Annotated in this window: 58 protein-coding genes and 4 pseudogenes (1 of these 62 running past the window's edge); 32 read left to right on the forward strand and 30 right to left on the reverse strand. The window is 70.1% G+C overall.

The window, feature by feature from the left end; genetic code table 11:
* Positions 1–552: 552 nt before the first annotated feature.
* On the reverse strand, positions 553–714 hold the full coding sequence (locus AB0G74_RS16310; RefSeq protein ID WP_361146154.1) for a hypothetical protein: 162 nt from the start codon (positions 712–714) through the stop codon (positions 553–555).
* A 499-nt stretch (positions 715–1,213) separates the two neighbouring features.
* Between AB0G74_RS16310 and AB0G74_RS16315 the strand changes: the two genes are divergently transcribed.
* The 3 genes from AB0G74_RS16315 to AB0G74_RS16325 are packed head-to-tail and all read left to right on the forward strand — an operon-like array spanning position 1,214 to position 2,524.
* The gene (locus AB0G74_RS16315; RefSeq protein ID WP_361146157.1) at positions 1,214–1,933 is read left to right on the forward strand and encodes a hypothetical protein; all 720 of its coding nucleotides are present in this window, start codon (positions 1,214–1,216) and stop codon (positions 1,931–1,933) included.
* Positions 1,930–2,376, forward strand: a complete 447-nt coding sequence (locus tag AB0G74_RS16320; protein ID WP_361146160.1) for a helix-turn-helix domain-containing protein — start codon at positions 1,930–1,932, stop codon at positions 2,374–2,376. The genes AB0G74_RS16315 and AB0G74_RS16320 overlap by 4 nt, the downstream gene beginning before the upstream one ends.
* 10 nt (positions 2,377–2,386) lie before the next feature.
* Positions 2,387–2,524: a hypothetical protein gene (locus AB0G74_RS16325; RefSeq protein WP_361146163.1), complete on the forward strand. Its 138-nt coding sequence runs from the start codon at positions 2,387–2,389 to the stop codon at positions 2,522–2,524.
* A gap of 185 nt (positions 2,525–2,709) precedes the next feature.
* On the opposite strand, the gene AB0G74_RS16330 is transcribed toward AB0G74_RS16325, so the two are convergent.
* The 3 genes from AB0G74_RS16330 to AB0G74_RS16340 all read right to left on the reverse strand — a co-directional run bounded on the left by AB0G74_RS16330 (position 2,710) and on the right by AB0G74_RS16340 (position 4,488).
* The gene (locus tag AB0G74_RS16330; RefSeq protein ID WP_361146166.1) at positions 2,710–3,438 is read right to left on the reverse strand and encodes a hypothetical protein; all 729 of its coding nucleotides are present in this window, start codon (positions 3,436–3,438) and stop codon (positions 2,710–2,712) included.
* Positions 3,439–3,575: 137 nt separating this feature from the next.
* Positions 3,576–3,740 (reverse strand): hypothetical protein, encoded by a 165-nt coding sequence (locus AB0G74_RS16335; RefSeq protein ID WP_361146169.1) that lies wholly within the window; start codon positions 3,738–3,740, stop codon positions 3,576–3,578.
* A gap of 544 nt (positions 3,741–4,284) precedes the next feature.
* Positions 4,285–4,488: a hypothetical protein gene (locus AB0G74_RS16340; protein ID WP_361146172.1), complete on the reverse strand. Its 204-nt coding sequence runs from the start codon at positions 4,486–4,488 to the stop codon at positions 4,285–4,287.
* A gap of 683 nt (positions 4,489–5,171) precedes the next feature.
* On the opposite strand from AB0G74_RS16340, the pseudogene AB0G74_RS16345 reads away from it, so the two are divergent.
* Positions 5,172–5,261 (forward strand): annotated as a pseudogene (locus AB0G74_RS16345) (IS5/IS1182 family transposase); the annotation flags it as partial.
* Between the two features lie 324 nt (positions 5,262–5,585).
* On the forward strand, positions 5,586–6,296 hold the full coding sequence (locus AB0G74_RS16350) for a tectonin domain-containing protein (protein WP_361146174.1): 711 nt from the start codon (positions 5,586–5,588) through the stop codon (positions 6,294–6,296).
* 138 nt (positions 6,297–6,434) lie between these two features.
* Here the strand turns inward: AB0G74_RS16350 and AB0G74_RS16355 are convergent, their stop codons facing one another.
* Positions 6,435–7,910, reverse strand: coding sequence for an NF041680 family putative transposase (locus tag AB0G74_RS16355; protein ID WP_361146177.1), 1,476 nt, complete (start codon positions 7,908–7,910; stop codon positions 6,435–6,437).
* A 248-nt stretch (positions 7,911–8,158) separates the two neighbouring features.
* Between AB0G74_RS16355 and AB0G74_RS16360 the strand changes: the two genes are divergently transcribed.
* Entirely contained in the window at positions 8,159–8,404 is a 246-nt protein-coding gene (locus AB0G74_RS16360; protein ID WP_361146179.1) for a hypothetical protein, read from the forward strand.
* A gap of 58 nt (positions 8,405–8,462) precedes the next feature.
* Here the strand turns inward: AB0G74_RS16360 and AB0G74_RS16365 are convergent, their stop codons facing one another.
* The 3 genes from AB0G74_RS16365 to AB0G74_RS16375 all read right to left on the reverse strand — a co-directional run bounded on the left by AB0G74_RS16365 (position 8,463) and on the right by AB0G74_RS16375 (position 9,886).
* Entirely contained in the window at positions 8,463–8,906 is a 444-nt protein-coding gene (locus tag AB0G74_RS16365) for a DUF2267 domain-containing protein (protein ID WP_361146182.1), read from the reverse strand.
* A 49-nt stretch (positions 8,907–8,955) separates the two neighbouring features.
* Positions 8,956–9,351 (reverse strand): DUF2267 domain-containing protein, encoded by a 396-nt coding sequence (locus tag AB0G74_RS16370; protein ID WP_361146459.1) that lies wholly within the window; start codon positions 9,349–9,351, stop codon positions 8,956–8,958.
* 103 nt (positions 9,352–9,454) lie between these two features.
* Positions 9,455–9,886, reverse strand: coding sequence for an Hsp20/alpha crystallin family protein (locus AB0G74_RS16375; RefSeq protein WP_361146184.1), 432 nt, complete (start codon positions 9,884–9,886; stop codon positions 9,455–9,457).
* 128 nt (positions 9,887–10,014) lie between these two features.
* Here AB0G74_RS16375 and AB0G74_RS16380 point away from each other — a divergent pair, with 128 nt between their 5' ends.
* The 3 genes from AB0G74_RS16380 (at position 10,015) to AB0G74_RS16390 (ending at position 13,398) form a co-directional block, all read left to right on the forward strand.
* Positions 10,015–10,644, forward strand: coding sequence for a type III effector protein (locus tag AB0G74_RS16380; protein ID WP_361146187.1), 630 nt, complete (start codon positions 10,015–10,017; stop codon positions 10,642–10,644).
* A 304-nt stretch (positions 10,645–10,948) separates the two neighbouring features.
* Positions 10,949–11,341: a hypothetical protein gene (locus AB0G74_RS16385; protein WP_361146189.1), complete on the forward strand. Its 393-nt coding sequence runs from the start codon at positions 10,949–10,951 to the stop codon at positions 11,339–11,341.
* Positions 11,342–12,936: 1,595 nt separating this feature from the next.
* The gene (locus AB0G74_RS16390) at positions 12,937–13,398 is read left to right on the forward strand and encodes a hypothetical protein (RefSeq protein WP_361146192.1); all 462 of its coding nucleotides are present in this window, start codon (positions 12,937–12,939) and stop codon (positions 13,396–13,398) included.
* Positions 13,399–13,638: 240 nt separating this feature from the next.
* On the opposite strand, the gene AB0G74_RS16395 is transcribed toward AB0G74_RS16390, so the two are convergent.
* Positions 13,639–14,133, reverse strand: coding sequence for an STAS domain-containing protein (locus tag AB0G74_RS16395; protein ID WP_361146194.1), 495 nt, complete (start codon positions 14,131–14,133; stop codon positions 13,639–13,641).
* Entirely contained in the window at positions 14,130–14,933 is an 804-nt protein-coding gene (locus AB0G74_RS16400) for a SigB/SigF/SigG family RNA polymerase sigma factor (protein WP_361146197.1), read from the reverse strand. The genes AB0G74_RS16395 and AB0G74_RS16400 overlap by 4 nt, the downstream gene beginning before the upstream one ends.
* A 508-nt stretch (positions 14,934–15,441) precedes the next feature.
* On the opposite strand from AB0G74_RS16400, the gene AB0G74_RS16405 reads away from it, so the two are divergent.
* Positions 15,442–15,831 carry a DUF2267 domain-containing protein gene (locus tag AB0G74_RS16405; RefSeq protein WP_361146200.1) on the forward strand — a complete coding sequence of 130 codons (390 nt, stop codon included), beginning with the start codon at positions 15,442–15,444 and terminating at the stop codon, positions 15,829–15,831.
* 313 nt (positions 15,832–16,144) lie between these two features.
* Positions 16,145–17,083 (forward strand): Ku protein, encoded by a 939-nt coding sequence (locus tag AB0G74_RS16410; RefSeq protein WP_361146202.1) that lies wholly within the window; start codon positions 16,145–16,147, stop codon positions 17,081–17,083.
* 6 nt (positions 17,084–17,089) lie between these two features.
* Here the strand turns inward: AB0G74_RS16410 and AB0G74_RS16415 are convergent, their stop codons facing one another.
* A complete protein-coding gene (locus AB0G74_RS16415) occupies positions 17,090–17,542 on the reverse strand; it encodes a hypothetical protein (RefSeq protein ID WP_361146205.1) in 453 nt (150 codons plus the stop codon).
* A gap of 612 nt (positions 17,543–18,154) precedes the next feature.
* Between AB0G74_RS16415 and AB0G74_RS16420 the strand changes: the two genes are divergently transcribed.
* A complete protein-coding gene (locus AB0G74_RS16420) occupies positions 18,155–18,400 on the forward strand; it encodes a hypothetical protein (protein WP_361146208.1) in 246 nt (81 codons plus the stop codon).
* Positions 18,401–19,022: 622 nt separating this feature from the next.
* Here the strand turns inward: AB0G74_RS16420 and dapF (AB0G74_RS16425) are convergent.
* The gene (gene dapF, locus AB0G74_RS16425) at positions 19,023–19,922 is read right to left on the reverse strand and encodes a diaminopimelate epimerase (protein WP_361146218.1); all 900 of its coding nucleotides are present in this window, start codon (positions 19,920–19,922) and stop codon (positions 19,023–19,025) included.
* The gene (locus AB0G74_RS16430) at positions 19,919–20,170 is read right to left on the reverse strand and encodes a hypothetical protein (protein WP_361146221.1); all 252 of its coding nucleotides are present in this window, start codon (positions 20,168–20,170) and stop codon (positions 19,919–19,921) included. The genes dapF (AB0G74_RS16425) and AB0G74_RS16430 overlap by 4 nt, the downstream gene beginning before the upstream one ends.
* Positions 20,171–20,315: 145 nt before the next feature.
* On the opposite strand from AB0G74_RS16430, the gene AB0G74_RS16435 reads away from it, so the two are divergent.
* On the forward strand, positions 20,316–21,092 hold the full coding sequence (locus AB0G74_RS16435; RefSeq protein ID WP_361146223.1) for a GntR family transcriptional regulator: 777 nt from the start codon (positions 20,316–20,318) through the stop codon (positions 21,090–21,092).
* 120 nt (positions 21,093–21,212) lie between these two features.
* Here the strand turns inward: AB0G74_RS16435 and AB0G74_RS16440 are convergent, their stop codons facing one another.
* From AB0G74_RS16440 to AB0G74_RS16465, 6 genes are all read right to left on the reverse strand, one after another.
* Positions 21,213–22,274 carry a dihydrouridine synthase gene (locus tag AB0G74_RS16440; protein ID WP_361146225.1) on the reverse strand — a complete coding sequence of 354 codons (1,062 nt, stop codon included), beginning with the start codon at positions 22,272–22,274 and terminating at the stop codon, positions 21,213–21,215.
* On the reverse strand, positions 22,271–23,206 hold the full coding sequence (locus AB0G74_RS16445; protein WP_361146228.1) for a leucyl/phenylalanyl-tRNA--protein transferase: 936 nt from the start codon (positions 23,204–23,206) through the stop codon (positions 22,271–22,273). Before AB0G74_RS16445 ends, AB0G74_RS16440 begins: the two co-directional genes overlap by 4 nt.
* An 11-nt stretch (positions 23,207–23,217) precedes the next feature.
* Positions 23,218–25,071 (reverse strand): non-ribosomal peptide synthetase, encoded by a 1,854-nt coding sequence (locus tag AB0G74_RS16450; protein WP_361146231.1) that lies wholly within the window; start codon positions 25,069–25,071, stop codon positions 23,218–23,220.
* A gap of 122 nt (positions 25,072–25,193) precedes the next feature.
* Entirely contained in the window at positions 25,194–26,459 is a 1,266-nt protein-coding gene (locus AB0G74_RS16455) for an MFS transporter (RefSeq protein ID WP_361146233.1), read from the reverse strand.
* A 55-nt stretch (positions 26,460–26,514) separates the two neighbouring features.
* A complete protein-coding gene (locus AB0G74_RS16460) occupies positions 26,515–27,372 on the reverse strand; it encodes a thioesterase domain-containing protein (RefSeq protein WP_361146236.1) in 858 nt (285 codons plus the stop codon).
* 448 nt (positions 27,373–27,820) lie between these two features.
* Positions 27,821–28,162 (reverse strand): hypothetical protein, encoded by a 342-nt coding sequence (locus tag AB0G74_RS16465; protein ID WP_361146239.1) that lies wholly within the window; start codon positions 28,160–28,162, stop codon positions 27,821–27,823.
* Between the two features lie 141 nt (positions 28,163–28,303).
* On the opposite strand from AB0G74_RS16465, the gene AB0G74_RS16470 reads away from it, so the two are divergent.
* Positions 28,304–29,296 (forward strand): helix-turn-helix transcriptional regulator, encoded by a 993-nt coding sequence (locus AB0G74_RS16470; protein WP_361146242.1) that lies wholly within the window; start codon positions 28,304–28,306, stop codon positions 29,294–29,296.
* Between the two features lie 46 nt (positions 29,297–29,342).
* Positions 29,343–30,254, forward strand: a complete 912-nt coding sequence (dapF, locus tag AB0G74_RS16475) for a diaminopimelate epimerase (protein WP_361146245.1) — start codon at positions 29,343–29,345, stop codon at positions 30,252–30,254.
* A gap of 280 nt (positions 30,255–30,534) precedes the next feature.
* On the opposite strand, the pseudogene AB0G74_RS16480 reads toward dapF (AB0G74_RS16475), so the two are convergent.
* Positions 30,535–30,789 (reverse strand): annotated as a pseudogene (locus tag AB0G74_RS16480) (helix-turn-helix transcriptional regulator); the annotation flags it as partial.
* Positions 30,790–30,932: 143 nt separating this feature from the next.
* Here AB0G74_RS16480 and AB0G74_RS16485 point away from each other — a divergent pair.
* Positions 30,933–32,723 carry a zeta toxin family protein gene (locus tag AB0G74_RS16485; protein WP_361146249.1) on the forward strand — a complete coding sequence of 597 codons (1,791 nt, stop codon included), beginning with the start codon at positions 30,933–30,935 and terminating at the stop codon, positions 32,721–32,723.
* Here the strand turns inward: AB0G74_RS16485 and AB0G74_RS16490 are convergent.
* Positions 32,687–32,962: a hypothetical protein gene (locus tag AB0G74_RS16490; RefSeq protein ID WP_361146252.1), complete on the reverse strand. Its 276-nt coding sequence runs from the start codon at positions 32,960–32,962 to the stop codon at positions 32,687–32,689. The genes AB0G74_RS16485 and AB0G74_RS16490 overlap by 37 nt on opposite strands.
* A 206-nt stretch (positions 32,963–33,168) precedes the next feature.
* On the opposite strand from AB0G74_RS16490, the gene AB0G74_RS16495 reads away from it, so the two are divergent.
* From AB0G74_RS16495 to AB0G74_RS16515, 5 genes are all read left to right on the forward strand, one after another.
* On the forward strand, positions 33,169–35,895 hold the full coding sequence (locus AB0G74_RS16495; protein WP_361146255.1) for an ATP/GTP-binding protein: 2,727 nt from the start codon (positions 33,169–33,171) through the stop codon (positions 35,893–35,895).
* Between the two features lie 299 nt (positions 35,896–36,194).
* Positions 36,195–37,778: an integrase gene (locus AB0G74_RS16500; protein WP_361146257.1), complete on the forward strand. Its 1,584-nt coding sequence runs from the start codon at positions 36,195–36,197 to the stop codon at positions 37,776–37,778.
* A gap of 208 nt (positions 37,779–37,986) precedes the next feature.
* The gene (locus AB0G74_RS16505; protein WP_361146260.1) at positions 37,987–39,309 is read left to right on the forward strand and encodes a hypothetical protein; all 1,323 of its coding nucleotides are present in this window, start codon (positions 37,987–37,989) and stop codon (positions 39,307–39,309) included.
* A gap of 104 nt (positions 39,310–39,413) precedes the next feature.
* Complete coding sequence (locus AB0G74_RS16510) at positions 39,414–40,856, forward strand: hypothetical protein (RefSeq protein ID WP_361146263.1); 1,443 nt, start codon at positions 39,414–39,416, stop codon at positions 40,854–40,856.
* A 958-nt stretch (positions 40,857–41,814) separates the two neighbouring features.
* Positions 41,815–43,257, forward strand: coding sequence for a hypothetical protein (locus AB0G74_RS16515; protein WP_361146266.1), 1,443 nt, complete (start codon positions 41,815–41,817; stop codon positions 43,255–43,257).
* A 48-nt stretch (positions 43,258–43,305) separates the two neighbouring features.
* Here the strand turns inward: AB0G74_RS16515 and AB0G74_RS16520 are convergent, their stop codons facing one another.
* The 5 genes from AB0G74_RS16520 to AB0G74_RS16540 form a co-directional block, all read right to left on the reverse strand.
* The gene (locus AB0G74_RS16520) at positions 43,306–43,641 is read right to left on the reverse strand and encodes a hypothetical protein (protein WP_361146269.1); all 336 of its coding nucleotides are present in this window, start codon (positions 43,639–43,641) and stop codon (positions 43,306–43,308) included.
* Between the two features lie 488 nt (positions 43,642–44,129).
* The gene (locus AB0G74_RS16525; protein WP_361146272.1) at positions 44,130–44,378 is read right to left on the reverse strand and encodes a hypothetical protein; all 249 of its coding nucleotides are present in this window, start codon (positions 44,376–44,378) and stop codon (positions 44,130–44,132) included.
* Positions 44,375–44,614, reverse strand: a complete 240-nt coding sequence (locus AB0G74_RS16530) for a hypothetical protein (RefSeq protein WP_361146274.1) — start codon at positions 44,612–44,614, stop codon at positions 44,375–44,377. The genes AB0G74_RS16525 and AB0G74_RS16530 overlap by 4 nt, the downstream gene beginning before the upstream one ends.
* Positions 44,614–45,333 carry a DUF721 domain-containing protein gene (locus AB0G74_RS16535; protein ID WP_361146277.1) on the reverse strand — a complete coding sequence of 240 codons (720 nt, stop codon included), beginning with the start codon at positions 45,331–45,333 and terminating at the stop codon, positions 44,614–44,616. The genes AB0G74_RS16530 and AB0G74_RS16535 overlap by 1 nt, the downstream gene beginning before the upstream one ends.
* 242 nt (positions 45,334–45,575) lie before the next feature.
* Positions 45,576–46,142, reverse strand: coding sequence for a type III effector protein (locus AB0G74_RS16540; protein ID WP_361146280.1), 567 nt, complete (start codon positions 46,140–46,142; stop codon positions 45,576–45,578).
* A gap of 190 nt (positions 46,143–46,332) precedes the next feature.
* Between AB0G74_RS16540 and AB0G74_RS16545 the strand changes: the two genes are divergently transcribed.
* The 6 genes from AB0G74_RS16545 to AB0G74_RS16570 all read left to right on the forward strand — a co-directional run bounded on the left by AB0G74_RS16545 (position 46,333) and on the right by AB0G74_RS16570 (position 48,805).
* The gene (locus tag AB0G74_RS16545; RefSeq protein ID WP_361146283.1) at positions 46,333–46,770 is read left to right on the forward strand and encodes an Hsp20/alpha crystallin family protein; all 438 of its coding nucleotides are present in this window, start codon (positions 46,333–46,335) and stop codon (positions 46,768–46,770) included.
* 96 nt (positions 46,771–46,866) lie between these two features.
* Positions 46,867–47,223, forward strand: coding sequence for a DUF2267 domain-containing protein (locus tag AB0G74_RS16550; protein ID WP_361146286.1), 357 nt, complete (start codon positions 46,867–46,869; stop codon positions 47,221–47,223).
* Positions 47,224–47,332: 109 nt separating this feature from the next.
* On the forward strand, positions 47,333–47,767 hold the full coding sequence (locus AB0G74_RS16555; RefSeq protein ID WP_361146289.1) for a DUF2267 domain-containing protein: 435 nt from the start codon (positions 47,333–47,335) through the stop codon (positions 47,765–47,767).
* Positions 47,768–47,931: 164 nt separating this feature from the next.
* Entirely contained in the window at positions 47,932–48,165 is a 234-nt protein-coding gene (locus AB0G74_RS16560; protein WP_361146292.1) for a hypothetical protein, read from the forward strand.
* A 140-nt stretch (positions 48,166–48,305) separates the two neighbouring features.
* Positions 48,306–48,563, forward strand: coding sequence for a type II toxin-antitoxin system Phd/YefM family antitoxin (locus AB0G74_RS16565; protein ID WP_361146294.1), 258 nt, complete (start codon positions 48,306–48,308; stop codon positions 48,561–48,563).
* Positions 48,560–48,805, forward strand: coding sequence for a type II toxin-antitoxin system RelE/ParE family toxin (locus AB0G74_RS16570; RefSeq protein WP_361146297.1), 246 nt, complete (start codon positions 48,560–48,562; stop codon positions 48,803–48,805). Before AB0G74_RS16565 ends, AB0G74_RS16570 begins: the two co-directional genes overlap by 4 nt.
* Before the next feature lie 51 nt (positions 48,806–48,856).
* Here the strand turns inward: AB0G74_RS16570 and AB0G74_RS16575 are convergent, their stop codons facing one another.
* Complete coding sequence (locus AB0G74_RS16575) at positions 48,857–49,081, reverse strand: hypothetical protein (protein ID WP_361146300.1); 225 nt, start codon at positions 49,079–49,081, stop codon at positions 48,857–48,859.
* 627 nt (positions 49,082–49,708) lie between these two features.
* On the opposite strand from AB0G74_RS16575, the gene AB0G74_RS16580 reads away from it, so the two are divergent.
* The 3 genes and pseudogenes from AB0G74_RS16580 to AB0G74_RS16590 all read left to right on the forward strand — a co-directional run bounded on the left by AB0G74_RS16580 (position 49,709) and on the right by AB0G74_RS16590 (position 51,895).
* Positions 49,709–50,824 carry a glutamate--cysteine ligase gene (locus tag AB0G74_RS16580; RefSeq protein WP_361146303.1) on the forward strand — a complete coding sequence of 372 codons (1,116 nt, stop codon included), beginning with the start codon at positions 49,709–49,711 and terminating at the stop codon, positions 50,822–50,824.
* Between the two features lie 225 nt (positions 50,825–51,049).
* A pseudogene (locus tag AB0G74_RS16585) lies at positions 51,050–51,228 on the forward strand (ATP-binding protein); the annotation flags it as partial.
* Positions 51,229–51,307: 79 nt separating this feature from the next.
* A complete protein-coding gene (locus AB0G74_RS16590; protein ID WP_361146306.1) occupies positions 51,308–51,895 on the forward strand; it encodes a suppressor of fused domain protein in 588 nt (195 codons plus the stop codon).
* Here the strand turns inward: AB0G74_RS16590 and AB0G74_RS16595 are convergent.
* Together AB0G74_RS16595 and AB0G74_RS16600 are read right to left on the reverse strand one after the other, a co-directional pair.
* A complete protein-coding gene (locus AB0G74_RS16595) occupies positions 51,783–52,298 on the reverse strand; it encodes a DUF721 domain-containing protein (protein ID WP_361146309.1) in 516 nt (171 codons plus the stop codon). The genes AB0G74_RS16590 and AB0G74_RS16595 overlap by 113 nt on opposite strands.
* A 118-nt stretch (positions 52,299–52,416) precedes the next feature.
* Positions 52,417–52,719, reverse strand: a complete 303-nt coding sequence (locus AB0G74_RS16600; RefSeq protein WP_361146312.1) for a hypothetical protein — start codon at positions 52,717–52,719, stop codon at positions 52,417–52,419.
* A gap of 353 nt (positions 52,720–53,072) precedes the next feature.
* Between AB0G74_RS16600 and AB0G74_RS16605 the strand changes: the two genes are divergently transcribed.
* Together AB0G74_RS16605 and AB0G74_RS16610 are read left to right on the forward strand one after the other, a co-directional pair.
* On the forward strand, positions 53,073–54,044 hold the full coding sequence (locus AB0G74_RS16605) for a hypothetical protein (protein WP_361146315.1): 972 nt from the start codon (positions 53,073–53,075) through the stop codon (positions 54,042–54,044).
* Positions 54,045–54,676: 632 nt separating this feature from the next.
* A complete protein-coding gene (locus AB0G74_RS16610) occupies positions 54,677–54,829 on the forward strand; it encodes a hypothetical protein (protein ID WP_361146318.1) in 153 nt (50 codons plus the stop codon).
* A gap of 182 nt (positions 54,830–55,011) precedes the next feature.
* Here AB0G74_RS16610 and AB0G74_RS16615 read toward each other — a convergent pair.
* A pseudogene (locus AB0G74_RS16615) lies at positions 55,012–55,247 on the reverse strand (Tn3 family transposase); its annotated part runs 614 nt beyond the window's last position; the annotation flags it as partial.

Here is a 55,247-nt window from a genome sequence, read left to right on the forward strand (position 1 = left end):
CGCAGACACGACGCGGAGCCGCTACGCGGCTCTTTCCCGTATCGCTCCGCGATACGGGCTTCTGGTCCACTCCGTGGCCCAGTTCTTTCACGCGGGCTTCGCCGCGTGAAAGGGTTTCCGGATCGCTCCGCGACCGGAATGCGGGGCCCGCTCCGCGGTCCCCTGAAGGCGCTGGCGACGGGTGGGGGTGGGCGGCATCGGTGCGTCAAAGCTGGGAGAACGCTGGCTTGGTCCCGCAACACGGACCCCCACCCCGGGGGCTGATGTGGAGTCAGACGGCTGGGCTTACGGGATTTGACAGGGCGGGTGAAACCGGACCCGAGCGAGAACAGATGCGGCCTGAACCCTCCATCCCGCATCGCTGATGCTACCAGTACCGAACACTTCCTGTCACTCTCTCCAAGTCCTGTGCGTCATCCTTGAGCATCCGCTACCTTGGTCCCACAACACAGACACCCATCTCTGACTCGGCCGCCAAAAGAACCTGCGTCATTCCGCCACAGGTAATCGCCGGAATGACACTCCCGTGAGTGACCGAATGGCACCGGTGAATCAATGATGAATTGCTTCTTCACTACCACCGCCGCCGATTAATTCGGTCCGAATAATTCTGCTGGAAACACACGCCGTACGGTACTCGGAAAGGGCCATCGGATGTCGAATGACGGGCTTCGCCCGCATCAGATCGAGGCGATCGACGCGGTACTCCGCCATCTCCAGCTCCCGGCCGGCTCCCCCGTGCCGCCGGAGGGGTTGCGGTGCCAGGTGATCGCCGCGACCGCGGTCCGGTGGTCCGGTGGTTGCACACGACCGGGACAGCGCGGTCTGGGAGATCGGTGCGCGCGCCACGACGGGTTCCTGCGGGCAGTTGGGGCAGACCTCAGCCACTGATATATACGAAGACCAAGAAACCGCAGGTCAGAGCGTTGCGCGTTGCGAGATGTGTACCGGCTGGGGGACATATCTCGGTAGATGTGTACCGGCTGAGGGGGCAGATCACACTCTGAATGTCAACTGGAGGCGACACGGATTGGCGTCACGTGTCAAGTAGAGGTGACATCGGCGGTGGATGTGTCTGGAGTGGGGACCGTCCGGCGGGGTGAGGGGAGTTGTGTCCCCCCAGGGGGGACACAACTCCCCCGGCATGTCGTGTCGAAGTGACATCAGTGTCAAGCGCAGGTGACATACTGCTGAGGGTTGGTAGATCAACAGCTTGGAGAGCAGCCTCGTGTCGACAGAGCCGCAGCGTCGCCGTACGAGCGCCCGGGGGGCGCCCCAGCCGAAGCTGCCGCTGCCCAATCCGACCGATGCCTGGGACCAGCCGCTACGGCCAGTCAAGGACCTGGACGATGTAGCCCGCGCCTATCCGGGCCGCAAGCTCACGCTCGACGGCGAGCGCAAGCCTCTGGAGTTCTATGGACCGGCGGACGAACCGAACGCCTTCTCCATGGACAGCCTGGAGTTCTTCCTCGTCATCGCGCAGTTCTTTCGCGAGGCGCTCCCGCTGCGGCTGATCCTGCTGATGATCGCCTGTCAGAAGGCCGGCGGGCGGATCCCCCTGACCCAGGAGGAGATGGCCCACGTCCTGGACGTCGCGCGCACGAAGGTGAACGAGGCGCTGCAGGAAGTCATGGGTCATGGGATTGTGTTCCGGGTGAAGCGCGGCGTCTACCAGTTCAACCCGCCGTACTCGTACCGGGTGGCCGAGTTCATCCCCGGAACAGAGACCGTGGAGGCGCGGTACATCCGGGTCGACCAGCACGAGACCATTAGCAAGATCCGGTCCGACGAGAGCCTGCCCGACCTGGTCCGCTTCCCCTCGCTGGAGCGGATGCGCCAGGAGATCGAGCGGATGCGCGAGGAACGGGCGAAAATGCGTGCTGAGCGCCGCTTGGAGCGGGCGCATCAGAAGGAGAAGGGGGCCGAGCAGTGAGTGGTCTGCATTTCGCCGCAGTGAACGCGGAAGGGGTCGTCGCCGATCTGGACCTGTTGCCCGCGGCCTACCGAGTGCTGCTGAAGATGCGCGCCCACAGCGAGCCGGGCGGGCGTATCGAGGTCGACCAGAACACCCTCGCCCAGATGCTCAGCCTCAGCAGGGCCGCCGTGAACGCGGCGCTCCGCGACCTCGACCTGGCGCAGCTGGTGAAGAAGAAGCGGGCTGGCGTCTACCAGCTCAACCCCATGCTTGCCGCCTACCTTTCCCCCGAGGACGCCGTCGCCGCCGTCAAAGCGATGCCGAAGAACGAGCGCCTGAACTCGCCCGGCTTCGTGGAGCACTACCGCACCGCCGTCACCGTGTACAGGGACCAGCTCGCCGAGAAGCGGCGACGCCGCGAGGACGCCAAACGCCGCCAGAACCTGAAAGCTGTTTCCTGACCCGACGGCTTTGCCCGACATGAAGGCGCTGCGCCCCGGGTGCAGCGCCTTTCTGATGGTTCACGGGCAGCAGCCGGGCAGCAGGACCAGGAGCAGCGACCTGCTGCACGAGCAGCGCCCTTGTTCCGCCCGGGCCGAGGAGTCGTAGTGTCAACGCTCTCCGGCACCACGCAGCACCCCGGCTACCAGAGCAGCGCTGCTTGCCCGGCACCACCACGAAGAGCAGCACCAGGAGCAGCGACCGATGCACCAGGCCGTGCTGCTGCTCCTGGTCGAAGGCGGGGTCGTCCAGCGCTTAGCGGGCTGGATCGGCGGGGTCGGTGGCGTGGCCGGCTACCTGCTCCGGGTGGCCCGGCGGTCAGCCTTCCTGAAGTGGGCTTGGTGGTGTGGGGTGTCGATTTCGAGGTCGGCGCTGGTTAGGGCGACCGCGACGGCGAAGTGCCGGACGGCCAGGAGGCAGTGCTCCGCCGCCATGCTCGGATCGCTCTGTCCCCGCGCGCCGTCCAGCGTCAGCAGTCCGACCGTCACCGCGCAGTCGGCGGCCTCGTCGAGGATCTCGTCCGCGGTGAACCCGCCGTCGGCGACGGCTTCCCCCACCCGGGCGATGGCCTGTTGCGGGTCGTCCGTCCACCGCTCGCAGACCAGGGTCCCGACCTCGAACAGTGCCCGGCCCTCGGACGGCACTTTGTGTGCCGGGACCGCGCCGACGGACCGAGGCACCGGAGCGCCCCCTTTCACCGCCCGCTGCGCCCCGTACTCGGCGCACCTGGCGGCGAACGTACGGCGGGGCGCGGCCCGAGCGGTCCGGATGCCCTCCGGCCAGCGGGCCGCGTCCTCCTCCACCGCCCGGTCCAGCAGAAGGTGCGCGGACAGGCTGAGCTGGAAGCACTGGAGCAGGGAGACGGACACGGCGTCCTGTCCGGGGTCCACCTCGGCGATCGGGCCGTACACGTCGCCGGCGGACGACGCGCAGGCTCCGATCATCGTGGTGAGGGCGGCGATGAACCGCGCGTGGCGTCGGCGGCGGGCTGGTAAGGCGAGCAGCTCTGGAGTGATGGTCACCCCGGCACTATGCCCGGCCCCTCGGCCCGCCGGGTCTCTTTCGGCCCACCTTGTGGCTGTACGGAGCCCGGCGTGGTGAGCCCGGCCCAGGGGGGCCGTTCACGGGCTGGCGGGCCGGGCTGGGGTGGAGTCCGGGGTCACATACCGAAGGAGGTCTCGACCTCGCTGATGATGCCCCGGGCGAGCTCGGTGACGTCGTCTTCGAACTCCTCGAACTCGGCGGCGTCGAGGAGCCCCGCCTGGTCGAGGAAGTAGCGGATCTTGTCCACGATGACGTTCAGGGGGTACTCGGACTCGTCCACGAATCTGCTCTCCGTGCGGTCAGGCGGGAAGGCCGGGCGGGACCTAGCCGCCGATGATCTAGCCGCGGGCCCCGATGGTGTGGCTGGCGCAGACGGCGTACCGGCCGCCGTCGTTGGCCCGGAAGGCGTGCGTCGCCTTCTCCCGGCACGGTGCGCCGAGGCGGCCCAAGTGGACTGCGGGCGCGGGCGTAGACCGCGGCCGGCCGCGGTCTCGGTACTCACCCGGATGATTCTCCACCGGGCACCACCGGTGGCGCAGCCAATCCGCGGACCGCCAGCGCCGGGACGGTCCGTAACGGCGCAGGGGCGTCCTTCCCGAGGTGTCACGCTGTCACGCTCCCCCGGGGAGAGCCCCTCTGGCCCGGCCTCAGAGCACCAGAACACGGAGACAGCGGGGCAGGCCGAACGGGCCGTGACACTTTTCGCACCCGCGCCCGGGCGGCGTGACAGTTACTGTGAGTCAGCATGGCGCCGGAGAGGCTGACCTCTGACAGATGATCTTGACCGTTTGCCGGGTGAGTTTGACCGGCGGGAAGACGACAGGTCAGGAGTGCACCCCCCGCCCGTACTCCTCGCGGCTCACCTGGAAGTCCTGCGGCCGGGCGCGGCGGAGCTCCTCGTATCGGACCCCGAAGATGTCGATCGCTTCATGGAGCGTGCAGCCGGACGCGTCCTTGATCGCCTTGAGCGCCAGGACGATCCGGTGGTCCAGGATGTAGCGGTCCACACTCTCGGGCAGGTCTTCCATGGGCTGACCGTACCGACAGGCGGCTCGACCGCGCCGGTCAATATCGCCTGACAACCGGTCAAGATCATCTGTCAGAGGTCAGAGGCACCCGGCTCTCGGTTCCTCCCAGCTCCACACGGAACGCGTTGACCAGGCGAAACAGGGGGTCTACCTCCTAGCCCACCCTGAGAGAAAACGGACAAAATATCCCACCTGGGAGGTCGCGGGCACCCTCACCTCCCAGGTCACCTCCCAGCTCCGCGGCGGTCTGGGAGGGCACGAAACGTTACCTCCCAGAAGGAGGGCGTCGAGCGGTTCGCCGACCGGGGGCCCCGCCCAGATGATGACCGTGCCGTCGGCGAGGAGCTCCTCCTACCGGAATGGCGCCCGATCGCGGAGTGCTCCGTCCAGACCGCTAACGGCGCGCCGCCGTTTACGGCGTACCGCCGTCCGTGCTGCGGGCGCGGTCGGTGAGGGCGGTGGTGAACCAGTGGGCGAGGTCGGTGACCGCGTCCGGGTCGGCCCCATCAGGAGCCCGGCGAACGGCGCCTCCTCGTCACGGACCGGCGTACCGGCGGCGGCGAGCGCGGCCAGGAGCTCGGCGCGGGCCGTGACGCTGTCGGAGAGACGGCCGAGCCGGGCTTCGAGAGTGCCCGGGTCGGAGTAGCAGCTGGTCCGGGTGGCGAGCGCCTGGGCGAACCAGCCACGCAAGAGACTACGAGCGCCTCGTCCAGCACTCCGAAAGCCTCATCACCTGGGCAGCGATCACCCTGATGACCAGGCGCCTTGCCAGGATGAAACACCCACATATCCGGCAGGCGGAGAAGCCCTCCGAGTCTGCTCAGCGGGTCTGACGCAGGTGCGGCAGGCTGCCCAGCAGTGCAGTCTCAGCAATGCACGAGCCGGTTCTCGTGTCCATCCCCGATGGGAGTGACAGAGCTTCCGGTCGAAGCCTCGGCAACCGGGACGCCTCCACCGCTGGCCAGCAAGGCGGCAGGAACTGAAACCGGCTCTTTCCGGCTGGTTCGGCACCAGGGCAAGCAGTCGCGGCCCTCTTCGACCCTTCCAGTTCACTCAGGATGGGCGCCAAGTACCGGTCAAGGAAAGGTGATTGCATCATGGCGGACTGGGTGAAGGTTTCGGGAAGTCTCTCGGCCATCTCGGCGGGGTCCAGGACGACGGTGTGGGGTGTGAACGCGGCGAGCGCGATCTACCACTACACGAACTACGACGGAAGCCCCTGGATCAACATCCCGGGAGGCCTGAGCGACATCGGAGCCGCGGCCGACGGCACCGTGTGGGGCGTCAACAGCGGCAACCAGATCTACCGGTACACCGGAGACCAGTCCACGACGAACTGGCTGGGCATCAACGGCAGCCTGGTCCGCATCGACGCCGGATCCCGGACCAACGTGTGGGGCGTCGATTCCGCTGGCAGCATCTACCGGTACACCAACCACGACGCCAACCCGTGGCTCAAGATCCCCGGCTCGCTCAGCGACATCGGCGCGGCGGCGGACGGCACCGTCTGGGGGGTCAACAGCAGCAACCGGATCTACCGGTACACCGGGGACCAGGACCCCTCCGACCCGTGGGCCGACGTCAACGGAAGCCTGAAGCGGATCGCGGTCGGCTCGCGTACGAACGTGTGGGGCGTCGACCCGGGCGGCAGCATCTACCGGTACACCAACAACGACGCCAGCGGAGCCAACCCCTGGGTCAAGATTCCCGGCGCCGCCACCGACATCGCCGCCGGCGCCGACGGCACCGCCTGGCACATCAACACCGCCGGCGAAATCTTCCGCTACACCGGCGACCAGCCCAGCTGATCCCCACCAAGCACTCCCTGCGGCCCCCTGACCGAACAGGTCAGGGGGCCGCACACGTCGCAACCACCCACCAGAACGCTGTCAGCAAGGACCCCGACAACGGACACTGGGCTTGAAAACAGGTTCTCAACTTGTCATTTATCCAGTTCGCCGGGGTTTCGTCCCCACCTTGTGGTGGGCGGGTCGGCTGTATGCCTCGCCGGTGGCGAGGACTCTGCCCACGTCGTGCCGGGTGGCGGGCCGGCGGTTCTTCGAGCCGGGCGGCCTTCCCGGGCCGGGCCGGGAAGGTTTCGGTGCACCGGCTGGAGAGCCGGTCTTCGCGTGCAGGTTCCTGAACCCTCTGCGGACGCGGGCGGGTGTCAGTTTGTTCGGCTCGGTCGGCTTCTCCCAGGGCCTGCGGAGGTCGGTGGCCAGCGGGCGCGCGAGCCGGAGCTGGGTGTAGGCGGCGATCATCAGCCAGGTCCACCGGTCGGCCGCTTCCGAGCTGCGGAGCCGGGGCTTGGTCCAGCCGAGCGTCTGCTTGAACAGGCGGAAGGTGTGCTCGATGTCGAAGCGGCGGAGGAAGGAATGCCAGCAGCGGTCGACGTCCGCCTCGGTGGCGCCGGTGCGCGACCACCACAGCCAGACCGGCTTGTTGACCCCGCCGCTGGGCAGCTTCTCCACGACCAGCCGGACGACGGTGCCCTCGATGACGGGCAGCGGGCCGTCGTGGTCGAGCCACGCGGCCCGGCGGGTCAGTCGCGGGTGCAGTCGGTCCCACGCCTGCGCGGTCGCCTTCCCGTAGAGCCGGGTGTCCGTGGCCGTCAGGGCCTGCTCGGTGCCCCAGGTTGCGGGGTCGCCGAAGACGAACTCTCCGCCGTGCTTGGGCGGCCGGCCGCCTTTGGGGTTGGCCAGGTGGAACTCTTCGCGGGAGGGCGTCGGACGCCGCATCACGCGATCGGACCGGAGCCGGCCGAGGATCTCGACGGGCAAGCCGTCCAGCAGGTGGGCGATGCGCGGAGCGTCGTATCCCGCGTCCAGCACGACCAGGACCTCCGGATCACCCGGCCTCCACTGACCGGCGGCGACCAGCCGCTCGACGACTTCGCGGATCTGTGCCGCGGTCACCGCGGCGACGTCGGCGCCGGGCTGAAGGCGGACCGCGTCCAGCACCGCAGTCCAGGACGTGCGGCCACTCTCCAGCGCAGCCACGACCGAGTACGGCCAGCCGGGCACCATCTGATGCTTGCCCTCACCCCGTCCGAAGGTGTGGCAAAAGGCCCGGTCAGCACACGTGTTGGCGTCCGGCCGCGGCCACGGCGAGACATCCACCGCCAGCACGAGCCGACCGTCCGCCGCCCTCGGCAACGGCACCCCGGCCAGGGCACGACGCAGCCGGGCGACATCGATCCGCCCCTGGTTGAGCCCTCCGTACAGAGCTCCATGACCACGACGGTGTTCCGGCGCAAGCGCGAGATCGACCAACGTCCGTACCGGCCCGTCCGTGCACAGCAGCGCGTCGCACAACTCGAACAACGCGTCGCCCCGCGCGGTCAGACACGAGTACAGCTCCGACCGGAAGTGTGACACTTCCGCGAACGCGTCCCGCAGGACGCCCTGATGCACCAAACTCACGACCACGGCCTTCGTGCTGATCCACTCTGTGACGGAGCACAGGATCAGACGAAGGCCGCCTACGTGTCCGCTGAACTGCGAAAACGCGGATCAAGTTCGAGCCGCGTTCGACGCCGGACCATAAATGACAAGCTCAAGCGGACCTCCGCGGCAACCACGGACGACGTGCTGGAGATCGGCCTGTACGAGTTCGGCGTCGTCATCGAGCCGCCGACAGGTGACCGAGTCCGGGCAGGAGCGTTGAACCGGTGACGACCACCGGCCCCCACAGGGCCGCATCCCCCGCTGCCGGACCGGGCGGCCGTGGTTGGGCCCCGTCCGGTCCGGCAGCAGCACCCTGCGAGGCAGCGCGGCTGATCGAGCACATCGTGGCGGCCGTCCGCGCCGGCGACGACCCGGCGATCCGCACCCTGCTCTACCGGCTGGCCGACGTCGGCGACACCGAAGCCCTCTTGCTGCTGCACCGCCGGCTCGACGAAGACCTGCGCCGTTGACCGGCCAGGAGCAGACCGCGCTCCGGGCACCGCCGGGCCGGCAGGACACCGCCCGGGGCTATGCGGCGGGGTTGAGTTCGGCTTGGCCGAACAGCAGGGCCCAGCCGGTGGGCAGCTGGTTCAGGATGCGGGTGATGAGGTCGGATCCGGCGTGGGCGGCGACGACAGCCAAGACGGAACCGGTGTCCCAGCGGGTGGTGGCCAGGGAGGCGCCGGAACGGGCGGCGAGGTCCTTGACGAAATCCCACCCGCTCAGCGGCTGGGTGTCGGGGATCTGCGCGGTCAGGGCACGTGCGGCCTCCAGGGGCAGCCGGGCGGCCAGGTCGACGCGTTCGTCCCCGGTCAGCTGACGCCCAAGCCCCGAAAGGACCAGGCGGACGGCTTCCTCGGCCCGCTCACGGGTGGGGTAGGCGCCTTCGTAGCGGACCCTTTCCAGCATCTGCTGGTACGCCGTGGAGTACGACTGCTGCTGCTCAAGCGGTACGCGCACGTCGGTGAACACTTTCGGTGCATGCCTTTCGTGGAAACGGTGTCGTGGCACCGGGGTCGGGTCAGGTGGGTTGGGGGCGGCCGAAGAGAAGGTCGTAGCCGACCGGGAGCTGGAGCAGGATCTGCCCCAGCAGGTCGTCGCCGGCGGTGTCGGCGACGGTGGACAGCACGGCGCTGACGTCCCACGTCGCAGTCCGTTCGGTGGCGCCCTCGATCCAGGCCGCGGTCGCCCGCAGGAACCGCTCCGGGGTCAGCGGCTCGGCGCTCTGGAGCGGGTTGAGGAGGATCAGGGCGAACTCGTCCGGCAGGCGGGCCGCGAGCTGGACGCGGACTTCGCCGACCAGGTGCGCGCCGAGCAGGGCGAGCACCACGCGGGCCGCGCGCTCGGCTTCCTCCACGGTGCCGTACTCGCCGCGTTCCTTCACACGATCGAGGAACGCTTCGCGTCGCAGGGTCATCTCGACCGCCACCCCGTTCTCTTCTCGGAATGTCCGCAGGGGGGCGGAGGGCGGGTGAGGGGGAGATCAGGTGCCCGTCCTCCGCACCGTCTCCCGGCCGGTGTCAGCCGGAGATCTCCTGGTGGCCGGCGCCGGCGCCGATGGAGATCTTGCGGGGCTTGGCGCGCTCGGCGATCGGGATGCGCAGGGTGAGCACGCCTGCGTCGTAGTCGGCCCGGATGTGCTCGGTGTCCAGGGTGTCGGCGAGCACGATCTGGCGGGAGAAGACGCCCAGCGGCCGCTCGGACAGTTCCATCTGCACGTCGTCGGCCTTCGCCACCGGCCGGCGCTCGGCCTTGACGGTCAGCATGTTCCGCTCGACGTCGATGTCGATCGCGTCCGCGGTGACACCGGGAAGGTCGAAGGCCACCACGTACTGGTCGCCCTCGCGGTAGGCGTCCATCGGCATCGCCGAGGGCTTCGACCAGGTACCCGGGCCCATCAGCTGCTGCGCGAGGCGGTCCAGCTCACGGAAGGGGTCAGTGCGCATCAACATCGTGAAACACCTCCAGCGGGTCGTAGGCAGTTGCTGCCAATGCGCTGCACTGACACCGTTGTAACATGTCATCCAATGGATGACAAACATGATGTCGTCAACACGATGACAACCCGAGGGAGGTGCCCGTGACCGCAGCCGAGGAGCCGCCCACGACCAGCACCGACACCCACAGTCCGGCTTCGTTCCTCGCCGCCGCAGCGGCCCTCAACGCCATAGACGACGCCCTGCGCGAAGCCCATCACCAGGCTGGTACCCCGCCCGGGACCGGGCCGGGCCCGGAACAGGCCCTGGCCTCCCTGTCGCTGCTGCGGCAGGTCCGCGAGCAGCTCGCCGGATGGGAGACCGGCCTGATCGAAACCGCCCGCGACGCGGGCGCCAGCTGGGCCGACCTCGCCCACCCCCTCGGCGTCGCCAGCCGCCAGGCCGCCGAACGCCGCTACCTACGAGGCCGCCCCGGACCCGCCGGAACCACCGGCGAACAGCGCGTGACAGCCACCCGCCAGGCCCGCGCCGCCCACCGCACCACCGCCGCCTGGGCCCGCGACAACGCGGCAGACCTGCGCCGCCTCGCCGGCCAGATCACCGCACTCACCGACCTTCCCCCCGCCGCCCGCCACCCGCTCAGCGAGCTCCACACGGCACTCGCCCACGACGACCCCGCCGACCTCCTCGCCCCCCTGACCGCCACCCGCCCCCACCTGGCCACCGCTCACCCCGACCTCGCCGCCCGGCTCGACACCCTCACACCCCCCTGACCCCCGCCCCGGGCGCAGCAACAGCAGCCCGGCCGGCCTCCGCCGCAGGCGGGCACAGCAGACAGGTGCCGGCACCGGTCCGCGCGAGCCCTGCGACCAAGACCCGACCGGCAGGGGGACCTTCGTGTGCCTCAGGGGAACTGACGCGGCCCCGACGCCGGGCGGGAATCGGGGCCGCCGACCGCACAGGCCGTGAAGGCTCATGACCAGTGCACGCGTCACCCGTCTCAACGCCCGCCCTGCCCGCAAGGACACGGCCACCACCGACGCACAGCGCATCCCGAGTCCTGAGAGGATGCTCCTCATGGAGCCGCTGCCCATGCCCTGCCCCGCCGACCGGGTCCCGGACGCCACCGGCCTGGACGCCTTCGAAACCGCATACCGGGCGGCCAAGCAGCAGCGGGTGCTGTTCGTCGCCGTGGAGAGCCAGGGTCCGCGATGGACGGTGAAGGCCGACGCGCTCACCGCTCCCCAGCACACCATCGACAGCGCGGTGTACGAGGCCGTGCGCGAGGCGGTCATCCACCTGATCCGCACCCGCCAGGTTCGCCCCGACTCCTCCGCCGGCCCGGTCTACTTCGTGCTCCACGACGTAGAGACCGAAGACCGCGCCCGCGAACTGGCCGCCGCCCTGCACGCCGCCCTGTACGGAGACCCCGAACCCCTCACCCGCGCTGCGCCCGAGACATCACCCTGACTGACCCCACACAAGCCACCAGCACTTCACGTGGCAGAGCAACTGACGTTCTCATGGCAGACGACACCTTCCCCACCGACCTTCTGGAAAGCCAGGTCGCCTGGCACATCACGTACGGGCACCTCGCACACACGGCCTCCAGCGGCACCGGCGCCGCCGCGTACCGCCCGGATCGCCGCCCACCCCTTCTGGGAAACCCCGCCGCCCGGGTAGCGCTGAAGGAAACCGCCCGCACACTCGCAGCGTCGGGCCGACCGCCGGGGTGACCGCCGGGCGGCGGACCGCTCCGGACGGGCCGAGCTGAACGCCACCGGTGGGGTCTGCGTCATGGACCCGCAGGCCGGGCCCCGGGCAGGGGCGCCGTGGGCCCACGCCGCACCACCTGCGGATGGCAGCATGCGCACACCCACCAACGGCCCACCGGTCACCCTCCGGCCGAATCCGTAGCCACGCGGCGGCCGCGGGCGGCCGGGCGGCACGGCAAGCTCGAGACGAGACGCGCCTCCCCGCGAGTCCGACGCCCCGCAAAGGCCGGTTTCGAAAACCGCACCTCATATGAGGGCCAATTTTTGAAACCGGGACACGGCTGAACGCCCGGCCAGCGGGTGTACGGCAGGAGAACGCCCCCGCGTTCGCCGGGCGGAGATCCACGCTTACAGCCCTGGAGGGATCTGGATGGGAGCATCCCCGCCGACGCGGGGCGGAGCCATGACGTCTCCGAAGCTGACGACCCACACGAGGAGCATCCCCGCCGACGCGGGGCGGAGGCTTGGTGACCTGGGGTGTTGCTGATGATCATGGTTGTTTTTGTTCAGATGCTGCGGGCAGCACCCTACCGGCGGGGACCAGGGTGATCACCTACGGGACGGGGCGGGGCTGTGGCCGGACGACGGGTTCCGGTGGGTCGTTCGAGGGGGCGCTCCGGGCGGTGCGGAGGGTCGTTGGTTGCGTGGGCGGGGGCGTGGGGTGGCGCACCGGCGTCGCGGTTCTCAATGCGGGGCAGTGAGCAGGTGGGCCGTGGCGGGCATCCCGAGCCCCCAGGTGGTTGTTCCGCGGTCGCGTCGTCGGCGTTCCTTGGGTGTGGGGCGCTGAGAAATCCGTGGGTGTTTCCACGGCTGGGCGCGGCGTCGGCCCGCTCCGCGCGTCGGGTCCGGCGCGGGTCTGCCGGTGCTCCTCCCCGGCGGGTCCCGGCACGGTGGGCGGAGACGAGGTGGCGGGTACGGGCGTGGCGACGTCCGTACCCGCCCTTCTCCAGGCCGGGATGGGCCAGGGCGCGAGGTGAACCATCGCAGAGCTGCTGGGAGGTGTGGGGCGGGGATGCGCCTGTCCTGGAGTATCCCGGCCGTTGTGGCCTTCGTCGGCGAGGCCGGATCGGCCGGGTTCCGGGAGGGCGATGTGGGCCCACGCCGCACCGCCCGTTCCCGGGACCACGCGCGCAGGCCACGGGGGGCGGCCTGCGCGCACCCCGCCCAACGACCAGCCAACGCACCGGTCACGCCCCGGCGGCCGACGGTCGGCTTCCGGGCCCGCGTTGCGGGCACTCTGTCCGCGTGGCTCCTTGAGCCCGGCTATCGGTCTGGTCAGGCTGGGTCTTCGTGAGTACGACAGGAATCAGGGACCGGGCCGCCGTCCGGCGGGACCGGGCAGTGGCGGTGCGGGAGTCGATCGACCGGGCGGTCCGGTGCCCTCTGTGTCCGGAGACCACCGCCGCGGCGGGGCTGGAGATCCTCACCCGAGCGCTCGGGCCCGGGGACGGACACCTGTGGTGGAAGTCCACCGGCACGATCCGGGAGCGCGCCCGGCAGCTGACCGGAGACCCCGCCTGGCGCGAGCGGGCGCTGGACTGGATCGATGCCTACTGGGAAATGCACGGGCACGGGCCGAGCTGGCGCCACTTCTGGAACGCCGCGGGGTTGTGGCCGCCGGACACCACCGGATCTTTGCTCAACACCGTCATGCGCCAGCTCACCGACGACCGGCACCTCGACGGCACCAAAACACCCTTCGCCCTCCGCCGCCCCCACCCCGGCACGACCGGCCCGGAGCCCAAGAGGTAACCGCTCCCGGCGGCTCGCCCGCCGTGCCCGATTGCCGGGGCCAGCGCCAGCGGCTGCGGGGCGGCCCCGGGCAGGGGACGGGGCCGCCCCGCGCCCGGGAGTCCGGCGGTGCTTGTCTGACCTTGTCTGCCACGCCGGTTTCCCGGAGCACTCCGGGAACAGAACGGGACGGCCCCGCAACCCCCAACATCCCACCCACGGAGCGGGACCCGGAGTGCGCCACGCCGGTTCGCCAGGTCGTCAGCGAATGATGCGTGTCCACCAAGCCCGGCCCGCCCGCGCCCGTCGTCGTCTCGGCCTCGGCCTGGGTGGCGCCTGTCCTGTTCCGACTCCGCGAACAGGGGCCGGTACAGGTCCGGAGGCCGGCCGGACCGGTGGTGTCGCGAGGCGGCGAAGGGGCGTTCGGAGAGGGGTACGGGTGTGTGCGAGGAGCCGGCGGACGAGGGGGCGGGGGATGCCGCACAGGACCAGCTCCGTCCCGGCCCGGGCCGCCAGCTCGGCCGCGTGCTCGAGGTGGCGCAGTCCGGCGCTGTCCATGAAGTCGAGGCCGGTGAGGTCGATGCGCAGGGAGCGGGGTTGGAGGGTCAGGTTCATGGTGACGGCGGTGATGAGGTCGGGGCCGGTGGTGAGGTCGAGTTCTCCGCCGAGGTAGATGCGGGCTGTTTCGGTGCCGGGTCCCGGGCCGCTGGTGAAGAGGGTGCGGTGGGTGAGGCGGGCGGGCGGGAGGGGGGTCATGCGTCGGCCGTGGCGCGGCGGCGGAGGTTTGCGCAGGTGGTGGCCAGGATGCGGGAGACGTGGACCTGGGTGATGCCGAACTCGGCGGCGATCTCCTTCTGGGTCATGTCGTGGAAGTAGCGGTGGTAGAGGATGCGGCGTTCGCGGTCGGGCAGGCGGGCGATCAGCGGGCGGACGGCCTCGCGGTCGATCACGGTGTCGAACCGCGGGTCCGGGGTGCCGACCGTCGAGGCGAGGGACGGAGGTGGCTCGCCTTCGGTGGTCTGGTCGGTGGGGGCGTCGAGGGAGAGCGCGCTGTGGCAGTGCAGGGCCTCCAGCCCTTTGCGGACCTCGCCCTCGGACAGCCCGGTACGCCGGGCCAGTTCCGCGACGGCCGGTTCGCGGCCCTGGTCCGAGAGTTCGCGGTAGGCGATCCGTACGTTGTTGCGTATTTCCTGGACGCTGCGGGGGACGTGGACGGACCAGGAGTAGTCACGGAAGTGGCGCCGGACCTCGCCGGTGATGGTGGGGACCGCGTAGGCCTCGAAGGCCTTTCCGCGGCCGGGTTCGTAGCGGTCCACCGCCTTCACCAGGGCCAGCGCGGCGACCTGCCGCAGATCATCGATCGACTCACCCTTACCGCGGTAGCGGGACGCGATCCGGTAGGCCATCGGCAGCCACGCCCGTGTCACCTCCTCCCGGATCCGCTCCCGCTCCGGCCCCCGGGGGAGGCGGGCCAGGCGGTGGAACGCGGCTTCGGTGTCCGGCGCGTCGTCATGGGTACGGATACGGGCACGGTGAGAAACGCGGGATGCACTCATGAGACCGCTCCTAAATTCCGGGGCGCGATTCAGGGCAAGGTAATTAAACGACGGACCCCGGCTGATGCGCGGGGCGCACTTCGTAGTCCGGTATTCCGAAGTTGGTAAAAGCGCGTCTGCCCCTGCTCCACCCTCGCAAACCTCACGGGATCCCGCACCCCGGCCACGCGCCGTCTCCTTCGCCGCCACCCGACCAGCAACAACCCGGACACCGGGCGGTTCGCCAGGGGTTCGCGGCCCGTCCGGTGTCCCCGTTGCACGGCTTCGAGCAGCGTGTCACGGTATTCACCTGAACCGGCACATCGCAGCGAAATGAGTAGCCGACCGCAGCAATACTCCAGCCATTCCGACGCACCCCGGAAATCCCGCTCCCGCCGTACCTGAGCGAGCGGCTGGGAGAGGCATTCCTATGGCGCCGGGCCTACCGGATCCGGCAACTGCTGCCGAGGTATTCAGGCTGTCCTTCGCAGGAGTGCCCAGAGCCCCGCCGAACAGAGGAGCCCCCCGGATGCCGGACAACGCCTTTCTGGACGCGGTGCGCGAACGGGGCGAGTACAACGGCCGGGAGGAGGCCGCCGTCGTCAGTCATGCGGTTCTCGCCGTCCTCGGGCAGCATCTCGGCCCCCATGACGCCTACCGCCTCGCCACCCAGCTGCCCGACCGCCCGGCCGGTACCCTGCGGGCCGCCAGCGGCAACGAACCCGAGAACCTGGACGCCGACACGTTCTGCGAACGGGTCGACCGTCACACCGGACGCCGCCCCCGTACCCCCCGATGGGACATCCACGCCGTCCTGTCCACCCTCGCCGACACACTCACCCCCACCGAACGCGACCTGCTGCGCACCCGGCTGCCCGACTCTCTCGGCGCCCTCCTCGACCCCCAACCACCGAGCTGAACCCCCGCCCTCACCGCCGATCCCCGCCCGTGGGCGGCAGCCCGCAGCCACCGGGCGTACAGGGACAGCGGCCCTGTCGGCACGCGCCCGCCGAAGCACCGGGCAGATGCCGAGCCCGGCTCCCGGGGTGTCCGGCCGCGGTCGCCGCAGGGCTGCTGGCGGCGGACGGGGGTTCAGGGCTGGTGGCTGCTTGGCGAGCTGGCCGAGCTGCCGGGCGTAGGCGTCGCGCGGCACCGTTTCGTCCCGGGGCGGTGCGTTCGTTGCGGTCGTAGGCTGGCCGGTGGGGGTGCCCGTCGCCCGTTGGGAGGTGGTGGTGCCGCGTCCTGTGTGGGCGGGGGCGATCAGCTTCGGCCTGGTCACCATCCCGGTCAAGGTCCTGACGGCGACCGAGGACCGCAGTATCCGGTTCCATCAGTACCACGTGGCGGACATGGGCCGGATCAGGACCCGCAAGGTGTGCGAGCTGGACGGGCGGGTCCTGCGGCAGGACGAGATCGGCAAGGGCTACGAGGTCTCCGCGGACGAGGTCGTGCCGCTCACCGACGAGGAGCTGGACGAGCTGCCGCTGCCGACGGCGAAGGCGATCGAGATCGCCGCGTTCGTCCCCGCCGGCTCCATCGACCCGGTCCGGATCAGCGACTCCTACTACCTTGCCGCTGACGGCCAGGTCGCCGCCAAACCGTACGTCCTCCTGCGCCGTGCCCTGGACCGCAGTGAGAAGGCCGCCGTCGCGAAGTTCGCCTGGCACGGCCGCGAACGCCTCGGCCTGCTGCGCGTGCGGGGTGACGCCATCGTGCTCCACGCCCTGAAATGGCCCGACGAGGTCCGCTCCCCCGCCTCCCTGGCCCCGCCAAAGACTGAGCTGGACGAGGACGAGGTCGACCGTGCGCTCGCGCTGATGGACACGATGGCCGCCGACGACGCCTCCGGCTACCGCGACCACTACCGCGAAGCCCTGGAAAACCTGATCCCCGCCAAATCCAAGGGCCGGGCAGCCGCCCCCGCCCAGGCCCCCGAGGCGGAGCTGGCCGGGCAGGTCGTCGACCTCATGGCCGCCCTCAACGCCTCCGTCGAGAAAGCCCGGGAACAGCGCGGCGAGCCTTTGGAGGCCGAGGCGACCGTCCACGACCTGCCCCGGCGAACCACGAAGAAGAAGACACCGCCGCGCAAGACCGCCACCGCCAAGAGCGGCGCGACGAAGACCGCCGCCGGGAAGAAGACCACGGCCCGCAGACCGAAGAAGACCGCGTGAAAGCTGTCAGGGGCCGGGTGTGTGGGCGGGATGTTCCGGGGTGCGGCGGGCCTGTTTCATCTCCGCCTCGTACACATGCTCCCGGCCCTTTGCCAGTTCCTGCCGGATACGGGCCTCGACGTCGGTGAAGGGCCGGTAGTAGTGGGTGTTGTACGCCTCGATGATCTGGTAGGTCCAGTGGCCGGGGATGACGTTGCGGCCGACGATCTCCCGCTCCAGCAGGTCGGCCTGGGCGTCATGGCCCGCAGCACGGAGTTCCTCGAGCGCTTCGTCGAGCCTCAGGTCGGCGCCGCCGGTCAGCTGGTGGAAGGTGTAGAGGCTGCCCCGCGCCCGCTCCACGGTCTCCAGCGCCTCCGACAACGCGCCCAGCGCCCTCACCGTCGCGTCACTCACTCCGTCCGGGCGCCGGTGGAGCGTACCGGACTCGGACTCTTCCTCCCCGGTGGGATCGTCGTACACGGCCCCTCCTGAATCTCGTGACTCGTCGGCGTCGGCGGGACGGCCGGACCGTCAGCCCGTAAGCGATACCCCCGGAGCGATACCCCCAGTGGACCGACGACGGCGGAGCCAGGCCGCGGTGACGGGGGGTGAGGCCCGCCCCGCGCCCCGGGGAACCCGGCGGTGCATATCTGACCTCGTCTGCCACACCGGGCGCCCCGAGCACTCCGGGAACAGAACGGGACGGCCCCACAGCCCCCAACCTTCCATCCCCGGAGCGACCTCGGGGCGCGCCACGCCGGGCCGCCGGGCCAGGAATGATGCGCGTCCACCCAGCGACAGCAAACACCCGTCGCTGTCTAGGCACGGCAGCTTTTCCAGGGGTTCAGCCGAGATACGCGTCAAAGGCGCAATCAGTAGATCTCAATCCCCGCGATCGCGGGGCAGAGCTGGGCTCTCCTGGTGGCAGCGCAGCAGGGCTAAAGGAGCATCTCCGCAGGCGCGAGGCGTGGCCGATCGTGTTACGTCCCTCTGGTCGCCGTCGACGCGACGAAGGTCCTGAAAAGGGGCCCGCGGTAGTCGTTCGTTTGGCACAATTTGGAGCGCTTGCCACTTGGCTGGGGGAGAGATGGAATGACTGATCGGGAATCATTAGCCTTGGTATTTTGCTTTATTACCGGGATGGTTATGTCCTTCCTCTGGTCAGAGGGATTCAGGCCTGGCGCCATCCTCGTCGGCCTGATCATTGGCGGTTTTATCTGGGACTGGTTGGAGGAGGCGAAGCCTGACGAAGTCAGGCGCCCAGTCCTCACGATCTTTGCCGAGCTTGCCAGCATCGTCGGCGGTATCATCGCTGTCGCAGCTCTGATCAACAAGTAACATCTCCGTCGACTTCGTGTTCAGCCTGTCGGCTGCGCCGACGCCATGAATTCGACCACCGGACTTCTCATGTGTGGATAGTGACGCCGACGACCGGTACGGGAGCGGCAGCCGGACGCGCCTACACCAGGGCTCGGTCGCGGGGCGGATGGCGGCGCCTTGGGGGGTCTGCATGTCCGCCGGGGAGTGTCCCGCGATCACAGGACGGCGTTCACCGGCGCCCGGCCGCACCGGACCGGAGGGGCATCCCCGCAGCGCGGGGCGGAACTCGCCCTACTCGGAGCCGCCGAGGTCGTTGCCGGAGCATCCCCGCAGGCGCGGGGCGGAGCTGGTGAGGAACGGGTCACCGATCCGGTCGCCCGGAGCATCCCTGCGGTCGCGGGGCGGAGTGCGGGACGCGCGGGCGCAGCGAGAGAGGGGCATCCCCGCAGTCGCGGGGCGGAACTCGACAGGCCCTGGTGGCGTCCGGACATCCGGGGGACATCCCCGCGATTGCGGGGTGGAGCGACCGAGCAGTCGGGTGCTTTGGGTGGCACCTTACCGGTGTGGCATCACGTGTATCCGCTGATCCGTCGTTCCCGGCGGGAAGGTGGTTCTCAACGTGTGGTGGGCGGTGCGTGGTTCATGCTGCAGTCGTGATGTTGGGGGTCGGATCGGTTCGGAGGGCGGGGAGGTGGAGGGTTCCGTGGGTGGTGATGGCGGCGGGCCCGGTGAGGTAGAGGGTGTTGTCGGGGAGGACGGCGACGCGGAGGCGACCTCCGGGGGCGTGGACGAGGTAGCTGTCGGCGCTGTCCGCCGGGTCGGCGTGGCGGAGGGCGGTGACGGCTGCGCAGGCGCCGGTTCCGCAGGAGGGGGTTTCTCCGGCGCCGCGTTCGTGGACGCGCAGGGCGATGTGGCCGGGGCGCTGGGGGACGGCGAAGCCGACGCTGACGCCGTGGGGGAAGGCTTCTTCGGGTGTCACAGTGGGGGCGGTGGTCAGCGGGCCCGCGTGGTCGAGGTCGCCGGGGAGTACGACGGCGTGGGGGTTGCCCATGTCGACGTGGAGTGCGGGCCAGGTGCGTCCGGCGGCGGTGACGGTGATTGTGTCGGGGCCGGGCAGTTCGGGTCGTCCCATGTTGACGGTGACGTCGCCGTGGAAGCGGGGGCTGGGGTGGGGGACGTGGACGTGCCGGGTTCCGGCGCGGGTGGCGATGGGCAGGGCGCCGGGCGGGCACAGGCCGGTGTCGACGAGGTAGCGGGCCAGGACGCGGATGCCGTTGCCGCATGTGGTGCCGGTGCTGCCGTCGGGGTTGCGGTAGTCCATGAACCACTCGGCTTCCCGGCCCGCGTCGGTGGCCGCGGTCAGGGTGGTGGTGTGGACGGCGCGCAGGATGCCGTCGGCGCCGATGCCGGTGCGCCGGTCGCACAGGCTTCTCACCAGGTCTTCGGTGAGCCGGAGGCGGTTGTCCGGGTCGGGCAGGACGATGAAGTCGTTCCTGGCTCCGTGGCCTTTGGCGAACGGGTGCGGCGGGCGGCGTGTCATGGGCGGGTCTTCCGTAACTCGAAGCGGAGCCAGGCGACCTGGTGGCCGTCGGCGCTCCGCAGTCCGTAGGTGGCGCCTAAGTCCAGGACCGCGAGCAGGTGGAGCCAGCGGATGACCAGGGCGTCGGTGAGGTCGGTTTCGACGCGGACGGCGCCTCTTTCGGCGATGACGCGGGGTTCGTGTCCGGTCAGGGCGGTGAGCTGGGCGACCGCTGAGCAGATCTCGGCGGTCTGGCGGTCGTAGCTCACGGGACTCGCATTCGCTCAACGTCGATTACGCAAAGTGAATCAAGTTAACTAGCTTCCAGCTAGTGGACTAGATTGTCAACCCGTACCCGGCCGGGCGGCCGCCCGCCCGGGCGACGCCGGGTCAGCAACACCGTTGAGGAGTGGCATGGCTGACGGCAGCTCGGATAAGGCTGCTCCCTACCTGCGGGTGGCAGCCGTGATCCAGGAGCGCATCGCCGACGGAAGCTGGGCCCCGGGCGACCGCCTCCCCTCCCGTACCGAGCTGGGCGACCAGTTCGGCGTCGGAGAGAACGTGATCCGCCGCGCGCAGGAACTCCTCATCTCCCAGAACATCCTGGAAGGCCGGCCCGGGGCGGGAACCTACGTCCGCGCCCCGTTCGAACGCCGCGTACTGCCGCGCATCCCGCAGCCCGCAACGGCAGACGCCGGACGCGGTCCGGCTCCGGCCGGCTTCACCGGCACCTGGGAGGCGGACAGCACCGCCAAGGTCCCCGCCCCGCCCGCCATCGCCGCCCGCCTCGGCGTGGAAGCCGGCGAACTGTGCGTCCGCACCGCGTACGAGTTCCTCACCGACCGGCTCCCGGTAATGCTGGCCACCAGCTGGGAACCGATGACCGTCACCGCCGGCACCCTCGTGGTCCTGCCCGAGGGCGGCCCCTACGCCGGACACGGCGTCACCGCCCGCATGGCACAGCTCGGCATCACCGTCGCGCGAGTGGTCGAGCGGCCCCGGCCGGTCCACGCCGGCCGCGACCAGGCGCAGCTCCTCGGCATCGCCGCCGGAGCCCAGGCCACCCTGATCGAGCGCACCCACTACGACACCACCGGCCGCCCGGTCGAGACCGCCGACCTCCTGGTCCCCGCGGACCGCTGGGACATCACCTACGACATCACCCTGCCACCGGCCGCGCTCGGAGCCTGATATCGGCTGCCGGGCGCAGTGGTGGCGGAGCGCGGTGATCGGGCCCGGCACAGCTCAAGGCCGGTCTCGGCGAGTCGGCCGGCTTGCTGTAGCTGTGCTCCGTTTCAGGGGCCGGTGCTGCTACACGGCGCGGAGCGGTTCGCGGCCAGCCCGATCGTTGTCGGCGGCGGGCGGACGGGTGAGGGCCTGGTGGTGGCGGCGAACCACTGAGTCCATCCCCAGGAACAGGCCGTCGGGGGTGAAGTGCGGTGCGGTGAGGTGACGTTCCAGCGCTGGCAGGTAGTTCCAGCGCACCGCAGGATGGGCGGAGTGTGCGTAGTGATGCAGGTCGCCGTAGGGAAGCCAGGTCGTCGCGGCGAAGGCGGCCAGGGCCCGGTTGCGCGGATACAGGCGCAGGCAGCGCCCGGCTTCGACCCAGGCCGGTGAGCCGGTCCGTGAGTCGGGGTCGAACCAGGTGTGTTCGTTGACGAGGCTGAGCCAGGCGAGCTGCGGATAGAGCAGGAGGCGCGGGAGCAGGACGCCGCAGAGTACGGCGGGCCAGCCGCCGACTATGTAGGCCGCTCCCAGCACCAGACCGATCGCGCCTGCCCGGTGCCAGAGGCCGGAGTGCTGGGAGAGGTTGGCCCCGAGGCCGGTCAGAGTGGTGCGCAGACCGCGGGGGGTCAACGGATAGACGAGAGCGGTGATGAACTGGAGCCGGGTACTGCCCGGGTTCATCCCGGCTACTCGGAGTTCCTCGAGGTTCGGGTCGGTGCCGGCCAGGGTGGCGTTGGGATGGTGGTCACGCACGTGCCTCTTCCGGCGGACCGGCACCGGTACAAATCCCAGAGGGTGGTGGACCGCAACCTCGGCGAGCAGGTTGCCCAGGCGGGGGGAACGGGTCAGGGCTCCGTGGACGGCGAAGTGGCTGATCTCCTGGAGATGGCGGAAGGCGACGGCGACTCCCAGCGCGGCGCAGAGCCAGCCCAGAGGGCCGCCTGTGGCAGCGATGCCCCACAGCCCGACGATCTGTATCCACTCGCCGATGAGGAGGAGCACGGGGGTGACGTTGTTGGCCTGCTGGCGTTGCAGTCGCATCAGAGCGGGCAGGGCTGCGGTCCGGGGGCGTTGGCGGGCATGCCACCAGCGGTCTGCCTGCCGCAGGAGTACACCAACTGCGACGAGGCCAAGGAAGAAGATCACGTCTGTCCCTTACGGTGGGCGGGCTGAGAAGAAGCAAGGCACGCGGCCTCAGACACTTCGGCCTGGGAATTGCGCTGGGTCTGGTGCACGGCGTGGCCGCCATCAGCATGTTCAGGCTGAGGAAGGAGCGCAGCGGGTGCCGGGGCTGGCAGAAGGCAGCCGGCGTGTTCTCGGCCTGTGGTCAGACGCCCGGGTTCCGGTTGTGCGGGTGTGAGCCACTGCTGATATTCGTCGCGGGGTATGCCGCGCGCGCCGAGGCGGAGCGTGTAGTCGGTTTTCACCTGTGCGTCCAGTAGCCGAATGCTGCCCGCTGTGGTGCGGCGGGCGAGATCCGCGATGGCGATCTTGGCGGCGTCGGGTCTGGTGTGGAAGGCGGAGGACATGACGAAGACCTTGTGCAGTGCGAAGCCGAACAGACCGCCGATCAAGTGGTTGTCTTCCCAGACCTCGATGCTGTGGATCCAGCCCTGGTCGTGGAGGACGTGGAGGGAGTCGGTCAGCGCCGGGGTGATCCAGCGGGGTTTACGGGAGCCCCGGCAGGCTTCAAGTACGCCTTCGAAGTCCTCGTTCACGCTGGTCGTCCAGTGATGGGCGCGGATCGTTCGGCGAACGGTGCGTCCAAGGGTGACCTCGCTGGTCGGGAGGACGTAGCGCGTGGGCGGGGACCACCACAGGGTGCTGTAGGGGTTGGTGGTGGAGGCGAGGAGCGGGATGTCACCGGCTTGCACGTCGGGGCTGTAGGTGGCTTCGTTGTCGGCGATGTCTTCCGGCGCGGAGCGTGGCAGGCAGAAGACGCCTCGCAGATGCGCGTTCAGGACGGACTCGGGGGTCAAGTCGCCTCCGATGGCGGCGGGGATGCCGAGGCCGTGGCCGAGCGCGATGCGTTCCCAGTCGGGGGTCATCGGGGGTGCGCCGGATGTCAGAGTCGTCATCGACATTCCGTTCACCGGCTCGAAGCGGCGACGCGGGGCTCTGGCGCTTGCACGGTTGCCCGGTCGATGGCCTGGTGGAACTCCTCGAACCGGGGGTGGTCGAAGATGGTGCGTATGGGCAGGGCGAGCCTGAGCTGCTGCCGGGCGGCCATGATCATCTTGGTGGCTTTGAGGGAGTCGCCGCCGAGAGCGAAGAAATCATCTGCGGGTTCGATTCTGGTCACGCTCAGCGTTGTGCTCCACAAAGCGTGCAACGTGTCACGCAGCTCGTCGTGCCGGGCGGGCGGAGCCGGGGGCGTGGTGGCGGCCGTGGACAAGGTATGGATGTCAGCCTTGCCCGCCAGGCTCATGGGGATCGTGGACACCGGGATCAGCCGCGGCAGCATGTGCGGGGGCAGACTGCTGGCCAGCGTCGCGCGGACCTCGTCAGTGGAGACGCCCTTGTCGAGAACCACCCAGGCCGTGAGCACTGTCGCCTCGCTGTCGCCGTTCAGCGCCACAGCGGTGTTGCCCACTCCGGGGCAGGAGCGCAGGGCCGCGTCGATTTCTCCCAGTTCGACGCGGTGACCATGGATCGAAACCTGATTGTCGAACCGTCCCAGGAACTCGATCTGACCTGCGGCGTTGTACCGGCCCCGGTCTCCGGTGCGGTACGCCCGCAGTGGTGTGGCGGCATCCGTGGTCTGCAGGGTGGTGAACCGGGCCTGTTCAGCAGGTCCGGCGTTGAGGTAGCCGCGGGCGAGCTGCGGCCCGGTGACACAGATCTCCCCGGTCTGCCCGGCAGGAACGGGGCGCAGCTCCTGGTCGACGATCCAGATGCGGTTGCCGGGCAGCGCGGTGCCGATCACCGGGTCAGGGCGCTGGGCCAGGGCCGCGCCCGTGACGTAGACGGTGGTCTCGGTGGGTCCGTAGTAGTTGTAGGCCCGCAAATGGGTGAGGGAGCGCAGCTGCCGCCAGAGCTCTTGGTCGGTCGGCTCACTGCCGAGGATCAGGACGCGCAGTGATGCCAGGGCCTCGACACCGCAGGCGAGCAGGAGCGCACGGATCTGTGTCGGGGTTCCGTCGAACAGGTCGACCTGATGCTCCGCGAGCAGCCGTCCCAGACGCTCGGGATCGCGCCGGGTCTGCTCATCGACGACGACGAGGGTCCGGCCATAGGCGAGGTTGGCGAAATCCGCGAAGAAGGGGTCGGCGCTGGTGCCGCCGTTGAGCGCCACCCGCCGTACCTCCTGGGCCTGGCTCGCGTCTGCGTTCAGGGACCGCTCCATGCTGTCCGCCATGGCGGACACCGCGGCGTGTTCGACCATCACTCCCTTCGGCAGGCCGGTGGTGCCGGAGGTGTAGATGACGTAGGCGAGATCATTGGCTTTGATATCCGTGACGATGCCGCCGGACTCATCGGTGGCATCGGCGGCGGTGCAGTCCTGCGGGAACAGGAGTGTGCACGAGGACGGGAAGACGCCGCCCAGGTCGGGCTGGGTGATGGCGATGCGTGTTCCGCTGTCGCGAAGCATGTGCTCGCGGCGCAACGGCGGTGCCGCCGGGTCCATCATCAGGCAGGCACCACCAGCGAGCCACACCCCCAGGATCGCCACCACCAGGTCCGGGCCGCGAGAGAGGCAGACAGCAACCGTTGTCTCCCTGCCCGCACCGGCCTCGAGCAGCTGAACGGCGAGGTGGCGCGCGCGGTTCACGAGCTGGCGGTAGGTGACCTGCTTGTTCTCGTACAGCACGGCAGGGCGCTCGGGATGGAGCGCGGCCTGCGTGACGATGGCAGCCGGCAGGTTCTGGTTCGAGGCGGCAGTGGCGTCGGCCGCGGTGTACGAATCGGCGGTGCCGCCGGGCACCTCGATGAGGCGATGCATGATCGGTGTTCCTCCGAGAAGACGGACAGAGATGGGCTGTCGGGAAGAGCCCTCGGATGACGGCCAGGGGCAGCGACGACCCGGGGCTGTGTGGGCAGGGCTGGTCCGGTCGTGCGGCGGACTCAGCAGCGGACGGTGTCCAGCTGCTTCATCGACGGCAGCAGAGCTGCACATCCACAGACGATCAGCATGAGGACGCCGCCGACGGTGAGAACGAGCGACGGCCCCATGTGACGGGCCAGCAGTCCTGAGAAGAGGTATCCCAACGGCAGCAGCGAATAGGACAGGGCCATGTTCACGCTGTAGACGCGGGAGAGCAGGTGCTCGGGAACCAGGTTCTGCAGCAGGGTGTTCTCGATGACGTCGAAGGAGAGCCCCGCGCCGAACAGCATCGCCCCGGCGAACAGCATGACGAGGTGACCACCGAGTGAGCCCAGGACGAGGGACCCGAGCCCGAGTGAGGCGCCGAGGACCAGCAGGGCGGTGCCGGCCTTGATTCCCCGCATACGGCCGATCACCACCGCCCCGAGGAGCACGATGGCGATCTCGACGGCGCTGAGCAGCCCCAGCGTTCCAACCCCCGCACCGGCCTGGCGTACAAGAGCGGGCAGCAGCACGGAGTAGGGGGCGAGGCAGAGGATGTTCGCGACGAGGGAGATCGCGATAATCAGGGAGAGCCAGCGCGTCCGCCGGGTGTAGGCCAGGCCGGCGCTGAGCTCGGGCCAGATGCCCTGCATCGGTGTCACCGTCGTGCGGGACGCGGTCTTCGTCGCGGCCATGGCGAGGGCGGCGACACCGAAGGACACCGCGTTCAGGGTGAAAACGAAAGCGGCGCCGCCGATCCCGAAACTGACCCCGGCCAGCAGGGGTCCGGCCAGGCGGGCGAGGCTCCCGGACGCGCTGAAGACCGAGTTCGCCTTCCGGAAATCGTTCTCGGTGAGCAGTTCCCGGTTCATGGCCGCATACGCGGGAGTGTAGAACGCGCTGATGGTGCCCAGGAGCAGCGCGGCCGTCATCAGCAGAGGCAGGGACAGCCGGTTCGTGGCGGCTGACAGGGCAAGTACGCCGACGACCAAAGCAGCCGCGCTATCGGCGACGAGGACCACCGTGCGCCGGGAGAGGCGGTCGGCCACCGCACCGCCGACCAGAGCGAGGACGACCTGGGGGAGGAAATTGAGCGCCAGGACCACGCCCATGGCGGCCGCCGATCCGCTCAGCTCATACACGGACCAGCCCAGTGCTACCTGGTAGGCGCCGTTGCCGACCTTCGACACCGTCTGCCCCAGCCAGAAGATCACGAAGTTGCGCTGCGTCAGGAGACTCTTGGCCGGGGCTGCGGGGCTGTCGGCATCTGGTGCCGGCCGGGCGGGCCCGAGTGTGTCGGTCATGCTTCCTCCCCGCCGCCGAAACCGGCGGTCAACGCAGTGGTCCGGCTCGGGTGGTTCACGCGGTGACCTCGTCGAAGCTGCGGCCCATGGCAGTGACGAAGGCCGGGCTCTGCATGATCTGTCTGCTCGTGACCGCGTCGAGAACCACCACCCTGCTGCTGGAGGCGATGTCATCCCAGACGACCTCCGGGTCCGCAGCGGATTCCCGGGCGACGAAGACATTCACGGGGATGTCCAGCGGCCCCAGACGGCAGCGGAGAAAAGCGTGCATACCTGCGGCCCACACGACCTGGCGCCAGAAGAAGTCCGTTGCCGGCATCTCTTCATCGATCCACTCCAACGCCCGCATGCACTCGATCACCCGAGCCGGATCAGCTACCAGCCCCGGGGCGTCGAACTGCTTCCGCAGTGAAGCGAGGCGCAGTTCGTACAGGTCCTCCAGGCCCAGGCGGGGCTCGGCAGCCAGCTCTCCCCTCGCCGCGTTCACGAGAGTGAGCGGACCGACCCGCTCACCTGCGGCGATAAGACGGCTGGCTATCTCGTACGCGATCTGTGAACCCCCGCACAGACCACCGATCAGGTACGGCCCGGAGGGCTGCACACGGCGGATCTCACGCAGATAGAGCTCCGCGGTCTCGGGCACAGAACGGTGTGGATCCTCGCGGTCCCACAGCCCAGCGGCCTCGAAGCCGTACACCGGGTGCCCGTGATGGAAGGCATGGGCAAAGTCACGGACGAAGGCGATGTTGCCCGACGTCCAATGGATCAGGAACAGCGGGGTCCCCGAGCCCGGGGACAAGCGGATCAGCCGGCCCCCGCCAGGTGGCCGAACCGAGCGTCTCGTTCCCCACAGCGAAGTGAAGTCCGCAGACAGCGGAAGACGGCTGGTCTCAGCGAAGCCGGTGATGCTCATCAGGCGGATGTCTCCTCATGTATCGGGCGGAGATAGGGCTGGACGGCGCTGGCGCAAGGCGGCCCCCTTGGAGCGCCAAGAGTCGACGTGGCCTGGCAGGTTCGACCGACGATCGAGATCACGGTCCCCAGGTCACGTCGTCGTCCAGTGAGAGCACAGCGCTCTGCGCCACAGCCGGCGTTGCCCGCGGCACGGGAAACGCCCCACCGTGAACGAGCACCGGCGTCAGGCTCCCGCCAAATTTCCTGGTGATATCCGAGGAAGGAACTCGAAGGGGAGTCACTTAATTCACCTTTCGAAAAGAAATGAGAGCAGCACATGAAGGACGCCGGTTCGCATGAACCGGAATATGGCAAGGAGGCGCGCCGCGAATCCCGGCGATCGGGTGGCGGAGGTTGTTCACTACACTGGACGCCGATGGAAAGGCAGGGAAGGGGAAGTGCCTGTCCTAATCGTGACGTGGCATATCTTGTCCATCGGGATCCTCGTGCAACAGCTGGTCATGAAGGCCGGGCACCAGGCGCACTCCGCAGCCGAGCAGCGCGAAACCCTCTAGTTCCGGCTGTGTCTCGAGTGCGCGACGGCAGACCCTCGCAGCTCTGAGCTCGGCTTCCTCCACGGTGGAAGCCAGCATGAACAGCCCCACCAGCGTGCCGTCCGCAGCCTGCGGATGAACGACGATGTGCTCAAGTCCGTCGTCGCTATCGGCGCAGTCGGTGATCAACTGGTCCGCATGCCCGGGCAGAACGGCGTCGGCTTCCTGCCGGAGTTCAGCATGAACGAGGTACATGCCTTGAGCATCGAGGTGCGGAAATCGGCCTAGCAATCGAACCTGCCAGACCTGTTTATGCCGTTGCATGAATAGGACTCAGAGGTCAGACTCGCACGCCGTACCCTCAACGGGTGCCCATTACCTCTGGACGAAGGAGAGATGGTGCTGGAGACCCTGGGCCTCAAGGCGATGGCAGAACAGGTCTACCGGAAAATGCTGGCCCACCCCGACAAGGGCGTGGATCAGCTGGCCGCCTTGCTGGACACCTCCCCGCAGACCGTCCGTGACGGCCTCGGGCAACTCAGCGAGCTGGCCATCATCCAGCCGGCGCAACACGAGGAGAGCGGCTTCCAGGTCCTGGACCCGGAAGCCGCGATGGAAATGCTGCTCGCACGCCAGCAAGCCGACCTGGCCGCCCAAAAGCTCCGGATCGAAGCCTCGCGGGCTGCCGCCGCCCAGCTCATCGCCGAGTGCTCCGGCGCGCGCCCCCGCTCCACCGACGACGAACACCTGATAGGCCCCGACGTCATCCGTGAACGCCTTGCCCGGCTCGCCCGCCGAGCCGAGAACGAGATCATGACCTTCGCCCCGGGCGGTGCCCACCCGGCCGCCGACCTGGAAGCCAGCCGCGCCCCCAACCAGGAACTCCTCAGCCGCGGCGTCCGTACTCGCACCATCTACCTCGACAGCGTCCGCAACCACAAACCCACACTCGACCACGTCAACTGGCTGAACCAGCACGGCGCCAAGGTCCGCACTGCCGTCTCTCTCCCCGTCCGGATGGTCATCTTCGATCGTCGTCAAGCCGTTCTGCCCGTTGACACAGGCGACGCCAGCACGGGAGCCGTACTCCTCACCGGCGAAGGCACCATCACCGCTCTGAGCGCTCTCTTCGAGACCACTTGGGAAGCGGCCACCCCGTTCGGGACTGCCGACGTTGCGACGCCCGAGGGCGCCACCGCGCAGCAGGCCGAGATGCTCAGACTCCTGGCCGCCGGTATGACAGACGAAGCGATCGCCAAACGGTTCGGCATCTCTCCTCGCACCGCACGCCGCATCGCAGCCGAGCTCATGGACCTGCTCGACGCCCGCAGCCGATTCCAGGCCGGCGTTCACTCCGTCCAGCAAGGCTGGCTTCCCGCCCACCAGTAGTGCTCAAGCCCGACGACACAACCTCACCCACCAGGAGAAGACTGCGATGACGGACGCCACGATCCGGTTCGCCAAAGGCCACGGTGCCGGGAACGACTTCATCGTCCTGCCCGACCCTGCGGCCCGAATCCGGCTGACCGCAGAGATGGTGAGAAGCCTGTGCGACCGGCGCACCGGCATCGGCGCGGACGGCATCCTGCGCGCCGTCCACTCCACCGCCCTGTCCGAGGCCGCCGCCATGGCCGGGGAAGCCGAATGGTTCATGGACTACCGCAACGCTGACGGCTCCCGAGGCAGCATGTGCGGCAACGGCATCCGCGTCTTCGCCCGCTATCTGGCCGACACCGGCCTCTGCCCGGTGGGGACCCACGCCATCGCTACCCGGGCCGGGGTCCGGCATGTGCACATTCCCCGCCACCATCAGGAAGAGAGCGACATAACCGTCGCCATGGGCGAGCCCCTTTTCCCCGGCCCCGACGGCATCACCGTCACCGCCGCTGGCCGGGAATGGCCCGCTCTCCACATCAACGTGGGCAACCCTCATGCTGTCGCATTTGTCGATGCCCTCGGCGACGCCGGCGACCTTCAGATGGCTCCCACCGTCACGCCCGGCAACGCGTATCCCGAGGGCGTGACAGTCGAGTTCGTCACCATCCAAGGTCCACAGCATCTCGCCGTGCGAGTCCATGAGCGTGGCGTCGGCGAAACTCCCGCCTGCGGAACCGGCGCCTGCGCCGCCGTCGCAGCCCTGCGCCGCCACCAGCATCACACTTCGCCGGGTAAATACATGGTCGCCTTCCCAGGCGGCCGACTCTGCATCGATGTAGACGCAAACGGACTTATGGGCCTTACCGGCCCTGCGGCAATCGTTGCCGAAGGAACCGCTGCGTTCACATCGACAAGTCCGGCGCCGCGCCCTCGGATCACCGAACAGCGAGCACACACCGCAACATCCTGATCTCGAAGACCTGAGGATCTGCCCGAGCGTCGCCGCACCGTCGCGGGCGCTCCTCTGGCTGTAGCTATGTTCCGGGCACCAGGCGAAATCCATCACGTGGGGATATCTCACGAAGATACTTCTCGACGGACTCGCCGCCCGGGCCGGGGACGCGGTCCGCCCCTCGCGGATCCTCACCGCCAAGGCAGCGGGGCGCACCATCAAAGACGATGCCACCCCGGACTCTGCGGTGTCGGCGAAGGGCGGGCCTCGGCGCGTGGGATCACTTGTGGCTGGGTGGGGGGAAGCGGGAGGCGAGACCCTCCAGGAGACGGGCGTAGGCGGCGCGCTTCGGTGGTCGTGGTTCGCTGCGGCCCGTTTCCCAGTTTCCGACCGACTCGCGCCGGGCGCTGAGTGCCTTCGCGATCTGGTCCTGGCTCAGCCCGGCGGCCTCCCGCAGCCGTTTGCGTTCCGCGGGCGGTGGCAGGGGGGCCTGGGCAACATGCTCTAGCAGTGCGTCCACGGCGCTGAACAGCGCTTCTTCGTCGTCGGGCAGCTGGATCACCTCCGGCTGCCACACTACACAAACGCTCTTGGATTGCTCATGGTTTCCTCATGGATTGCGCATTGCTGTTAAGTTGACCTTGCCTTGCCGCCCCGGCGGGGCGCCTGCCAGCTATCGCCGTCCAGGAGGAGCGCTTGCGAGACGAGGTTCTGGACGAAGTGATCCTTCCGGCTGCGCTGAACGGCGCCGTGCGCCAGGACCGGCCGGTCGTCGTGATCGTCGGGGGCCAGCCCGGAGCCGGGAAGACCGCGGTCGCGGATCTGGTCCAGGCGGCGCTGGACCGCCGCGGCGGCTCGGTGCGGATCTGCAGTGACCTCTACAAGACCGCGCACCGCCAGTACGGCGAGTTCCTGGCCGGCGATGTCCGCACCGCCGGGGAGAAAGTCCGGCCTCAGACCCGCGGCTGGCAGGCCGCGGTCGAGGAACACGTCCGGGCGCAGGGGTTCGACGCGGTGGTGGAGTCCGCCCTCGCCGACGTCGAAGAGTTCCGGACATCGGCGGCCGCGTACCGGCGGGCCGGTCACCGAATCGAGGTGGTGGCCCTCGCGACGCCGCAGGCGCTGAGCCAGCTCGGGATCCTGGACCGTTTCCTGTCCGGGGCGTTAGTCGGCGGCGGCCGGTATGTGTCGTGGGAGAACCACGACGCCTGCGCGCGGAAGATGCTCGAGACGCTGGCGGTCATCGAAGCGGAGCAGCTGGCCGACCGCGTCACCGTCGTATGCCGGGACAACGCCGTGCTCTACGACAACGAACTCACCGGCGGATCCTGGCGGCGGCGGCCGGCGGCGGACCGGGCGGTGGCATGCGAGCGATCCCGCCCGTGGTCCGCGCGGGAGACGGCTGTCTTCCGCCAGGGTCTGGCGCGCACGGATCAGCGGCTGCACCGTGACCTCGCCTGTGAGGACCGCCGCCTGGCGGTCCAGCGGGACGCCGAGCGCGCCGCCGCCCTGGCGGAGCCGGTCCGGCGTATCGCCCAGCCGCGCGGCCGGGCACCGGGCGTGGACTTTCACCGGCTGTCGGCCGACGAGCACCGGTGGGTTTTCGAGGAGCTGATCGTCCCGTCGTATCTGAGCGGCATCGTCCGCCGGGACGACCCGCGGGCGGTCTGCGTGCTGGGCCAGCCGGGGGCGGGGAAGCTGCTGGCTGCCAGGATGGTAAAGCGGGCCATGCGGCCGGGGACGACCCACCTGGTCGGTGACGACTTCAAGGCGTCGCATCCGGACTATCTGCGGCTGCTGGCCGAGGACCCGCGCAACGCCGGAGCCGCGATCCGGGCCGACTACCGGGCCTGGTTCGGCGAGGCCGAGGAGTACGTGCGCCGGCGCCGCGGCGACGTACTCCTCGAGGGTGCGCCGGGCAGCACAGGGGAGTTCCTGTCCAGTGTCCTGCCGTTCGCGGCCGACGGCTATCCGGTTGAGCTGGTGGTCCTGGCCGTGCGGGAGGCGGACAGTCTGCTGGCGACGGCGCTGCGGTACGCCCGCTCGCTGCAGGCCGGCGGCTACGCCCGCTTCACCTCGCGTGCGGGGCACGACGTGTGCTTCCGCGCCCTGGCCGACGTCGTCGACGCCGCGCAGCGGCATCCGAAGGTCACGGCCGTGACCGTGATCCGGCGCAACGGCGAGGCCCTGATCCGCCAGGAACAGGGCATGGGAGAGCAGGCGGCCTGGGTGCTCGCCGCGGAACGCACGCGCCCCTACACCGAGCAGGAGGCCCTGCAGTTCCTCAATCTCCACCAGGCACTTCGCCGGGCGCTTCCGCAGCACCGGCGAGAGCTGGACCGGATTGCCGCGCTCGCGCGGCCGCTGATGCCCGCACGGGTCCAACCGGCCCCGATCGACTGTCCCCGCCCCCCTGTCCGGCCCCTGCCCGTGCTGCGGACACCGTCGGGCTACGACCTTCTGAGCTCCTTGAGCCGGGCCGCGTAGAGCGCCGCGATCCGCCCGGTCTCCTGCGCGCCGGCGGCCTCCAGCCGCTGCTGGTCCTCCAGCGCGGCCTGGCGGCCCGCCTTCAGCTCCTCGATCCGGTCCTCGTCGGGCACCGGGGCCCTGCGCTCAGCGATGATCCGGGTGCTGTACCAGGTCACCACGTCGCGGACGAGGTCCACCGCCTGCTGCTCATCGCCGCCGTCCAGGCCGGAGAAATCGGTGCCAGGGCTGTCGGGCACGGTCTGCCGCCTTCCTATTTGATCTTGATGCGAAACGGTCATTGTCCGCCCCCGGGAAACGGCCGGGCAAGGGCCGCAACCCCGGCGCGGCGGCACCGCGCCGCCCTCCCAACCCCTGTCCGCTGCCGCTCGCGGGGAACGTTTGGCCAAGGCCCCCCGGCCGGACGTAGGTTGAGGGCCGCGGCAGGTGATGACCGGGGGTTGTTGTGGCAGGTCAGGATCGTCAGGATCTCCGTGCGCTGTTCGGCTCGAACCAGCGGATCGGCGCGGACGAGGCGTTCACGAACCGGGAGGGCCAGTGGCAGACGACCGCGGCCGCGCTCGCCGGGCACCTGGGCCACGTCACCGCCCCAGGGTTTGATGCCGAGGACCTCGAAGTACCCAGGCGCAACGTCCTAGTCTTCCACGGGGTCGGCGGGATCGGCAAGTCGACGCTGTCGCGGAAGCTGGAAGCCGCCCTCGCCGATACGGGGCGCCGTCCCGCTCAGTGGGGCGAACCCGCCTGGCCCGACAGCCCAGCAGTGGTGCCCGTGCGGATCGACCTCGCCCGCTCCGCCGGCACCGACTTCGAACGCGTCGTGCTCACCATCCGGCTCGCGCTCGCCGGCCTCGGCCGCCCCTTCCCCGCCTTCGACCTCGCACTCAAGAGGTACTGGGAGCACAACCACCCGGGCGAACCCCTGGAGGAGTACCTGCGCCGCGGCGGCCTCGCCTCCCGGTTCGGCCAGAGCGCGCCGCAGCAGATACAGTCCGCCCTCGCCGACGTCGCCCAGGCCCTGCTCCTGCCCGGTGCTGTCGGCACGGTCATCGGCGAGGTCACCGGGGCGCTGGTCGGCGCGCTGCGCGAGCGCCGCCAGTCCGTCCGCGCGCTCGCCGGCTGCGCGCGGCTGGCCGACCTGCTCCAAGCCGACCCCGACCTCGACGCCCTCTCCTACTACCCGCACCTGCTCAGCTGGGAACTCGCCCGGCTCCCGGCCGCCAAACAGGTCGTGCCGGTGATCCTCCTCGACACCTTCGAGGACACCGGCGACCGCACCCGCCGCGACTTCGAGCGCCTCCTGCAGCGCGTGGTGTGGCTCATGCCGAACGCCTTCTTCGTCATCACCGGCCGCAGCCGCCTTCCCTGGGCCGACCCCGCCCTCCACGGACAGCTCGACTGGACCGGCCCCACCGCCTGGCCGGACCTGGACCTTCATTACGGGCCCCTCACCCGCCCCGCCCCCACCCCCGCCGGAGGTGCGGCCAGGGCGCGGGCGGGCGGCGGGCAGGTGCTGATCGGCGACTTCTCCCCCGAGGACTGCCAGGACTACCTAACCCGCCGCCTGACCCACGACGAGATGCCCCTCATCCCCGAAACCATCCGCGATGTGATCACCGCCCGCTCCCACGGCCTGCCCCTCCACCTCGACCTGGCGGTCATGCGCTTCCTCGAGATACAGCGCACCGGCCGCACCCCCGAACCCGCCGACTTCGACGTCGACTTCCCCGCCCTCATCGCCCGCACCCTGTCCGACCTCACCCCCGCCGAACGCCACGTCCTGCGCTCCGTCGCCCTCTACGACGCCTTCGACCACACCCTCGCCGCCCGGGCCGCCGGCACCGACCGTGAGGCACCGGTCCTGCGTCTGCTGGAACGCCCCTTCATCCGCGAAGACCCCTTCGGCCTGTGGCCCTACCACCTCCACGCCCTGATCCGCTCCACCATCCGTACCGCCGACGACACCACGGACGACCGCTGGTCACCCGCCGACTGGACCGCCACCGCGAGACGCGCCCACGCCGCGCTCGGCGAGCAATGGACCGCCCATACCGGCCCGGGCCGGGCACTCCTCGTCGGGTGCCTGCGCCAAGGCCTGCTCCTCGCCCGCGACTTCCGCCTCGGCCTCGGCTGGCTCGCCGACGCCGCCTGGGCCTACGTCGGCGACTCCGTCTGGGAACCCCTCGCCCCACCCGCCCGTCCGAATCCGGACGGGAGCAGCGGGGACAGTGCGGTGCCGGCCACAGCCGCCGACGCCCTGGTCGAAACCCTCAGCGCGCTCGCCCGCCGCCAGCACGAACACCGCGAACGCACCACCGCCCGCCTCACCACCGTGATCCACACTGGCCTGCTCCCCGCGGACCTGCACGATATGGCCCTCTACTACCGGGCCAAAGCCGACCGCGACCTCGGCAACTCCGCGGCCTCCCGCCACGGCATGCAGGCCGTGGCCGACGGCGGCGGCCGTCTCGCCCCCGCCGCCCGGCGCGGCCTCGCCCACCTCGCCCGCCTCGCCGGAGACTTCCCCACCGCCCTCAATACCGCCCGGACCCTCGGCTGGGAAGGCCGCCACCACCGCGTCGAAGGAGACGTCCGGTGGGTCCAGGGCGACATAACCCGCGCCGCCGCCGCCTACCAGGCGGCCCGCACCGAAGCCGAACAGCACGGCAAAGCCGGGGAGCGCGCCACCAGCCAGACCCAGCGCGCCTTCACCCTTGCCTTCACTCACCCCGACAGGGCCCGCGACGAGATCGACCTCGCCGAGAATCTGCTGACCGGCCTCGCGCTGCGCGCGACAACCCTCACCCTCCGCACCGCCGCCCTGCTGATCGACGCCGGAAACCCCGCCGCGGACGTGGAGAACCGCGCGCATCTGCTCCGCACCGAGACCCGGAACACCGGTCTCCTCGCCGCGGAGGCCACCCTTGAACTGGCCCTGTGCTTCCACCACGCCGTCCAGGCCGAGCACGACCAGATCACCGCCGCCGTCTCCCGCCTGCGCGACCTCACCCGGAACGGCGACTACACCTACTACACCGACATCGCCCACTTCATGGCCGGCCTCCCCCTCACAACCCCCTCCCCCGCCCAGTGGCTCGACGGCGAAACCGCCACCCGCCACCGCTGGCACACCCTGATCACCGACCGCCGCGAATACCTGCGGACCAGAACGTAGAAACCCGCGCCTCCGGCCGCGCCGCCGTACCAGGCGCGCGCCCGCTCAATGACACCCGGAAAGGTCGCAGCCACATATACGCGGCAAAACAGGCCGAAGTCGCCCCCTGGTCGGCCGTCTGGAGAGCGGCACGAAAGCAAAAGGTCCGCACTGCCGTGTCTGGCAGTGCGGACCAAAGAAAAGAGGGGCAGTGGCCACTTACGTGGCGAGTGCCCCTTCAAGTCTGTACTCACTGTAGCACGGGGTTTCGATAGGGTGCCTGGATGATCTCCACGGTCCAGGATCCGTACGCTCGCCACGTGCTCCTGCGCATGTCCGACTTCTTCGCCGACGAGCGCACGCCCTGGCCGCGCCGCCTGTGGGACATAGGCTCCGTCCTCGCATTGGAGGAACTGTGGGAGGCCGGGCACTGGCAGGCTCACAACGTCCTGTCGTCCTCCGCGTGCGACTGGCAGCGCAATGAGCTCCGAGCCCTCCTCGGCCGGGACGCCGGCCTCGGGGACAAGGACCTCCGCAGAGAGATCACCACTCTGCTCAGCACGCCCCTGCCCGATCCCAGCCCCGAGCGGCGCCGGCTGAAGCAGATCATCGGGCACCTGCGGCCCGGCTACCTGGACCGATGGGCAGCGGCGATCACCGTCGAGGAATCCAAGCGGGTCAAGCCCGAACGGTTCTCCCGGACCGTGGCCGCTCACCTCCTCGACCTCGGCTACAGCCCCCTCCACCTCCGCGCCTGGGCCCGCGGGCTCAAGACCGCCCAGGCCACGATCACCGACATCGCCGAAAGCGCGGCCGATCTCGCCCGCGCCCGCCCGAAGACCTTCGACGTCCTGGTCGCACTCGACAAGGTGCCCCACCGTGAACTCGCCGAGCCGCTGCCGAACTGGCTCGCCAAAGGCGAAGTGGGTTCCTGGCTGCGGGAACACGGTCACGACACCGCCGGCTTCCGCACCGGCGGCGGCTTCGTCTACCAGCTCCAGGCCCTCGACCCGCTCAGCGCGGCCGACCAGGCCCGCCAGCTCCTGGACCGTATGACCGCCCGGTCGGAATTCCTGCGAGGCCGGCGCGGCGGCGTCGTCCCGCTGCCGCAGATCTGGGTCGCCGGACACGACACCCCCGTCCCGCTCGAACCCCCCGCACGCGGCGTCGACGTCCTCTCCCTCGTCTACGAGGGCCACCTCTACAAAGTCGACATCCGCGGACGCATCGACGACGCCCTCGAACTCGCCGCCGTCAGCAACCGGGGCGCCCTCGCCCCCGCCGTGGCCGGCGGCTGGGCAGCAGTCGAATCCCTCCTCGTCCACCCCGACGACCCCAAAGGCGAAAAAGAACGATCCGGGAAAGCCGTCGCCGCCGACCGGATGGCCGCCATCATCGCCTGCTCCTGGCCCCGCGCCGAACTCACCAGCCTCGCCCACCGCCACACCCCCGCCCAGCCGGACGCCCTGTCCGAGGCCATCGACGCCTGCACCACCAACCGCGAACGCGCCCGCCTGGTCGCCGCCGCCCTCCGCGACCACGGCCCCCGAGTCCTCGCACTGAAGTACACCGACACCGCCGCGGCCCAGCGGATGACCGCCCTCGTCAACGAACCCCGCAAACAACTCGACGAGGTCAACAAAGCATTCCGCATCGCCATGCGCCGCCTCTACCGCACCCGCAACATCATCCTCCACGGCGGAGCCACCCAGGGCGTCGCCCTCGACGCCTCCCTCCGCACCGCCGCACCCCTCCTCGGCGCCGGACTCGACCGCATCGTCCACGCCTCCTACACCGAAAACCTCGACCCCCTCGACCTCGCAGCCCGAGCCGAAATCGCCATGCAACTCGTCGACGGCGAAACCGGCCTCGCCACCGTCGACCTCCTCGAACCACCCCACTGACCCACCCCTGCAGCCCACGGCAAATTTGAGGGCACCCCCGTAATCGCGGAGCGGAGCGCGCGCTTACGTTCACCGCCGTTGTCTCGTGGGGAGCATCCCCGCAGTGCGGGACGGCGGAGCGTCATCGGAGCCGCGGCATAGCGGAAGAAGCTCCGGCTTCGGGCACCTGCCCGGTGATACGGGCGGTCTTTCCCGGCACCCGGGAGACATGGACCCCTGGCCGCAGATCAAAGAGGGGTGGGAGGCGTTGGACAAGGCACGCCTGTTCCAGAACGGCGCGGCCGGGCCTGTGGTCTTCGCGCGTGAGATCGGCGACGAGCCCTGGTGGCGACGTGAAAAGTCCTCGCTGGTCTGCGCGTTCTGCCTGACGCCGGTGGTGTCGGTGCGTGCCCCGGTGGGTCGTGGTGTTTCCCGGGGCGCGCTGTTCCGGCTCGCCGCAGGCCGGGAGCACGAGGGCGGGTGCCAGCTCGACCCGGTCGAGGTCGTGCGTACGGTTGCGCGCGGGTCCCGGGGTGTGGCCGTCATCGACGGCGACGAGCTGCACCTGGTGCTGCCCGCGGATCTGGACCGGATCGGCGCCACCGACCCTCTCCTCGGCGCCGGTGCCGAGGATCCCGGCGGCCGGGTCGGCGTGGACGTTTCCACGGTCCGGCCACTGCTGCCCCCGCTGATCAACAGTGCGGTCGTCATCGCCCGTTTCCTCCAGAAACACGGCGACGACGCCACGGTGGCCGCCCGGTTCAAGGTGCGCCGCCCCGGGGAGAAGCGGGCGGTGGGCTGGGGCGAGTTCTGCTACGGACCTGCCCCCGGCGAACACGCTCGTCTTTATGCCCGGCTGGCCGACGGGTCGAAGCCCGCGCACCCGGTCGCCCTCTACGGCCGCGTCGCCGCTGTCGGGCGCGACCGTCAGGACCGGCCCGTCCTCCGGCTCACCGACGGACACGGCTTCACCGTACGCATCCGGTCCGAGCACTCCAGCCTCCTCGCCCCGCTCGCGGCTGGCGTCTTCGTTCTGGCCGTCGGCGCCTGGAAGGTCTGGACACCCCGCAAGGGCAGACCTGAAGTGCAGATGTTCGCCGAAGAGCACTGGCAACTCGCCCACTGGACCTACGACCCCGATACCGGCCGGAGCAGCCCGCCCGCCTGCCCGCCGCCGCTCTCCCTCGCCCAGCGCACCCTCCGACAGACCCGATCGCCCGCCGCACGGAAGCCCGGACCAGGACGGGTGACCCGCCTATCGCCCAAGGCGCCGCGCCCCACTGGGCCGTCCGCGACTACCGCAGCGCCACCGGCTCAGCTTCCGTCCCCGCCAGCGACACCTGCTACTTCGGCCTCCCCCGAGTCAGCGCCGCTGGCATCACCGCCCAGTCCGGTCAGGCCGGATGCGGTACTACTTCCTGGTCCCACACCGCCAGCGCCTACGGCACCTCCGCTGCCGCTGCCGCCGCAGCCCACAGCACCGCCCCGGCCCGTTGCCTCTCCCCGCCACCGGACGCGACGGAGCTGGTGGCCCTTCGGCCGCCGCCGCTGAGCCCGTTCGCAGCCGTGGGTCGGTCGAGGCCGGGATGGATCCCTGGCTGGCCGGGGAAGCCGATGCGGTGTATCGGCGGAGGGCACGGACTACCGTATCCATGCATGGGGGAGAACGAGATCTCGGGCGGTAGCTTCACCAATGTGGTGCAGGCCGGGGAAGTCCGCCAACTCACGTTTCATATCCCGGGACAGGCACCGGTCCCGCGGTTTCTCCGGGACCCGGCCAGCTGGCCGCTCGCCAGCGAGCTGGACGCGTTGTCGGCGGGTGTTCACCGGGCTCGCCCGGCTGCGGATGGCGGCAGGCTCCCGTCGTACGTGCCGAGGGACATAGACGCCGCTCTGCGTGAACGGATCACGCTCGGCGGCTTGGTCATCGTGCTCGGCGACTCCACGGCGGGCAAGACACGAGCAGCGCTGGAAGCGATACGTGCTGTGCTGCCGGGTCACCGGTTTCTGATGCCCCCCACCAGGACCAGCCTGAGAGACATACCGGAGGCGGTGGAACGCTCTCAGATCTCCGAAGTGGTGGTGTGGCTGGATGACCTGGAACGATTCCTGGTTCAGGACGGCCTGGAACCTGAGGTCCTCGCCGATCTGGTCCGCGTGGAGATTCCGATCGTGGCAACCATGCGCCTCAAGGCGTACGAGATATTCACCGGAGAACAGGATAGTGGAATCGGACCGCAGGTACTGCGGGCCGCCGAAATCATCGACCTGGACCGCCTCTGGAGCGACGCCGAATTATCCCGCGCGGCAGCATCCGAGGACCCTCGCATCCTCGACGCGCTGACACGCCACGGCCCCTTCGGAATAGCCGAATATCTCGCAGCCGGACCGACACTTCTCCGGGAGTGGCGACGAGCACGCCGCGCACATGGACACGCACGTGGTGCCGCCCTGGTCGCAGCAGCCGTTGATCTCGCACGCACAGGTCTGCGCGGTCCCTGGCCGCGCGCCTTGCTGACCGAGCTCCATGAGCACTACCTCGCCCAAGCCGGCGGCCCGGTGCTGCGCCCTGAATCCCTGGATGAGGCGTTTATCTGGGCCTCTCGTATTCGTGGCGGGGTCACGAGCCTCCTCCTTCCGGCGCCGTGCGAAATTCCGGTAGAAGAACGATGGGTGCCTTTCGACTACCTCACCGACCATACGGATGCACCGATTCCGGACCAGATCTGGGAAGCGTCTCTGGTCCACGCCGAAGACAGCGCAGACCTTGCCGCTGTTGGACAGAACGCCGTTACCACAGCGCCCCACATCGCTGAGCGGGCTTGGCGCACACTGGCAGCAAGCGGTCGCCCCAACAGCACATTCAACTTGGCCCTGTTGCTATACCGCCGTGGCGAGCTGACGGAGGCCCGTCGGCTGTGGATCATTGCTGCGACCGCCCACCACGGCCGAGCGGCCCTTCGACTCGCGCTGATGACCGCCCGAAGCGGCGAGATGGCGGAGAGCCGGGACTGGTGCACGCGTGCCATCGCGTACGGCCCTGCGGAGGTCTCCGAACGGGCGACGCGGCTGCGTGACGCCCTGGACGCGAAAGGCTAGGCAGATCCAGCGCACGCGGTCCGGCACACCGCAGTAGCTGCGACCGGCGCATCGTCGGGGACGACGTCGGGCTCGGGGAGCACTCGAAACGACAGTTCCCGTATCGCCTTCGTGTGCCACGCCACCGCAGCCGCGATGCCCGGATCCACCCGGGACGTCGGCGCGGCCTGGAGGTGCGCCTCGACCGCGAGTTGGTACCCGTCCGGCGGCGGGCGGCGCTCCACCGGAACGGCGGGCGCGGCCGGGGCCGGTACGGCGTCGGCGTGGTCGGGCATTTGGACCGCGCCGGGCGGCAGGATCCGTAGGCCGCTCACGACCTGAGCCCGCCGCCTGGTTGACGGCCGCGACGATCCGGGTCTGTTCCAGGCGGGCCTTCGTCGCCCAGGCCGACGACTCCGGGCGCACGGTGAGCCGGCCGGTGTCCCAGGGCGAATCCGACCGCCGTCTCGTGTCCGCCGGATTCTGGGGCTATGGCCGCCCACCGCTCCCGCAGCCGGGAGCTGTCACGTGCGTTTGTGGATGATGCTTGCCTTGAACCGGTCCGTGCTAGTGGCGCCCCAGTTCGCCAGGCAACCGCCGTACGAGCCGCCAGCCTGGTGTGTCTGACGGGGTGAACCGTCCGGGCGGGCCTGGTGCGGCGATATCGAGCCGATCGCGCCAGGAGCCTTGTTGTCCGCCCAGGCCTCCGTTTCCGCCCCGGGCACTCGGGATCTTCTGGCGCGACGGCCCGCCCGACGCAATCCGTATACATGTTCGATGGGTGGGGGATGTGGCCGCCGCAGCGAAAAGCGACGGCGGCGGTGCGTAGGAGATGTCCAGGATGCGTGTGCCCGGCGCGTTGACCGGGTGTCGTCTGTTCTCCGCCCAGCCGGTGGCGGCCCCGCGTGCGATATCCAGCGGGGCAGGGTCGCGCATGGCGGCCGGGCTGGAGGGCCTTGTACGTGAACGGGGAGGCAATATGAGCGTGTTGACCAGATACAGGACCCGGGTCGCGGTGGTGGTAGCGGCTCTGCTGCTGCCGGCCATGGCGCCGGCTGCCGCCGGGGCCGCAGACACCGGCGATGTGCTGTCCGTCAAGTCGGTCGTTGTGCCCGGCGTGACGCCGTCGGTGTCGCTGAAGGAGGCGCTCTCCTCCCAAGCGTGGCGGAACTGGCGGGCGGACGGCGGTGGTGACGGTGCCGCAGGCGGGGTCGTGGCCGCGGAGACTGTCGGCCCGGCCCGGACGGCCGGGCGGCTGGCGGAACGTCCGTCGGCCGTTCCGCCGTCGGACGGCGGGGGGATGTCGGCAGCTGCACCCAATCCGCCTGTCTATCCCGAGCCTCCGCGCACGATGACCCTGAAGGAGTGCCTGGACGGGCTGGCGACGCGTCCTTTCGTCATAAAGTCCAAGTTCGCCGCCTGCTCCGGGGCATCCTTTCACCAGGCGTGGCTGAGGAATGGGAAGCCTCAGGGAGAAAGCCGTTTCATCGTCGTGGCGATCGGCACGATGCCGAAGAACAGCCGGACGATCACCTACACCTATCACTACACGGACATGCTGACCACCGGCACGGCCCCGACCGCCGGATTCCTGATAACGACTCTTCCCCGGCATCCGCAGACCTGGCCGTCGACCGCCAAACGGCGGGAAGGCGGAACGGTGCCCAAGACGGGAGTCAGCTTCAACCAGCTCAAGATACTGAAGACCTTTCAGCACACCGTGACCGTCGACGCCGGGCAAGGCGACAAGAAAAAGAAGGACGACCGGGTCTTCAGCGTCTACGAACCCCTGATCAAGCTCACCCCGCCTCCCGGATACACCATGAACGGCGCCCGGGAAGGCAAGCTCTTCATGCTGCCCCCGCGCTGGGACGCCGCCACCTACCTGCACAACAAGAACGGCACCGCAGGCAAGCCCGCGACCAAGGGCGCCGCCGCCTTCGCCTACATCTCCATCCTCCGCTACAGCGCCAAAGCAGGCGCGGAAGAAAAAGCGGTCGCCGACCATATCCGTACCGCCTTCCAGCGGCCGGGGGCGACCAAGCCCGTCAACCCGAACAAGAGCGTCCCCGGCGGTGAAGCCGCAAGAGCTCTCACCCGCCTCTACCACGACGGAAAGCGACACAAACGCAACCGGGCAGCAGCGGTCAGGACCTGCGTCCACTACTGGGGGCCGAACTACACAGCAGGCGGCAAGGAATGCGACGAGTTCCCGTTCGCATCCACCTACCAGGGCGCAGCTCAGAAAACCGACGAGCCCAGCGCGCCCGCCGACAACTATTCGGCGCTTCCCCTGCCCAAGGCCGATAACAGCAAGGCGGGCAGTATGCTCGGCGCGTTCATGGACAGGTACCGGATCCTCGACGGCTTGACATCCAGTCCTGACACATCGGATGACGCCTACTTCGTCGTCATCTCCTGAACCCAGAACCACGCGTGCCCGGGCCAGTCTCGTCTGGCCCGGGCACGCTCAGCTCTCCGGCCAGAACTGCACCAGCCACCGCTCCACCCCTTCGGGAACCCCCAGCGCCGCCAGGCGCGCCACCTCGGCCCGCCCCGCGCACCGCACCCTCACCCGCCAGTGCACCCCCTCGCGGCCCAGCAGCACGGTCTCCTCGACCGGCCCCGTCACCCCCCACACGTCCAACTCCCCCGACAGCGAGTACAACCCGGTCTCCGCGACAACGTCCCACTCCCCCGGCACCTCCCCGGGCGGTTCGCCGTCCCACACCTCCACATCCATCACGGCCTCGTGCGTATGCCCGGCGCTCTCCAGATCGACCCGCCCCACGCGTCCGGCGACCACCGCCTCCCCCGCACTCCACCCATCAGGCCACCGCACCGGAACACCCTCGTCATACGCCTCCTGCAGACACAATCCGTAGTAATCCACCCTCGGCCGAACCCGCTGCTCCCGCACCTTCCGCACCACCGCGCACCACCCCTGGGCAACAGATCTACAGGACTACCGACTGTATGCCTCGTCACGCTCCGCGCCACCGGAACCGGCCACCCGGGGCAGAGCCCGGGGCCTTACGCCCAGACCTCGTCGAGCAGCGCGACAAGGGCATCGGCCGCGGGAGCCGAGGACGCCGGGTTCTGCCCGGTGATCAGGAAGCGGTCGGTCTCTCGGATTCGGGCTGGCCCCGAAGGCGGAGACCGGCATCGCATGGACGGCGGCGGCGCCGTATGGCTCCGGGCCGACCGTGCCCTCGACGAACTGTGCCCCGCCACCTGTGTTCCCAGGCAGCGGCTGCCCTCAGCTTCTTGTGCCACGTCATGGGAAGTACGCGGTCAGGGCGGTGGGATGAGCCGGACCGCGGTGACGGTGAGGGCGGCCTGGGCGACGTAGTAGACGACGAACACGTTCCGGATCGTCGCGGTGCGCCGGTCCCGTTCGCCTCTCATCGGCTCCGACCCGTGCCCGTACGGGTCCCGGCCCAGGGTCTGTTCCATCCGGGACCGGAACCCGGCCGGGTCGCTGACCTTCTTCAGCGTTTCCTCGGCGACGGGCGCGTACGCGATCTGGAACCGGCGGCTCACGCGGCTCCCTGCTCCCGCAGCTGCGCGAAGATCTCCTCGTCCTCGGGGAACGACGCCAGGTCGACGATCCACCGGCGCACCACGTTGTAGAGGTCGTCGACGTTCGCCGCGTCGATCTCCGCGTCGAACTGGGCCCGACGCTCCTCTGACAGAGCGGCGCGGATCCCGCCGATCGTGGCGGGCACCTCGACCCGTTCGCCGTCGTGCATCGTCCACCGCACATCGCCCTCGGCCATCACCGAACTCCCCTTGTCTGCTGCGGGACTGCCGTCCCCGTCACGGTAGCCAGAGCGGGAGACCAGCCGGTGCCGAACGGCCAGGACTTCACCCCCAGGAGGCCAGGCCCACGCAGCCGGACACGCCGCGACCACGCGGAACACTCTGCGCCGGCCGACTCCAGCCCGCCGACACCCGTCCGGTAGCCGTCCGACGAGGCGCGTCGCTCCGCCAGTGCGGCTGGCCCGGAAGCCGGAGCGACGGCCGCCGAGGCGGTGAGGCTGGTCCTCGCGGCCGCGGGCGCCAGGACGTGCAGGACGCGGACGTTCGCCTTCGGCACCTGCTCGTTGGCCGCCGCGATCAGCTTCGGGGCGCTCCAGCGCAGCTTGGTGCCGACGGCCGGTGCGTCGGGGGCGATGTCCAGGCGGCCGGTGTCCGCGTCGAACGCTACGGCCTTCACCCGCCCGGCGAGCTGGGGCACGGCCGTGGCGAGGATGGTGTCGAAGTGGGCGAGGACGCTTCCGCCGGCGGCCGGGGCGGCCAGGCCGCGTTCGGTCATCATCATGCTGATTGCCGCGTCGAGCCCGAGCGGCTCACGCCCGTCACGGGGTACGACCGTGGTGGTGCGCCGTTTCGGCTTCGTCTTCGTCGCGCGGCCAGCGCCGTTCTTCCTGGCGGCTTCCTGGGCGGCGAGGAGGGCCTGGCGGGCGAGGTCGACGCCGCTCGGCTCGCCGGTCATGCGGTTACCGCCCCGAGCTCGCCGTCCAGCGGGCGAGCGGCGAGTTCGGGCAGGCGCTGTGCCCGCGGCGCGGGCCGGATTGCCGGACGGCCCCGGCAACATCCACGCCCCTCTTGTCTCCCCAGCGGGGGGCATAGGGTCCGCCGCCCGGAATATCCCGCAGCGCGGCGCTTCAGCCGTAATCGCCGGGCCCAGAGGTCGGAGCTGGCCCCGGCGGGCCGCCCGAGGCCCGGGGCCGGGGTTCAGGGCGGGGTGAGGTCGTCGAGTTGCGCGGTGAGGGCGGGGTGGGTGGGGGTGAGGTGGGGGCGGGTTGCGGTCAGGGGGCCGAGCAGTTCGGCGGGGTCGTCGTGGGCGAGGGCCGCGCGGAGTTGGTTCAGCGGGGTGCGGGCGGCCAGCGGGAGGTCGGTGAGGACGCTGATCCGGGCGGCGAGAGTGCGCAGTTCGGTGGTGTGGTGGCGGGCCCAGGCGGCGGCGGTGCGGTCGGCGGCGCGGCGTCCTCGGACTGCCTGGACGCGCTGTTCGCCGGTGCTACCGGCGGGCCCGGGGCGGCCGCGGAGGTAGCGGCGTTCGGCGGCCTGGCGGCTGGCGACGCCGAGGGGGTGGGCGAGGTCCGTCCAGCTGGCGCCCGCGCCGCGGGCGGTCTCGATCAGACCGGTCTCCCATCCGGCGAGCTGCTCGCGGACCTGCCGCAGCAGCAGGAGGGAGGCCAGGGCCTCCTGCGGGCCGATGGGCCCCTCGGGGCGGGCGGGGGTGTCGTCGCGTGCGGTGCGCAGGGCTTCTTCCACGGCCTGGAGGGCTGCCGCGGCCATGAGGAACGATGCGGGTCCCTGTCCGTCCGGAGGGTCCGGTTGCGGCTGGTCGCCGAGGGGCACGGGACCACCTCCTCTCAGTGTCATCGTCTGGATGACGCCGGTGTTTGTCATCCATTGGATGACATGTTACAACGGTGGCGTGAGGCGCATTGGCAGCAAATCTGCCCGACCCTCTGGAGGTGTTCTCATGTTGATGCGCACTGACCCCTTCCGCGAGCTCGACCGGCTCACCCAGCAGCTGATGGGCCCCGGCCCCGGCACCTGGTCCCGGCCCTCCGCGATGCCGATGGACGCCTACCGCGAGGGCGACCGGTACGTGGTGGCGTTCGACCTCCCCGGCGTCACCGCGGACGCGATCGACATCGACGTCGAGCGGAACATGCTGACCGTCCGGGCCGAACGCCGCCCCGCGGTGAAGGCCGACGACGTGCAGATGGAGCTGTCGGAACGGCCGCTGGGTGTCTTCTCCCGGCAGATCGTGCTCGCCGACACCCTCGATACCGAGCACATCGACGCCGACTACGACGCCGGTGTGCTGACCCTGCGGATCCCTATCGCAGAGCGTGCCAAGCCCCGCAAGATCGCCGTCGGCGCCGGACCGGGCCGCGAGGAGATCACCGGCTGAACCCGGCCCGGCACGGGCCGAACACGGCGGAGGACGGGTCCCGATCTCCCCTCTCACCCCGTCCTCCGCCCCCTTCGCGCGAAGGAGGTGGCCGAGGTGACCGTTCGAGGGGAAGCGTTCCTCGACCGGGTGAAAGAACGCGGCCGGTACCCCACGCGGCAGGAGGCCGAGCGCGCGGCCCGCGTCGTCCTCGCCCTGCTCGGCGCCCACCTCGCCGGGCGGGTCCGCGCGGAACCGGCGGCACGCCTGCCGCAGGAGTTCGCCCCGGCCCTCCTGAACCCGCTCCACAGCGCGGAACCCCTGAACCCGGAGCGGTTCATCCGGGCGACCGCGGCCTGGATCGAGGGCGCGAGCGAGCGGACCGTCCCCCGGGACGTCGGCGCCGTCCTGTCCACCGCCGCCGACGCCGCGGGCGAGAACCTCCCCGACGAGATCCTGCTCCATCTCCCCTGAGGCTACGACCTCCTCCTCGGCCACCCCCCTGCCCACCACCTGACACACCCACGCCGGTGACCGGCCGACGGTCACCCAGACCCTCCGGTGACAGAAAGGCAACCGAGCCATGTACCACGGCGCACCGAACCAGCCCCAGCCCTACGGGAAGGCGTACGAGCAACTGCTGGAACGGGTCCGCTACGACGGCGCCTACCCCACCCGCGAGCGCGCCGAGGAAGCAGTCCGTCTCGTCCTCGCCGGTCTCGGCCGCCAGCTCACCGGCCAGGAACGCGCCGACCTCGCCGCCGCCCTCCCCCTCGAAGCCGCACGCATCCTCACCACCCAAATCCCCCACCGCGCGCCCCTGACCGGCTGGGAATTCGTCAAAGACCTCGCCACCCGCTCCAACGCCTCCCTGGGCACCACCCGCTGGGACACCGGCGCCGTCCTCCACGCCGTCGCCGCCCACACCGGCCCCCACCTCCTCACCCGCATCCTCCAACAACTCCCCACCGGCTACGCCCTCCTCTTCGGCCGCGCCGAACTCACTCCCGCCGCATAGCTGCCGGCGCCCCGGGGGCGGGGCCGGGCCCGCCCCCGGGTACCGACGGCTCGACAGGGGTGGGCCCGCGCGCGAGCGGCCTGTGGACAAGCGCAGGCCGACGGCCGGTGCGAGGCTAGGATGCGCTCAGCCGGAGCCCGGCTGTGGCGCAAAGGGGGTAGGCGGTGTCCGTACTCGGCGGGGTTCTCCTGGTGGTGATCGTCGCCGGGGTTGCGGCGGTCGCGTGGCTGCTGACCGAAAAGCTGCCGAGCGTCCGCTGGTTCAGCCGCAGTGGCCGCATATGTCCCAACTGTGGCTTCTGGCGGGTGCGGACGGTCGTCAGCGACAACCGGCTGAACGGAATGCTGGAGTGCCGCTCCTGCAACCGGGTGTGGGACCCGGCAGAGCACCGCCGCTGAGGCAACGCCCGGCGCCGCACCCCCACCCTCCGCGGCACATACCGGTATCGCCCCCGACCGGCCCCGTAACCCTCTCGGCGGGACAGCGACCCCACGACAGCACGGTGCGGGCATGTGCACACTTCCGTACAGTGGTGTGCATGACGGAGACGACGTACTCGATCGTGGAAGCCCGCGCCCGCCTCGGGGCCATTGCCCGTGGGGTCAGCGCCACCCGGGAACCGGTCGCTATCACCGACCACGGCCAGACCGTCGCCATACTCGTCAGCCCCGCCGACGCCCTCGAGCTCCAGGAGCTCCGCGCCCTGGCCGCCTACCGCGAGCGCCAAGCCCGTGGCGAGAACGCCGCCGTCCCGCACGACGAGGCGTACCGCCGCGTCTTCGGGGACGACGCGTGAGCTACGAGGTCATCTGGGAACCCGAAGCCCTCGCCCAGGCGGAGCGGTTCGCCAAGGACGACCCCGGCGGGGTACGGCAGGTGTTCGCAGCCGTCGACCGCCTCGCCAACAACCCCCGCCCCGACGGAGCGTTCGGCAGCGCCGACGTCCTGCGCATCCACGTCGGGATCTACCGCGTGATGTACGAGATCAACGACCAGCAGATCCACGTCAACGTGATCCACCTCGGCCGCGTGCGCTGAGCCTCGCCCCCCCATGCGCCGTCACGACGGCGGCTCATGCCACTTCACCGGCTACCTGCCGGTGGCGCGGTGCGGGGGCACGGTTATCCCGGCGCGTGCCCGGCGCAGGGCAGCGGCCTCTGTCACCGCGGCCTGGCGGCGGCGCTCGGTGTGGGCCTGCGCGATCGGGGCCGGCGCATCGTCCGCGACGACGTCAGTCTCGCGGAATGCCGGGCGCGACAGCTCGCGCATCGCCTTCGTCTGCCGTTCCACCGCTTCCGTGACGGCCACGTCCACTCGGGAGGTCCGGGCACCCTGGCGGTGCGCCTCGAATGCGCAGCGGTATCCGTCCTGCGGCGACCGGCGCTCGCTGAGACGGCGGGCAAGGCGGGCTGGCCGGGGCCGGAGCGACGTCGGCCACGACCGTGGGGGCTGACCCCACGGGCGCGGACGCCAGGACGGGCATGGTCTGGACGCTCGCGCCCGGTACCCGCTCGTTGACTGCCACGATCAGCTTCGGGGCGCTCCAGCGCAGCTTCGTGCCGACGGGCGGGGCGTCGGGAACGACGTCCAGGCGGCCGGTGTCCGCGTCGAACGCCGTCGCCTGCACGCGTCCGGCGAGCTCGGGCGCGGCCGCGGCGAGGATGTCGTCGAAGTGGGCGAGGACACTTCCGCTGGCGGCCGGGGCCACCAGGCCGCGCTCGGTCGTCATCATCCCGATCGCCGCACCGAGCCCGAGCGGCTCGCGCCCGTCGCGCCGTAGGACGGTGGTGGGGGTATGACACCTGCTCGGCGGGGCAGACGGGATACGTCCCGCCCGGGACGCGAGCGGATGGCACCGGAGCGGGCAACTGGGCAGGCGGTACGCGTACCCCGTGCGCCGGCCTATCCGGTCCACGGGACGACAGCGGAGGTACGGCAGTGATGGTGCGGAGTGTGGGTGTGGAGGAGGAGCTCCTCCTGGTGGACGCGGTCAGCGGTGAGCCGCGTGCGCTGGCCACCGCGGTGCTTGCCGCGGCGGCGCGGGAGAGATCCGAGGGCGAGGAGGTCTTCGAGGCCGAGCTGCACCGGCAGCAGGTGGAGTTCGCCACGAGCCCGTGCACCGCCATGGGGGAGCTCGCGGAGGAGATCCGGCACTGCCGCGGCGAGGCGGCCCGGCATGCCGAGAAGCTGGGGGCGACGGTGGTGGCGCTGGGAACCTCACCGCTCTCCGTCAGCCCGTCCCTGGGATTCGGCGAGCGTCATCGCTGGCTGGAGGAGCACTTCGGGCTGACCACCCAGGAACAGCTGACCTGTGGCTGCCATGTGCATGTGGCGGTCGACTCCGACGAGGAGGGAGTCGCGGTCCTCGACCGGATCCGTCCCTGGCTGGCTGTTCTTCTCGCGCTCAGTGCGAACTCCCCCTTCTGGCAGGGCGAGGACAGCGGCTACAGCAGCTACCGCAGCCGGGTGTGGGGCCGGTGGCCCTCCGCCGGGCCGGTCGAGCCCTTCGGGACCGCCGACCGGTACCACGCCCAGGTGGCCGACATGATCGGCACCGGGACACTGCTGGACGAGGGGATGGTCTATTTCGACGCCCGTCTGTCCGCGGCCTACCCCACGGTCGAGATCCGGATCGCGGACGTCCCCCTCGACTCCGCCACCACCGTACTGATCGCCACTCTCGCCCGCGGACTCGTCGAGACCGCGGCACGTGCCTGGAAGGCCGGACAACCGCCTTCCCAGCACCGGGTGGAACTGCTGCGCCTCGCCTCGTGGCGGGCCGCCCGCTCCGGGCTGGAGGACCGACTGCTCCACCCGGCGACCATGCGTCCCGCACCCGCCGAGACAGTGCTACGGGCGCTCTTCGACCATGTCCGCGACGCCCTGGACGACCACGGCGACCTCCTCCGCGCCCAGGAGACCCTGGCCACGGTGCTCCGTACGGGCAGCGGCGCCCGGGCCCAGCGCGACCTTCTCGCCCGCAGCGACGGCGACCTGGCAGCAATGGTCGCCGCGTGCGCCCGCCGTACCTGCCCGGACCCGAACGCCGGAACGTAGAACGCCCTACACCCGCCGCTCCACTGCCGGGCAGCCCCTGGCACGCCGGACGCCGCGCCCGGCACCCGCTCGTTGATCGCCGAAATCAGTTTCGACGCACTCCAGCCCGCCTCCGTGTCGTACTCAGGAGTGTCGGGGGACGACGCCCAGGTGGCCCGTGCCCGCGGCGCACTTCACCACCTTGATGTGCCCGGCAAGTTCGGGCGCGGCCGCAGCGAGGACGGATCCGCTGGCGCCTCCAACGAGTCGTTCGGGGGCTGGACGAGACTTTTACCGACCCGAGGCTCTGCGCCGCGTTCGTCGACCGGCTCACCTTCAACGGCACCATCATCGAGACCGGCACCGACTCCTACCGCCTCGCCTCCACCCGGGCACGAGCCGAGGAGCCGGTCAAGGCCAGCTGAACCATCCGAGTCCGCCCCGCCGCAGGCGGGGCGGACTCACAGCCAGGGCACCTGGACCGGCCGTGAGATCCTCTCCGTCATGTTTGAGAGCGAGCGCAGCTGGCGGGCGATAGCAGGCGTCGAGGCTCACGTTCACGACTTTTTTACCGGCCATGCGATCACGGTCAGCGACCACGACATGGGGCCTGGACGAAGGGAAGCGGTTCCCGACCTGAGGATCCTCACCGTCAGTCCAGGACCGCGCGCCGACAGCTGGGCCTACATCACCGCCGGCTGCTGGTCCACGGTCGAGACGGACAGCCACGGCCACGGCCACGAGTTCGTCCTCACCGCTCCAGTCCGCGACGAACGCTTCGCTGAGCTCCTGGCCATGACCGCCTACTACCACGCCGATCACCACCTCGATCTCGAGCACAGCCTGCCCATCGGGGAGCCGTGGCTGCCCGGATCCCACTGCGACCACCTGCTGATCAGCCTGCCCTACCTCCATGGCCCTGACCTGGAGCACTGCCCGCTGCCGGACGGCCATGCCCGCATCCTCTGGGCCCTGCCGGTCACCGCAGCCGAGATGGCATACCGCCGCGAGCACGGCTACGAAGCCCTTGAACAGCTCTTCGACAAGCACGCGATCGTCCCCACCGATCCAAAGCGTCCATCCGTCGCCTGAACCTCGCGGGCACGGTCCGGGCACAAGCGACAGCCGGGGAGTCCTCCAGCGCCGTCAAACGCGTCGACAAGTTGAGGCCCAGTGGAACGGGTGCGGCGCCGGGCGGCAGGATGCGCAGGAACTTCACGACGGTGCGGCCCGCCGCCTGGTTGGCGGCCGCGATGACGCGGGTCTGCTCCAGGCGCGCCTTCGTCGCCCACGCCGACGACTCCGGGCACACGGTGAGCCGACCGGAGTCCGGGTCGTACGCCACGGCGGCGACGTGCCCGGTGAGCTCGGGGGCGATGGCCGCCCACCACTCCCGCAGCGACGCGCCCGCGGCCGGGAGCTCCCACGCACGATCGGTGACCAGGGCGCCGAGCGCGGCGCCGAGGCCGACCGGCTCGCGCCCGTCCCGGCGCACCGTCCGGCCGGGCGCGGCTTCGACTTCGCCGTACGGCCGCCACCGTTGCTACGAGCCTGCTCCATCGCGGCCCGCAGCGCGACCTTCGCCAGGTCGACGCCGGACATCTCGCCGCCGCTCACGCCTGCCCCCAGGTGGAGTAGCCGAGGTTCAGGTGCCCGAGGCCGGACAGGCGCTGCACCTGGGAAACGAACGCCCGGGTGAACAGGCGCTGCGCCGACAGTTCGCCGTACCGGTCGATGTGGTCGAAGACGAGCTGGTGGTCGGCGGCGGCGCGGTTACGCCCGTCCAGGACCTGCTCGCGGGTCAGGTCCTCGAGGACAAGCTCCTGGCCGTCCTCGACGTCGGGGAACTCCGGCTCCGGAGCGGGGGCGACAACTCCGGTCCGCCGCGCTGCGGGCCCTGCGCCAACGCCATCCACAGATCGACACCGCGAGCGGGACTACCGCGAAGCCGCCCTCCCTGGCGCCCAGGCCGCGCTCACCATCACCGCCGTCCGGCTGATCAGCCTTTTAACCGTTGTGTGGAGGGGATGACTTGAAGCGGCGGTACTGGGTCGACGTGTGGCTGCTGTGGCGCGCGCGTACGTCGACTTCCGCACCGTCCGCTGGCGCTTGCCGTTGCCTGTTTCGAACAAGCGCCCTTTCTTGTGGCAGCGTTTCAGCCCTTACCCGAAGCGTTTGAGTCAGGCCGTGCCATGCGGCCCGTCAGGGTGCTACTACCTGGTCAGACTACGCAGCGAATCCGATTGATCACTTAATCTGTGGGGGACGTGTGGCTCGTAACGACTTGATGACCGCTCTTCTTGACACCCGGCGGGCGCTGGAGGAACAGGTCACCGCGCTGGGGGAGCGTGTGGAAACCTCGCGCCGTGAGATCACCGACTCGGTTACCGTGCAGGTGTCCGAGCTCCGTGCCGACAACCGGGAGACACGCAACCGCGTCAACACCGCGGCCACATCGCTCTCGGAGATCAACAAGTCGCTTCCCGGGCTACGCCAGGACGTGGCCGAACTGGTACGCACGGTCCATGAACTGCGCACTACGGTAGGCGATCTCTTCGCCCGCCTGCCGGAGTCTGCTGCCATCGACGAGAACCCGGTCCAGGAGCACGCACTGCCCTCGGCGCAGCCGGAGCACGGATGGGACACGCCTTCTGGCGCCGCTCTTCCCGGGGAACCGGACACCGCAGCGCCAGTGAGTGAGGAGGCCGAAGCGGACGGTGCGGCGGTTGCGCCGTCCGGCGGGCCCGAGGCTGAGAGCGGGGGCGGTGCCGTCATCAGTCGGCAGGCTGTCAGCGAGGAAGTCGCCAACCTCCCGTCCACAGAGAAAGACTCTGAGCAGCCCGGTCTCACCGCGTCGCAGAGGGAACTGGGCGCACATGATGTCGTGCTCGGCATGGCGGCTACCGTCGGCACGGTGCACCTGATCTGCCACCGTGACCTGTGGGACTTCATCGAGGAACATGCCGCGGATGTTCCTCACTTCCGAGCCCCGGCGACTCCGTCCGAGGAAGGAAACGACCGGTTGCGGATCACCATGTCCGGCCGTTCCGTCATCGGCGTGCTGATCGCGATGAAAAGCATCCGGCCCAGGACTGCGGAGTACGGCAAGGACGACGGCGCATGGGTCCTGTCGGGTGCCGTGTATGAGCGGTTGGCACATGATCTCGAAACCACCAGCCGAAACGGCACCGAGCCCCTGACCGTAACCTTCGACGACGGCGTCGGCTCCGCACTCCAGTGACCGGGCCGTGCAGGCCTCCTGCCCGAAACCGCAAGCAGGCGGGAGGTCCGGCCCGGGATGGGATGGCGCTCTCGCCGTGGACTGGGCCATCGGCTACCGTGGCACTGACGCGACTCCGCGAGGTGCACCTTCGGAGAAGCGGCTCCCACCCCGGACCGGAATTCCGGAATGGGAGCCACACGGAACAGGGTTTTCGGCCTGAGCCTCATACATCGGGGCTCAGGTCGGCCCTATCGCTTCAGCCACCTCCCCAGTACCCGCGCGGCCCGGACCAGAAGGTCCTCGCAGCGCTGCCGGAGTGTCGGCTTCCGCTTCCCGTGACGCCCCATGGGCGCCTCCCCTCAGAACCGGCCGCCGGATTCCCGGCCGACGACCGCCTTCGGGTTCGGGCCGGGCCCCGAAGGCGGGGGCCCGGAACGTCCGTTGAGGGGAGGCGCACCGCAGTGCGCACCGGCACCCTACCGGCCCCGCACCCTGGGCTTCTGGCGGTTCGTCAACGCGGCCGAAAGCCGGTCACTCGTACGGGCAACAGGGGCCGCCGCCCTGGCGGAATCCCGCAGACAGGGCCGGGATCACGACAATGCCTGCGAAGGCGCCGCCGACGGGCCAGGCCACCGGGGATCCTTTCGGGTATGGAGGACTTCGAGTTCGATTGCGGGTCGTGCTGGGAGACGAACTTTGTTCAGGGCCGGCCGAAGGGGTTCTGGACGACGACGCACTACGAGTTGCCCGGCGAGTGGACGTGCTGGTCCTGCGGAGAGGTGAACCTCACCCCGGACGAGTGACCGGCCGGACCACGGCCCAACAGGTCGCCACAGGCCCAGTCAGATCCAGAGAAGCCTGGCGTGCGCGTCGCCGGTACGGCGCGCAGGCCCGTGTGCCGCACCGGTGCTCGTCCGCGCCCCGTACCGTGGCCGTATCGACATCATGATCATCGCCATCACCTACGCCCTCCCCAGAGTTACGGATCCACCGCGCCCGGCGGCAGATCCGAGTTGGTGTACACCGCCTTGCGCCACGCCAGCGGCACGAGCTTGTCGTCCACCTCGCGCGGCAGCAGCGGCTTGACGCCCACCTTGCGCCGGGCCAGCGCCGGGAGGGCGCGCACCCCGGCCAGGACCCGCTTCCCGGCGCTCGCCGCGGACAGCGCCTTCGACTCGCCGAGCAGCGCGAGGAACGGCTTCACCGTGTTGTACCGAGTGG

Origin of the sequence: Streptomyces sp. NPDC020875, assembly GCF_040641415.1 — a bacterium.
Classification (GTDB): domain Bacteria; phylum Actinomycetota; class Actinomycetes; order Streptomycetales; family Streptomycetaceae; genus Streptomyces.

What these genes read in the sequence shown, in the direction of transcription:
- AB0G74_RS16310 (WP_361146154.1), bottom strand. Translation starts at nt 714, where the DNA reads ATGGCGGAGTACCGCGTCGATCGCCTCGATCTGATGCGGGCGAAGCCC.
- AB0G74_RS16340 (WP_361146172.1), bottom strand. Translation starts at nt 4,488, where the DNA reads ATGGAAGACCTGCCCGAGAGTGTGGACCGCTACATCCTGGACCACCGG.
- AB0G74_RS16350 (WP_361146174.1), top strand. Translation starts at nt 5,586, where the DNA reads ATGGCGGACTGGGTGAAGGTTTCGGGAAGTCTCTCGGCCATCTCGGCG.
- AB0G74_RS16370 (WP_361146459.1), bottom strand. Translation starts at nt 9,351, where the DNA reads ATGACCCTGCGACGCGAAGCGTTCCTCGATCGTGTGAAGGAACGCGGC.
- AB0G74_RS16375 (WP_361146184.1), bottom strand. Translation starts at nt 9,886, where the DNA reads ATGTTGATGCGCACTGACCCCTTCCGTGAGCTGGACCGCCTCGCGCAG.
- AB0G74_RS16385 (WP_361146189.1), top strand. Translation starts at nt 10,949, where the DNA reads ATGGAGCCGCTGCCCATGCCCTGCCCCGCCGACCGGGTCCCGGACGCC.
- AB0G74_RS16395 (WP_361146194.1), bottom strand. Translation starts at nt 14,133, where the DNA reads ATGACCCCCCTCCCGCCCGCCCGCCTCACCCACCGCACCCTCTTCACC.
- AB0G74_RS16400 (WP_361146197.1), bottom strand. Translation starts at nt 14,933, where the DNA reads ATGAGTGCATCCCGCGTTTCTCACCGTGCCCGTATCCGTACCCATGAC.
- AB0G74_RS16405 (WP_361146200.1), top strand. Translation starts at nt 15,442, where the DNA reads ATGCCGGACAACGCCTTTCTGGACGCGGTGCGCGAACGGGGCGAGTAC.
- AB0G74_RS16420 (WP_361146208.1), top strand. Translation starts at nt 18,155, where the DNA reads ATGACTGATCGGGAATCATTAGCCTTGGTATTTTGCTTTATTACCGGG.
- dapF (WP_361146218.1), bottom strand. Translation starts at nt 19,922, where the DNA reads ATGACACGCCGCCCGCCGCACCCGTTCGCCAAAGGCCACGGAGCCAGG.
- AB0G74_RS16435 (WP_361146223.1), top strand. Translation starts at nt 20,316, where the DNA reads ATGGCTGACGGCAGCTCGGATAAGGCTGCTCCCTACCTGCGGGTGGCA.
- AB0G74_RS16445 (WP_361146228.1), bottom strand. Translation starts at nt 23,206, where the DNA reads ATGACGACTCTGACATCCGGCGCACCCCCGATGACCCCCGACTGGGAA.
- AB0G74_RS16450 (WP_361146231.1), bottom strand. Translation starts at nt 25,071, where the DNA reads ATGCATCGCCTCATCGAGGTGCCCGGCGGCACCGCCGATTCGTACACC.
- AB0G74_RS16455 (WP_361146233.1), bottom strand. Translation starts at nt 26,459, where the DNA reads ATGACCGACACACTCGGGCCCGCCCGGCCGGCACCAGATGCCGACAGC.
- AB0G74_RS16460 (WP_361146236.1), bottom strand. Translation starts at nt 27,372, where the DNA reads ATGAGCATCACCGGCTTCGCTGAGACCAGCCGTCTTCCGCTGTCTGCG.
- AB0G74_RS16465 (WP_361146239.1), bottom strand. Translation starts at nt 28,162, where the DNA reads ATGTACCTCGTTCATGCTGAACTCCGGCAGGAAGCCGACGCCGTTCTG.
- AB0G74_RS16470 (WP_361146242.1), top strand. Translation starts at nt 28,304, where the DNA reads ATGGTGCTGGAGACCCTGGGCCTCAAGGCGATGGCAGAACAGGTCTAC.
- dapF (WP_361146245.1), top strand. Translation starts at nt 29,343, where the DNA reads ATGACGGACGCCACGATCCGGTTCGCCAAAGGCCACGGTGCCGGGAAC.
- AB0G74_RS16505 (WP_361146260.1), top strand. Translation starts at nt 37,987, where the DNA reads ATGGACCCCTGGCCGCAGATCAAAGAGGGGTGGGAGGCGTTGGACAAG.
- AB0G74_RS16510 (WP_361146263.1), top strand. Translation starts at nt 39,414, where the DNA reads ATGGGGGAGAACGAGATCTCGGGCGGTAGCTTCACCAATGTGGTGCAG.
- AB0G74_RS16515 (WP_361146266.1), top strand. Translation starts at nt 41,815, where the DNA reads ATGAGCGTGTTGACCAGATACAGGACCCGGGTCGCGGTGGTGGTAGCG.
- AB0G74_RS16530 (WP_361146274.1), bottom strand. Translation starts at nt 44,614, where the DNA reads ATGGCCGAGGGCGATGTGCGGTGGACGATGCACGACGGCGAACGGGTC.
- AB0G74_RS16535 (WP_361146277.1), bottom strand. Translation starts at nt 45,333, where the DNA reads ATGACCGGCGAGCCGAGCGGCGTCGACCTCGCCCGCCAGGCCCTCCTC.
- AB0G74_RS16540 (WP_361146280.1), bottom strand. Translation starts at nt 46,142, where the DNA reads ATGGCCGCGGCAGCCCTCCAGGCCGTGGAAGAAGCCCTGCGCACCGCA.
- AB0G74_RS16545 (WP_361146283.1), top strand. Translation starts at nt 46,333, where the DNA reads ATGTTGATGCGCACTGACCCCTTCCGCGAGCTCGACCGGCTCACCCAG.
- AB0G74_RS16555 (WP_361146289.1), top strand. Translation starts at nt 47,333, where the DNA reads ATGTACCACGGCGCACCGAACCAGCCCCAGCCCTACGGGAAGGCGTAC.
- AB0G74_RS16565 (WP_361146294.1), top strand. Translation starts at nt 48,306, where the DNA reads ATGACGGAGACGACGTACTCGATCGTGGAAGCCCGCGCCCGCCTCGGG.
- AB0G74_RS16580 (WP_361146303.1), top strand. Translation starts at nt 49,709, where the DNA reads ATGGTGCGGAGTGTGGGTGTGGAGGAGGAGCTCCTCCTGGTGGACGCG.
- AB0G74_RS16590 (WP_361146306.1), top strand. Translation starts at nt 51,308, where the DNA reads ATGTTTGAGAGCGAGCGCAGCTGGCGGGCGATAGCAGGCGTCGAGGCT.
- AB0G74_RS16610 (WP_361146318.1), top strand. Translation starts at nt 54,677, where the DNA reads ATGGAGGACTTCGAGTTCGATTGCGGGTCGTGCTGGGAGACGAACTTT.